Genomic DNA, 57,671 nt, shown 5'->3' with positions numbered 1-57,671 from the left:
TAAAGATGCTCAAAGTATAGTTAAAGACTTAAGTGAAATGGGAGAAAAGGCCTATGTTATTGGACATGTGAAAAGAAGGGAAAAAAGGGTATGTTTAAAATAGCAGTTTTAGCCTCCGGGGGGGGAACTGATTTTCAGTCCATAATAGATGCTGTCCACAGTGGATATTTAAAAGATTGTACTATAGAGGTTTTAATAAGTGATCGTCCCGGAGTATATGCTCTGGAAAGAGCTAAAAAAAATAATATTGAATGTCATGTATTGGACAGAAAAATTTATAAATCTAATATTTCTGATGAAATACTAAAACTTTTACATAATAGAGTTCAACTAGTAGTGTGTGCAGGCTGGCTTTCTATACTGCAGGGTGATTTAATTTCACACTTTGAAGATAAAATAATAAATATACATCCTTCACTTATACCTGCATTTTGTGGAGATGGTATGTATGGCATAAAAGTCCATGAAAGGGTACTGGAGCATGGAGTTAAAATATCAGGATGTACTGTACACTTTGTAGATAAAGGTACAGACAGCGGACCTATAATATTTCAAAAGGCAGTACCCGTTTATTTTGAAGATACTCCAGAGGAACTTCAAAAAAGAATATTAAAGGAGGAGCATGAAGCCCTTCCTGAAGTAATCAAACTAATTTCTGAAAATAAGGTAATAGTAGAAGGAAAAAAAGTAAAAATTTTATAAAAGATATTGGAGGCTGAAATATGATAAAACGTGCATTAATAAGTGTTTATAATAAAGAAGGCCTATTGGAATTGGCTGAATTTTTAAGAAATAAAGGGGTTGAGTTAATATCTACAGGAGGAACCTATAAGTATTTAGAGGAAAACAATGTACAGGTTACAGAAGTGTCAAAGATTACAGGTTTCGAGGAGATATTAGATGGCAGGGTAAAAACCCTTCATCCTGTTATACATTCAGGAATACTGGCTAAGAGAGACAATAAAGAACATATGGATACTATAGCCAAGAAAGATATTCTTCCTATAGATATGGTGGTAGTAAATTTGTATCCTTTTTTTGATAAAGTGTGTGATGATATTACTTTTGAAGAGAAGGTTGAATTTATAGATATAGGTGGGCCTACTATGATAAGGGCTGCAGCTAAAAATTTTAAAGATGTAATAGTAGTTACAGATGTAAATGATTATTCTAGATTAATTGAAGAAGTAGATTCTAAGGGAGATATATCATATAACTTTAGAAAAAAATTAGCCGGAAAGGTGTTTAATTTAATGTCTGCTTATGATGGGGCTATAAGTAATTTTCTTCTGGAAGAAGATTATCCTGAATATTTAAGCATCTCCTACAAAAAAAGAGATAATTTAAGGTATGGAGAAAACCCACATCAAAGTGCAGCTTATTATACCGATTCAGTAGGAACTTTTCCAATGAAAGATTTTACACAGCTTAATGGCAAGCAGCTCTCATATAACAACATAAAGGATATGGATATAGCGTGGAAAGTAGTAAATGAATTTGAAGAAGTATGTTGTGTGGCAGTTAAACACAATACTCCTTGTGGCGTAGCACTGGGAAAAGATTTATGTGAGGCTTATGTTAAGACATATGAATGTGATCCAACTTCAATTTTTGGAGGAATTATAGCTGTAAATAGAAAATTAGATGTAAAAACTGCAGAGGAAATATCTAAAATTTTTGTTGAAATAGTTATTGCACCAGATTTTGACGAAGAAGCTCTTAAAGTATTAATGGCAAAGAAAAATTTGAGAATAATTAAATGTGACGTAAAACCAACTAATAATTTTGAAATGACCAAGGTAGATGGAGGAATACTTGTACAGTCAGCCGATGATAAGCTAATAGAGGATATGAAAGTAGTTACTGAAAAGGAACCTTCAAAAGAAGAATTGGATAATTTGATATTTGGAATGAAAGTGTGTAAATATGTAAAATCAAATGCTATTGTAGTAGTTAAAGATCTTATGGCTAAAGGTATTGGAGGAGGCCAGGTGAATAGAATATGGCCTACTTGTCATGCGCTTGATAGGGCTGGAGATGGAGTAGTCCTTGCATCTGATGCATTTTTCCCATTTAATGATGTAGTTTGTGAAGCAGCAAAGTATGGAATAAAAGCAATAATCCAGCCAGGAGGTTCTGTAAGAGATAAAGACTCTATAGAAGAGTGTAATAAGAATGGCATTTCTATGGTGTTTACTGGAATAAGACATTTTAAACATTAAATTGAAGATTGTGAATTGTGCATTGGCAATTGAAAAAGGGGTGTATATTAGTGAAAGTACTTGTAATTGGTTCGGGAGGACGAGAACATGCTATCTGTTGGAAAATAGCACAGAACCCAAAAGTAGATAAAATATTCTGTGCTCCTGGAAATGGAGGAACCTATGCAGAAAATAAATGCACTAACATAGATATAACAGACATAGATGAACTGATGAATTTTGCATTAGAAGCAAAAATAGATTTAACTGTAGTAGGTCCTGAGAATCCACTTATAGAAGGTATAGTAGATAAATTTAGAAGTAAAGGATTGAATATATTTGGACCTACTTCAAAGGCTGCCCTGCTTGAGGGAAGTAAGATTTACTCCAAAGACTTCATGAAAAAATATGGAATTAAAACTGCAGAGTATGGCGTTTTTAACAATAAAGATGAGGCCTTAAAATATATTGAAAAATGTGAATATCCAGTAGTTATAAAGGCAGATGGATTGGCAGCCGGAAAAGGTGTTTCCATATGTAAAGATTATAATGAAGCTTGTTGTGTAATAAAGGATTTTATGGTAAAGGATATATTTAAAGGTGCAGGAAAAAATGTAGTTATTGAAGAATTTTTAGAAGGGGTAGAAGCTTCAATACTTTCAATAACAGATGGAAAATGTATTATTCCATTTATGTCTGCAAAGGATCATAAGCAAATTTATGATGGGGGCAAAGGTCCAAATACAGGAGGTATGGGGGCTATATCACCAAACCCTTACTGTAGTGAGGAAGTATTAAAAGACTTTGAACAAAATATAATGGCTGCTACATTAGACGGGATACAAAAGGAGAATTTAGATTATATAGGAATAATTTTTTTCGGTATTATGATAACTAAAAAGGGAATATACCTACTTGAATACAACGTAAGGATGGGAGATCCGGAAACTCAGGCTGTACTTCCTTTAATGAAAAGTGATCTGCTGGAACTTATACAGGCTTCTCTCAAAGGCGAGCTTGGTAAATTTGATTTGCAATGGGAAAATGGGGCCTGCTGTTGCGTGGTAGCGGCATCTAATGGTTATCCAGGAAAATATGATACTGGTCTTACCATAGAGGGTTTAAAAGAAGCAGGTAATGTTTTTGCGGCAGGAATTCAAATAAAGAATGGAGAATTTAATACATCTGGAGGAAGAGTTTTGGCTGCCTATGGACTGGGAAATGACTTAAATGAAGCAATTGAATTAGCTTACCATAACTTGAATAAAATAAGTTTCCAAGGAATGTATTTTAGAACTGATATAGGTCGGTAGGATGGTTTAAAAGCTAACTATTATGTTTGTAATAAAACATGGTGGTTAGCTTTATTTTATCCGGAGAACTGACTAATTTATATACAAAAGATTTCCATTTGTATTATGTATTTGTTAATTGTTAACCACCAGTTTATAAATATTATGTTACAAATCTGTTCATAATACTTTTTTTAGTGGAAATAATTTTAAAATAATAGTAAAATAGTACCTATATTATATGGAGGTATAGTTTGTTATGGGTAACTTAGAGAGTAAAGGTAGAAAAAAAAAGAAAAAGAAAAAAAGTTTTTTTAAATCACTTATTATATTTCTAGCATATGAACTAATAGTGGTTATTATTACTGCACCTGTACTGATATTTTATGGGCCCTTTAAGAATGTAAAGAGTCAGATAGTAGGTACGGCTATGGCAACTTTCAGCCATCAATATATAGCTACCATTTTTTTATCCCAAGATGAAATAACTAAAATACTTAATCAGGGGCAAAGTGGTGAAACTACCAGTGAGGAAAAGGAAAATCCAGGTAGTGTAAGTATAAGTCATGTAGGTGACAATAATATAAAGAGATACGATATAAATAACAGGAAATTTGATGGTTATATTCTTGAAATAAATGATCCAAAGAGGATAAAGGTTGGATATACTAGCAAATTGAAGGAGGTAGGAGAGAGAACCAGTGAAATAGCAGAGCGTAATGGGGCAGTGGCAGCTATAAATGGAGGTGGATTTACCGATAAAACCACCAGTGGTAAACTTTGGGTAGGAACAGGGGCATATCCAGAGGGAATTGTCATATCTGGGGGAAAACTCATATATAGTGATGTGTCTTCTAGGGAGAAAATAAATGTAACAGCGTTTACTTCAGATGGAAGGCTTATAGTAGGGGATCATACTCTGCAAGAACTACTGGATAAAAATGTAGTGGAGGCGATTTCATTTAGAAATTCTTTAATAATAAATGGAAAGACTGTATCAGTAGAAAATGAAGGGCTAAATCCTAGGACAGCTATAGGTCAGAAGGCAGACGGTACCATAGTAATGTTAGTTGTAGATGGAAGAAAGGGATTGAAGCCGGGGGCTTCTTTAAAAGAAATACAGAATATACTCCTTCAACAGGGTGTAGTTAATGCCAGCAATTTAGATGGAGGATCATCTACCACCATGTATTTAAATGGGGAAGTGATAAATGATCCCTGCGATTGGAATGGTGAGAGAACTGTAGCTACGGCATTGTATGTAAAACCATAGAGGAGAGTGTAATAAATGAAAAAGCTTAAGAGAATAATTATATGGACCTTGATTCCGGTGGTTATAGAATTAGCAGGTCTTCTATTTATGGATAAATTTTATTTTAATGATGAATTAAGTTTTAATATAAAAAAAGTAGATGTATCTTCAAAGCAGGAAGCAAATAAAATTAATGTGAAAGTTCCGGATGAGGCAAAGGATATAAAAATTTCTCACGATGGAAAGTATATATCCTACTATAATGGACAGTCTTTGATTGTAATTGATACATCAAATAATGATAAAAAAGAAGTAACTTTGGCTGACAGTAATGAATTATCATATTATACTTGGTTTTTGGATACTAATAATATACTTATAGCAGAAAAAGCTACTGAGGCAGGATCTAGTTATTTGAAATTTGAATCCTATGATCCCAAGAAAGATGTTAGTTATGCTGTAAAAAATGAAGAGAAAAATCAACAGTTATCTATATTACTTCCAGACAAGGAATATGAAGTTAAGTATATAGCCTTTTCCGGGGCAAGTAATGTGACCTACATAAGTTCAGGGAAAGAACAGGCAAGAAGTAGAATATACAGAGTAAATATTATGAATCAAATGAATCTGGTTAATTTTGTGAATTGTGAACTTGGAAATATAAAGGCTGTAAATACACAAAATGGTGATGAATTAGTTTATGAGGACAGAACTTATAATAGAATAAGAACAGGGAGAGGTGGGGTAATAGCTACAGGAGAGAATGCTAAGCATTACCTTCTAAACACAGATAAGGAAAATAATATTTATATAGGTAATGGCGACAATAATAAGGTAAATAAAATATTTGTAACAAACCTTAAATCCATTGGTACCAATTGGCAAACTCATACTTTGTCAGAGTATACTGATAAAAACAATGTATATATTACAAGAAATGGTAAAATATATATAAATGATCCTGACAATAGTCAAATTAAAGAGCTGTCCACATCTAAGGTTACAAAATATTCAGGAAAGTTAATATCAGTATACGATTATGGGGTAATCAGCCAAAATGGCAATAAAATAAAAAGCAGTTTATTTTAATTTAGATGTATTAAAATAATATAGTTTTCCATCTTCTATAGAATAGTCTATAAGTTTGTTATTATATAAAAAATTTATGAAGGCGCATATGCCGCTGAAATTTAAGTGATATTCATGAAAATCCAGGGATAACTCATTTAGTATGGTTATGTTTTCCATTATGTCCTCCCGGGTTAAAGGCTGCTCTAGAAGATCAAGAATTTCATCTTTGTATTTATATATGTTTTTTATATTAACATCTGCTAAATTATTTATTTCATCTTTAGTTAGTATTTTTTCAGAATGACTTATTACAAAATAGTCTGCATCAAGTTCTTTTATGATGTTTAAAGAAGCTAAGCTGTCTTCTATATTATATAAGTATGGAAAAGAATATTTATTTAATATTTCATTACTGAATATAGAATCACCAAGAAAGCAAACTTTTTCTTGAGTAATTATGCCTATATGATCTTTAGAATGTCCAGGTAGTGAAATTATATTGAACTTTTCATCATTTAACTTATTAATACCATAATCTAAAATGAAGTCTACATCCATAGGTTTATTGCCTTTGATAAATGCTTTTGAAGGATAACAAGATGAAAGTATAGAAGAAAAGAGGTCTGGATTCTGCATAAATAGAGTTTCACCTTTGGATGCATACACTAAACAGCCTGGATAAATTTTTTTAAAGTATAAATTACCACCACAGTGATCTGAGTGACTGTGGGTATTTATTATGTACTTGGGGTGGAGGTTATTTTCTAATAGTAAGTTTTCTATTTTTTTAGCTTCTCCATTATTTATACCAGTATCTATGATTAAACAGTTTCTGTTTTTAAAAGTAAATATTCCGCAGTTAGTTGGTCCATCTATATAATAAGTATTACCTTTAATTTTATTCAAAGTCACTTTATAACACTTCCTTGTATTGTTAATAAGATTAGTATATATTTAATCATAGCATATTTTATTATGTAATCAAGGCGATTATAATATAGATTTTGAAATTTTAATCTTGCCATGATATAATTTTTAATAGGTAATTTTACTGGCAGCAAAAATTTATACGGAGGTATTTTATATGGATTCAACCATGACAAATTTGTTGACCTTTCTAGGATTTATGGGTATTATTCAGGGACTGGGAATGAAATATAGTAAAACAGTGAGAGAGAAATTTAGACTGGATGCAGAAGGTGTAGATAAAAAATATATTAATTTTAAAGCGAATTTTCTTATTATACTAGGAGCTGTGATATTAATAACCCAATTTATTGCATATTATTATTCTCCAATGAGCGGTAACCTGGAGATAATGCTATCAAGTTTTTTACTCTTAGCTATTACCGTGGATTTTATGTATAAAAGATCCAGGAGGAAAAAGAATCAACAGAAAGCAAAAAAATAAATTTAAAATTATGATACATACTTTAAATGAGCAAAAGGGGTAATAAATTTGCTCATTTAAAGTTATACAAGAAATAAAGAATGTATCTATTATTTATCTAATAATTTGTTAAAGTTACTCCAAATTTGTGTTTTAACTTCTTCATAAGGAATATTTTTTATAAAGGCAATCCATTTTATTATATTCTTTACTTCATCAGGATATATGTATTTGTTATTTTCCTTTAAAGAAGTGGGGCCGTCTGTTTCAGTGAGAATTTTATCTAGAGGAAGTAATTTTACTATTTCATTAGTAAGGCTTGAATGCCCTATATCAATACTTATTGTAAAATAGCAGCCATAGTCTAAAAGTCTTCTTAGTATATCCAAATCTCCGCTGTACCAGTGAATAATTGGTGTTCTTAAATTGTATTTTTTTATGGTATGCAGTATTTCACTTTCAGCACCTTTTGTATGTATATTGGTAATCTTATTGTATTTTTTAGCTTTATCCGAGAAATATTCAAAAACTCTCTTCATATAAGGGTATTTTTCTTTTTCTAAAACCCAGTGATAATCAAGACCTATTTCTCCAATAATTGCGCATTCTTTTATATAATCGTCAAAGGTATCCAGATTTTCGTAGTTTTCATGAGCTTTCCAGGGATGAATGCCAAAGCAGGGTATTATATTTTTATTAGATATACTTAAATTTTTGGTAAAAATATAACTGTTTAAATCCATGGAACAACCTAATGTTTTAATATTGTTATTGTGTATTATGTTAAGCACCTCATTTAAGTTGGAACTATCTTTATAAAAGTCTAGATGGTTATGTGCATCAACAAACATTTTTTACCTCCGTATAAATTATTTATTTTCATAGGAATCTAATTTTTTAATTAAATTATGTCTTAATATATAATCTGAGTATTCTAATTGATTTAATACATTTTCTTTTTCTGTTTTAAGTATATCATTTTTTGTGATTTTGCTGTCTGTATTTATGTCATAATATGCATCATCTTGAGAGGAATAGTAATAATTCTTATCTACAAAAGATCCATTTCTAAATATAACACTTTGATTTTCAGCATTGAATAGATCTTTTCCCAGCATTTCTTTTTCAGGCAAGTCAAACAAATTGCATACAGTAGGATATATGTCCATTTGTCCAGCATAAACAGGATTTATACCTTTTACGGATTCATCAGGAAAATGGATAAACATAGGAACTTTTTGGAGTTTTTCCCATTCCACATCAGATTGAGAACTTTTATTTAAGTATTTAAAAAGTTGGGATTGTTTATCTTTTGGTATTGCATGGTGATCCCCATATAATATCACTACAGAATTTTTCAATATGCCTTCTTTATCTAATTCATCAAGAAACATTCCAAGTTGTTCATCTGTGTAATGTATAGCCTTTATGTAATTACCTATAAGAGTATCTTCAAAGTCACCTGTATCAAAATCCCCATACTTAGTCACATCGTCGAAGGGAAAATGACTTGTAAGTGTTATTAAAAAGGCATAGTATGGAGATTGCATTTTGCTTAGCTTATCTAAAGACTGGGTAAGAAAAGATTTATCACTTAATCCAAGTCCTATGGATTCATCCTGTTTATAGCTGCTTTCACCGTAAAAGGTGTCAAAACCAAATTTTTGATACATTATATTTCTATTCCAGAAATTCTCTCTAAATCCATGAAAGGCAGCAGTAGAATAGCCCCTGCTCTTAAAATCTTTAGGCATTGCATTATAATAGTTACTAGAATAAAGAAAATAAGCTGCCCCTGCTGAAGCAGGATATAGTGAGGTATTTGTCATAAACTCTGCATCAGAAGTTCCCCCAGCGGCTGTTTGATAGTAGAAGTTATTGAAGTATTCAGATCTTTTTATCCATCTATTCAAATTTGGAGTTATTTCCTGCCCATTAATAGAGCTATTTATAACAAAACTCTGCAGGGCCTCTACTTGAATCATTATTAGATTTTTGTTTTTAGCAATACCGTTTAAATTTTCATGGCTGGATTTATTTAATACCATAAAGCTGTGTATTTTATCTAATTTTTCTTTAGAAACAGGAACCAGCTTATTTATATTTGCAGAAATGGAGTTGTAAGCATCCAGACAGTTATAATTCAGTATACCTAATTTTCTTGCTATATAAACTTTATTATACATGGTACTTAAAAGTCTAGGTTGTTCTTTGGATAAGTTATAAAAACTTCTGTAATTTATTAAAAGCCCTAATAAAAGCAATATTGAAAACATTGACAGCCTAAAGCTTAAGGAAGGTTTTTGGCTGCATTTGGCTATATATCTATTGATAAAAGGAATTATAAATACAATATCAAAAAGATATAAAAAATCCTTAAAGCTAATCAAATTAGTTACGCTGGATTTTACTGCATTTAATTGAAATCCACTTATCAATACAGGTATAGATATAAGATCTTTGAAATATCTAAAATAAACAATATTACTAATTATAGTAATACTTATTATGATATTGCATAGGTATAAAAATCTGGCGCGGCCTTTATTTTTAAAAATAAAGGCTATGGAAGTAAAAATTAGCACGGAAGCAATAACTGGAATGAAGAGTTTGAAGGAAGATATGTAGCCGGTTTCTATATGCCTCCCGTATATTAAAATTTTAAGTGTTACAATAATTATAAAAAAAATTATGTCTATAAAGTCTAAAAGAGAAAATTTAAATTTATTCATGGCAATTACTCCTGTTTTATGTTTATATTCTATTATAATTATAATAAGATATCTAAAAATAAATGACAAGTTAAAGATAATAAGGATATTTTACATAATACTTACCATATGCTTTTCTAAAAATTTTTAAACACAATTATTAAAATAATATGTTAATAAAATGAAAGAATTTCTTATAGCTATTTACATAAATGCTATAGTGTAGCATAATATATTTGGTATAGGAAAGTTAAAAGTACAAGGAGGGGCATATTTGATGACGGAAAAAAATGATAATCAAGAACAACTCTCGGTAGATGAACAAGCTAAACAGCAGTTTCTAGAAGAACTTAAAAATAAAAATATGGAAGAAAAAAGAAAGTTAGAAGAATTTAAAAATCAACAAGAAAAAAATAAATCTGGAGATGAAGTAGAAAATATAGATGAAGACGAGATAGTTAATGCAGAAAAGGAAGAGAATGAATCTGGGAATGAGCTGGAAGATATAAATACAGATGATACTGCTGAGTTTGAGGAAGAAGAAAGTAACTTGGTAGATACTGTAGGGGATATAGATGAGAGTAAAGAAAATGAATTTAGAGATGAACTGGAAAATAATATAGAAGTTATGAATAAAAATGAGATAGTTAATGTTAATAAGGAGAAAAACTCCAAAGATAAAACTAATAAAATGAAAATTAGCTTTTTACCTAAAAAATTAAAAGCTTCTATTATAGACACAGTTATAACATCACTTGTTTCTTTAGGAATTCTATATTTATTTGATGCTATTTTAAGGGTCATTGGATACCAGGTGGTAGATATGAAAGGAATGTTTATAATAGTATTCATAATAATATTGATTTTATATCCTTTCATAATGAGTAAATGTAAATATAAGAAAACCATAGGTGAGAAATTTAGTGAAATACTAAAATAAGAAAGGGAAGATTAAGAATTGAGAAAGGGTAGTGAATATGAATTTTATATAGAAAAATTGCAATTTCCAGCTGTAGGAGTAGCTCAAAAAGATGGGATGACTGTATTTATAAAGAATACTCTTCCAGGCCAAAAAGTAAAAGCTAGAATTAATAAAAAGAAAAAAGACTACATAGAAGCCAAAGCAACAGAAATAATTGAAAATGTAGATTATGTAAGAGAAGTATTTTGCCCTCATTTCTACCTTTGTGGTGGATGTGTTTCTCAATTTATACCCTATAGTAAGCAAGTAGAGCTAAAAGAGCAGCAGGTTTTAGAACTCTTTCATTCTGCTGGTATTAAAGAATTTGAATTTTTAGGTATAGAAAGAAGTCCAGAAGAATTCGGATATAGAAATAAAATGGAATTTTCTTTTGGAGATGAGGAAAAAGATGGTGAACTGACCCTTGGCATGCATATGAAGGGAAAAGCATTCAGCATTATAAACGTAGATGAATGTAAAATAGTTGATGAAGATTTTACACTGGTATTAGATAAAGTTGTAAAATATTTTAGGACAAAAGCATTACCTTATTATAAGGTGAGAAGTCATAATGGCTATTTAAGAAACTTGGTACTGAGAAAAGGTAAAAATACAGCCGAACTGCTTATAAATATTGTAGCTACTTCTCAGATACAATTTGATTTTAGTGAAATTACTGAAATACTAAAAGATATGAAGTACAAGGGCAAATTATCAGGAATACTTCATACTATAAACGACAGTCTGTCAGATGTAGTCCAAATAGATAAACTAGAGATTTTATATGGTAATGATTATATTATGGAAGAAATCTTAGGACTAAAATTTAAAATATCTCCTAAAACCTTCTTTCAAACAAACTCTAAAGGAGCAGAAAAATTATACTGCATTGTTAAGGAATTTTTAGGTGATTGTTCTTCAAAGACAATATTTGATCTATACTGTGGTACGGGAACTATAGGGCAGATAGTGGCTTCTAACGCAAAAAAAGTAATAGGGGTAGAACTTGTAGAAGAAGCAGTGGAGTCAGCCAATGAAAATGCCCGTTTAAATAAAATAGAAAACTGTAAATTTATAGCTGGAGATGTGGCAAAAGTAATAGAAACTCTGGAGGATAAGCCTGATTTGATAATACTGGATCCTCCAAGACCTGGAATCCATCCTAAGGCATTAAAACAAATTATTGATTTTAATGTAAGTGAAATAATTTATGTATCCTGTAATCCCAAAACCTTAGTTCAGGATCTAAAGGTACTAATAGATGCTGGCTATGAAATAGACAAAGTAAAATTTATGGATATGTTTCCACATACACCCCACGTTGAGTGTGTGGTAAGGATATATAAAGCTTAGAACCGTTGGAAATACTCGGGTTTAGATGTGTTTAGATATGTTCCCCTACACAAGAAATATAATATGCCCTTGTGTAGGGGAACATTATGTTATTTCCCTACACAAGGCACGTTGGTGTAACTTCATTGTAGGATTTTATGTGGATGATGGGCAGTGGAGTGTGTACTACTGTATAATATAGAGTAGTACAATAAAGAAGCTAAGAGAAAGGCTAAGGTCGAAATGGTCACGGAAGTTTAGAAGATAGTTTCGGTATAAAAAAAAGCATTCAATTCTTATGTGAGTTGAGAGCTTTTTATTATGGGCAAATTTTCAAAAAGTATAGTATTTTAAAAATAAAAGTGCTATACTAAAACTGTAAAATTAAACACCAAAATATCAAGAGTTAGGGTAGAGATTTAGCTCAGTGATCCTATACCAACCTACATTAATGCAAGGTGGTTCAGCTAAAAGTTCGATAAGGAAGTGAAGAAATGGTGAATTGATATCTTCTTATCTTAGGGTAAGGAGATTTTTTGTTTTTGCAAAAATTTGAATCAAAATAAGGGAGTGGTTATATTGAATACATCAGGAGTTCAAAGAGGTTATATGGCAAAGAATATGAAGGCAGAAGAATTTATCAAAGTAGTAATAAATGCACTAAGTAGAGAATTTGAAAAGGAATTTAGATTGGAAATAATAAATGATAATGAATCCAGGATAATAGGATGATATTAGATAATTATAAAATTAAGATGAGTAAAGAATTTATAGAAAAGCATAAAACTCCTTATGGGGTGATAGGCTTTAGAGACATTTGAAAGACAAGGATTCAAGCTTGATAGAAATAGAAGCCAGTATATACAATATTGTTTCGGAATTTATGATGTAGTGAAATAAAGGATAGAAAAAGCATATTATCTGCTGGTGGATGCTTTTTTATTTCAAAGAACTTGAATTGATTTCCAATAAGCAATAAAATAATATTATGGAGAATAGTGTAGAATTTTATGGGGGAATGGATATGGGCAAGAAAGATCTATCTGAAAGAGATATTATTTCAAAATATATAACTCCTGCTATAGTAAATGCTGGTTGGGATTTAAAAAAGCAAATAAGAGAAGAAGTTACTTTTACTGATGGAAGAATTATTGTTAGGAAAAAGATTGTTACAAGAGGAGAAAGAAAAAGAGCAGATATTATTCTTTATTATAAGCCTAATATTCCTATTGCAATAATTGAAGCGAAGGATAATAAACATTCAATTGGAGCAGGTATTCAGCAGGCACTTGGTTATGCTAAGTCATTAGATGTACCTTTTGTTTATTCAAGTAATGGAGATGGTTTTTTAGAACATGACAGGACTGTTCAAAATGGAGTGTTGGAGAAAGAATTGACTTTAAACCAGTTTCCATCACCACAGAAGTTGTGGAATAGGTTCAAATCATGGAAAGACATAAATGATACTGAAGAACAGATTATAACTGAGGATTACTATTTTGATAAGGAGGGAAAAAGTCCAAGGTACTATCAGAGAGTTGCAATAAATAGAACTGTAGAAGCTATTGCAAAAGGGAAAGATAGAATACTTCTTGTTATGGCAACAGGGACAGGAAAGACATATACAGCCTTCCAAATAATATGGAGACTTTGGAAATCAAAAACTAAAAAGAGAATTTTATATTTAGCTGATAGAAATATATTAGTTGACCAAACAAGGCAAAATGATTTTAAACCTTTTGGTGAAGATATAATGACCAAGATAAATAGAAATAATGTAGATAAAGCACACCAAATTTATTTTGCATTATATCAAAGTCTTACAGGTGAGGATGAGAGAAAAAACATATACAAAGAATTTTCTAAAGGTTTCTTTGACCTTATTATTATAGATGAATGTCATAGAGGAAGTGCAAGAGAAGATTCAGCTTGGAGAGAAGTCCTTGATTATTTTGATTCAGCAACAAAAATTGGTCTTACAGCAACACCAAAGGAAACTAAGGATGTTTCAAATTTAGAATACTTTGGAGACCCAATTTATACTTATTCATTAAAACAAGGTATAGAAGATGGATTTCTAGCTCCATATAAGGTAATAAGAGTTCTTCTTGATAGAGATGTGGAAGGGTATAGACCTGAAAAAGGTAAGCGAGATAAAAATGGTTTTGAAATAGAAGATAGAGAATATAATATAAAGGATTTTGATAAAAATTTAGTTATAGAAAACAGAACACAGGTTATAGGGAAAAAAGTCTCAGATTATTTAAAAAAGAATAATTCAAGATTTGCTAAATCAATATTCTTCTGCGTGGATATTGAACATGCAGAAAGAATGAGACAGGTTCTTGTAAATGAAAATTCAGACCTTGTAGCACAAAATCCTAAATATGTTATGAGAATAACAGGAGATAATGATGAAGGCAAAGCAGAACTTGATAATTTTATTGACCCAGAATCAAAATATCCTGTTTTAGTGACGACAAGTAAACTTATGACTACAGGAGTAGATGCACAAACATGTCAGTTTATTGTATTGGATTCTAATATAAATAGTATGATTGAATTTAAACAAATAATAGGTCGTGGTACAAGAATTAAAGAAGCATATGGGAAACAGTATTTTACCATAATTGATTTTAGAGGAGTAACTAAACTTTTTGCAGACCCTTCTTTTGATGGTGAGCCAGTAGTTATAAAAACTACTTGTGATGATGACATACCAACAGAAGATGAAGAAACAGAAGGAGATGTTGGTGATAATAGTGAAGATGAAGGAAATTATACAACAGATACTTCATTTTCACCAGAAATAGTTGGTGGCGGAGATATTAATGAAAAACCCTCAAAATACTATGTTAATGATGTTTTAGTAAGAGTTCTTAATGAAAGGGTTTACTATTACGATAAAGATGGTAAACTTATTACTGAAACGTTAGTAGATTATACAAGGAAGAATGTAAAAAAAGAATTCAAGTCTCTGGGTGATTTTTTAAACAGGTGGAAAGAAGCTGACCGAAAGGAAGTTATAGTGGCAGAGCTTGAAAAAAACGGTGTTTTATTTGATGAACTTAAAGATGAAGTTGGAAAAGATTTAGATCCATTTGATTTGATATGTCATGTGGCTTTTGATACACCACCACTAACAAGAAAAGAGAGAGCTAATAATGTCAAGAAGAGAAATTATTTTACAAAGTATGGAGAAAGTGCAAGAGAAGTTTTAGAAGCACTTCTTAATAAATATGCAGATGAAGGTTTAGAAAATCTTGAAAGCATGGAAATATTAAAGATTCCAGACTTTAAAAAGTATGGTTCTCCACTAGAGATAGTAAAGAAATTCGGTGGTAAAGATAATTACTTAAATGCCATTAAGGAACTTGAAAAAGAAATATATACAGCATAATGAAAAGGAGATACTAAAGATGTCAGTTACAGCAATAGTTAAATCAGTACAAGATATAATGCGTCAAGATGCGGGGGTAGATGGAGATGCTCAAAGAATATCTCAGCTTGTTTGGATGTTATTTCTAAAAGTATTTGATGCAAAAGAGCAAGATTGGGAAGTTATGAGTAATGATTATGTTCCAATTATTCCAAAAGGTTTAAGATGGAGAGATTGGGCAGAAAATGATGAGGGAATCACAGGAGATGAACTTTTAGAATTTGTAAACAATAAGTTATTTAAAGAATTAAAAGAAATAACTGTAGATGAAAATAGTAACACAAAAACAATGATTGTAAAAGCACTATTTGAAGATTCCTATAACTATATGAAATCTGGAACTTTAATGAGACAAGTTATAAATAAGCTTAATGAAATAGATTTTACAACAGGAGAAGACAGACATTTATTCAATGATATATATGAAAGCATTCTAAAGGATTTGCAAAGTGCAGGAAACTCAGGAGAGTACTATACTCCAAGAGTAGTAACACAGTTTATGGTGGACATGGTTAATCCTATCTTAGGTGAAAAAGTCCTTGATTTTGCCTGTGGAACAGGAGGATTTCTTGTCTGTGCCTTAGAGCATTTAAGAAAACAAATAAAAAATGTTGAAGATGAAAGAATTCTTCAAGAATCCATAATTGGCATAGAGAAAAAACCACTCCCACATATGTTAGCAGTGACAAATTTAATACTACATGATATAGATGAACCAAAAATAAGACATGACAATTCCTTAACTAAAAATGTAAGAGATTATAAACCAAAGGACAAGGTTGACATAATCCTCACCAATCCTCCTTTTGGCGGCATAGAGGAAGATGGAGTTCAAGTAAACTTTCCTCAGCAATTTCAAACTAAAGAAACCGCAGACCTATTCATGGTACTACTTATGTATATGTTAAAAGATGAAGGTAGAGCAGCTATTGTGCTTCCAGATGGATTTTTATTTGGTGAAGGAGTTAAAACTACAATAAAAGCAAAGTTACTTGAGGAATTTAATTTACATACTATTGTAAGACTTCCTAATGGAGTGTTTGCACCATATACAGGAATAAATACAAATCTTCTATTTTTTGAAAAAGGTAAGCCAACAAAAGAAATCTGGTATTATAAACATCCACTACCTGAGAAATATAAAAATTATACAAAAACTAAACCAGTAAGAATTGAAGAATTTGATTTAGAAAAAAAGTGGTGGAATAACAGGGTAGAAAATGATTATGCTTGGAAAGTTAGTGTAGAAGATATTAAGAATAGAAATTATAATTTGGATATTAAAAACCCTAATATTTTAATCGAAGAAGAGTTTAAATCTTCATTACAGATTATAGATGTGTTAGAAAATAGTATGCAAAAATCTATAACAATATTAGAAAAATTGAAGGAGATGATAAATCAATGATACAGTTATCGTTTCCTACCCAAAAATTAAAAAAATATATAACAAGAATAAATATAAAACTGAAAGACACTGATTATAAGCAAGATGATTTAACGGTTTATGGAGTAACTAATAAGGAAGGTATAACGATAACAGGTAATCAAGCAAGTGATGATTTAAGTAATTATTTAATATTAAAAGAAAATGAATTTGCGTATAATCCTTATAGAGTGAATGTGGGTTCTTTGGGATTAGCACCAAAAAAATTTATTGGATTAGTTAGTCCAGCATACATTGTTTTTAAAACAACTGAAAAGTTAAATGCAGAATTTCTTTATTATTATTTAAAAAGTTCTTTAGGACTTAATCTGATTAAATGGTATGGGGATAGAGGTGGAGTTAGGTCTGCATTAAGATATAATGATTTATGTGAAATAGATATTCCAGGTTTATCTTTAGAACAACAAATTATACTCTTAAATAAAATGAAATTGATAAACGTAGAGTTAGGTGAATTTAATAATGAAATAATTTATCAAGAAGAGAAAATTTTTAAACTTCGTCAATCCATCCTTCAAGAAGCAGTTCAAGGTAAACTTGTACCACAAGACCCAAATGATGAATCAGCGAGTGTGCTTTTGCAGAAAATAAAAGAGGAAAAGAAAAAACTTATAAAAGAGAGGAAACTGAAAAAAGAAGAGCCACTGCCACCTATTACGGAAGATGGAATTCCTTTTGAGTTGCCTAAGGGATGGGGATGGGTAAGATTAGGGGAAGTGACATCAATCTTGAGGGGTTCTTCTCCAAGACCTAAAGGAGATAGACGATACTTTTCAGAAGCTGAAACAAGCTATCATTGGATAACAATAAGTGATATAACAAATTTTTCGAAAGGTAATATTTTATACAAAACACGAGAATATTTAACATTAGAAGGTTCTTTAAAAAGCACTTATGTAAGGAATAATGAGATAATTATCGCTGTAAGTGGTTCAACAGCAGGGAAAAGTTGCATAACAGGTATAGACGGATATATTTACGATGGATTAGGAGTAATTAGATTGTTTTCTAAGGGAATCCATGAAAAATATTTAGAGTTATTTATCAAACAGCTCTATATTTTTATTAATAATTCTAAAGTGGGTAGTGCTTTTCCAAATATAAATACCGATAAATTAAAAAAGATTATGTTTCCATTACCTCCATTAAATGAGCAAAAACTTATAATACAAAAAGTGAATCAGCTTATGTCATTATGTAATGAACTTGAAAAAAATATGGAACAATCTAGAAGAGATAGCGAACTTCTAATGCAGGCACTTTTACAGCAAGCATTTAAAGATACTGGTGAAGCAGATGTTGAAATATCACTTGGAGAATTTATAAAGCAGAAAAGAAAAGATAAAGGTATAACAGTAACAGATATGTTAAAATTACTTGAAGGTGTAAAATCATCTGAATATACAAAGATTGAAGAGGGGCTTGTGAAGCCAGAAAAAGTAATTGTCGAAAAAATAGCTGAAGTGCTAAAACTTTCAGAGATAGAAATGAAATCATTTAAAAAATTAAAAATTAAAGCTAACATGGATGAGTATTCGGGTTTAGACCATGAGTTTCAAATAGCCGCGAGAAGGGTAAAGAAGAATTAAATAGTATGTAGAGGTATCAAAGATGACTTATAAAGATAGTATTTTTCCATATCGTAGTAAGGATAAGCTTGAAGAAATAGCAGAAAACCATTTGGAGGCATATAATTCGAGTTTAATTAGAATACCAAGCCAAACAATGATTAATGATTTTATAGAAAGACATCTGAAACTTGAGTTGAAGTTTTTACCTATTTCTCAGGATGGAGAAACATTAGGATATATGGTTTTTAAGCCAGCCAAAATCATAATCTACAATGCTTCTAAAAGTACCAAAAAGTACTTAAATATTTCTGAACCATCTGTTGTAGTTGACAGTGAATTAAGTGATAATAATAAAGAAATAGGTAGGTTTCGATTTACTTGTGCTCATGAGGCTTCACATTGGATTTTACATAGAGATGTTTTTTTACAAGATTTATATAAACCAGTAATATCAGATTCAGAAGACATATTTAATGAAAAGTCCAATGGAGATTGTCAAGATAATATTGCAAATGATAAAAGAATGGAGTGGCAGGCAAATTATTTAGGTGGTGCATTATTAATGCCTAAAAAAACTTTTACAAAAGAATTTTTAAATACATTAGTTCTAATTGGAATTAATAATAAAACATATTTATATAGGGATTCTCAGTTGTGGAATATTAGCAATTATAGATGTGTGATTAGTAAACTTACAAGTGTTTTTAATGTATCTAAAGAGGCCACTCGAATAAGATTACTCCAATTAAATTTACTGAGGGAAGAGGAGCCCTAAATAAATGGCAGACATTAAATTTGGAATCAGAGAAACAACTTGAGTTCTTCTAGAATCAAGAAAAGGCTAGAAGAAAGAATTAAATCTAATTTCTTGGAATGGAAGAGAACCAAAATATGATTTAAGAGATTGAGATTTGGAACATAAGAAGATGGGTAGAGCAGTAACACCTACTGTAGAAGAATTGAAGAAGCTTAGAGATTTATTAAATGGTATGAATTTATAGGTGAAAAAACATCAGGAGCGTTATTACTAAATTCATGGAGGCTGGAGCAATATGAAGTTTAATGAAATTTTGAATAGAATTACAGGATTAAGCTGTCCCATATTTGGAATCTCATGGAATCCACAGGAAACTGAACGAAGTGTTGCTAAAAAAATAATTATTTATCTGGAAGTAAAAAGAGTGTTATATGTGCCAAGTGAAATGGAAGTGCCATCACATTGCGTTGATTCAGTAATCGAAATCAGAAATTTTCTTACTAGTGAAATGCCTAATATTAATAAAAAATCACACTTGTATGCTTATGTATCTGCAATGCGTAAATCTTGCAATAAATTTCTTTCTAAATGCGATGAAAGAAATGAAGATATAATCGTACATGGTGGAGAGTGGGGACATTGGGCAAGTTGGACGTTTGCATCTGCTTTAGGAGAAATGAGGGGTACATTTGGCTCGATGATTACTCAAATAGCATCAGCATATGGACTTGACGTTGAAGAGGAACTTGCAACAATCATTCCAGAATAGTGGGTACTATATATGATAAAATAGCGAAAAGACTTACTTTATATGTAGAAAAACCGGAGAAACTTAAAGGTATGATTAATAGGACGGAGTTGTAAATAAGAGGTGTTAGATAAAGAATTATTGATGAATTTAATTCAAAGTGGATATGAATCTGATTTTTTAGATTTTAAAGCTAAACAATATAATAAAGATAAATACTCTGATTTAATAAAGGATATAATGTCAATGGCAAATGCTCATTATGAAGGGGATAAATACATAGTTATTGGAATAAAATATAATCCCAGTGGGGATAAGGATGTAATAGGAATATCTGATGAACAATTTGTGGATGTATCTGTATATCAGCAAATAATTATGGATAATATTGAGCCTGAAATAAAATTTGATTATATTCCTTTTGGGTATGAAAGCAAACTTATTGGAATTTTTAAAATATATGGACAAAATAATGAAAGGCCTTATATGGTAAAAAAGCAAAAACAGGGTTTGCATATTGGACAATGTTATATAAGAAAAGGTGCTAATAATGTTAATGCGGTTAGAAATGATTTTGATATTTTTTATTCGTTAAAAGAGAGATTCGAATTGAGATTTATGCAAGAAGTCTTATCGGCAGAGTATCCTAATGAAGGATGTGCAAGAATAAGCATTACTATGAGAAATTATACAAAATTACCAATTGTAATTATATCTGGAGAATTAATAGTGTTCAACTGTAATGGACAACAGCTAACTAGACATCTTGTTTATGGATTTGATGATAAAATTATTGGAGCTGATTTTAAATTAAATTTTACTCCGATGGAAGAAAAATTTGGTGAATTATTTGTAGGATTTTCATCAACAGATTGTTCAAAACTTGGCTTGAGTGAATATGGGATAACTGATGAAAGATTTATATTTCAGTTAAAATTATATGATACAAATGAAAATGAGTATAGAACTATAATCGAGGATGGGTTTGTTTTTGCAAAAGGAGATTTTTTATGGAAGGTACAATTAAAAGCAAAAAAAGAGAATGATAATAACAGAAAATTTTCCTTAAAAAAAATGTTTAGTAAATAGAGTTCAGCACCAGTTACATTAGTATCTGGTGTTTTTTTAAAAATTCTTCAGGAATATTTGACAAAATATATTACATATGATACTATAATTTCATGTTATGCCTATTTAAAACAATTTTTATTGTAGTTAATTGCAATATAAAGATTAATGTTGTAGTAAATCCTACAATCTACATAGAAAATAGGCTGGAAATTTATATTATATATAACAACTAAATAATGATAATTATGGCTCTTACTTTCAGTCTGTTTTCTATGTTAAAAGATTGAAAGGAGAACTACTTATGGGAATATATTTTAATTCCGTTAATTTGATACAAAGCCATAAGCCCCGCATAAAGTGAAGGGTTTATTGTGGTTTCACAAATTTTGTATTGAGTTAGCGGAATTTTTTGTTTTGTATGAAAATCCAGATAATTAGAAATTGATTAAACGTAATAAAGATAAAATTAAATGGGGGATTTACAATTATGAAAAAATTTAGTGTGTCCAGGACTGTTAAAAAACTAATGAAAGATATACAAGGAAATAGAATTCTTTTTAATCATCCAATGCAAAGAAAAGAAGAGCAGTGGACAGATGAACAAAAAGATTTACTAATACACAGCTTATTGAGTGATTATCCTATACCACCTATATATGCAATTGATGCAATTGAAGAAGGCAGTGATTATTCAATATTAGACGGTAAACAGAGACTCACAGTCCTGGCAAGCTATGTAAAAGATGAATGGAGTTTGGGTGATAATGTTCCAGAGGTAAATATTAATGGGGTTGAATACAACATTGGTGGTTTAAGGTTTTCTGAATTACCTGAAGATGTAAAACAAGAATTAGAAGATGTAAATTTATTAATGTATATATTTAAAGATTGTACGGATGACGAAATAGAGGAAATATTTTATAGGCTAAACAATGGAACAGCGTTAACTAAAGATCAAAAAACGAGAGTAAGACTGGGAAAGGACTTAATAGATTTTGTTGACGAAGTTCTTAAATTAGAGTTTTTTAAGGAAAAGGCATCTTTCTCAAAAGCCCAACTTAGAAAGTCCGAGGATCAAAGCTGTGTATTGCAAACCTTGATGCTTACAACGGGTTATAAGTTTGTTAAGTTTGGAAATGAGGATGTTTTAAAATTTGTGCAATCATATAGAAAAACTTATAAAGAAGAGGAATTAGAATTATGTAAAAATTTATTTGTTAAATTGAATAATGCATTTAAGGAAAAAAACAAATTGATTAAAAAGATAAACATACCAATGTTTGCTATGGCCTTAAAGACATCAGAAGATTCACAAATTCCATTTGACAAATTTACAGAATGGGCTAACTACATTATAAAAAATTATAATACCAAATGGAAATATGCTTCCTATTGTAACCGTAATACAACCAATAAAGAAAAGGTAAATAAAAGATTGGAGCTAATGTGTGAAAGCTTAATTAAGTATGAAACAAAGGGGGAACTAAATTGAGTAACATGATAGATATAAATTTATTAAAACCACACCCTCGTAACAGGGAAATTTATGGAGAAGAGGACATAAAGGAATTAGCAAATAAGATAAATGAAAGTAAGTTTATTAAGTCCTTAGTTATTTCTCAAGATAATGTAATAGTAAGCGGCCACAGAAGATATGCTGCATGTCTATTATTAAATATTAAAGAAATACCTTATGAAAGAGTAAATTTTCAAAATCCTGATGAAGAACTTGAGAGGTTACTCCTTGAAAATGAAGCAAGGGAAAAAACTACTTACCAGAAAGGTCAGGAAGCTATACTGTGGGAAGAACTTGAAAAGAAAAAGGCAGACCAAAGAAGAATTTCAACTCAAAACAATGATAAAGCTCAAGCAGTTAGGGAAAAGGTTCCCACTCAGGAAGAAGGAAGAGTTAGAGATATTGTAGCCCACAAAGTAGGAATTGGTTCAGGAAAAACCTATGAAAAAGCTAAATCTGTAATAAAGGAAATTGACAAATTAAAAAGGGAAGGAGAAAAAAATAATGCTGAATTTTTAACTGAGGTATTAAATACATCTGTTACAGGTGCTAAAAATATAATGAAATCCGACTCTCTAAATAAAATTTCAGATGATTTAAAAAATAAAGTAGTCAAGAAGGAAATAACTGCAAAGGAAGCTATTAAATTAGCAAAAAAAGAATTAAAGGCTGTAGAGAATGGAGTTAGTGATGCATCAAAGGTAAATAAGGACTCAATTATTGAAGAGTTTCAACTTAGTATTAAACAATTTATACAGGGTATCAATAAATATATTGAATTGGAGGATACTTTTGAATTGATGGATGAGGATGATGAAGATAAAGTCCTTGATTCTATAGATGAACTGGAAACCACAATAAATAAAATCAAGGATATTATATTGTAACATATGCAAAAAAATAGGAGCTGGTCTAGACTTAATTCAGTTATTCATCAGAGCTCTTACAATTTATGGGGGGTAACATAGATGAAGCAAAGGCAAATTAAGATTTATAGTTTTGGAAGAAAAAATGTAAAAGATAGTATAATCACATCTACGAATCTGGAAGAAAATATAATAACTTTAACGGAAAGCTTCCTTATCTTTGCATATGAATGCTATAAAAATGAAAAATTAGAAGATGGACAATTAATAGAGGAAATAATAAAAGTGATGCTTCCAGCTTCAGAAGGCAAAGCAAAAGAAGAATGGAATGATGGATTGACATTTGATGATAAAAAGTATTATGCATGGTTTGCAACTACCGGGGGAATGAAAAAAGAGGAACAGGGTAAATGTGAAACTATATTTGTAAGGGAAGATTTCTGTGATTTTGCTAAGGAATTTGAAGATTTAATATCTCTAGGTAAATTTAAGGATATTGAAGAGAGTAAGGCAGAAATTTGTATTAATAAGGATATTTTAAGCAGACTTTCTCTAGGGGTCAGCAGCTGTTATATGGCAGGAGATATGCCGAATATTATTGTATTACCCCAGCCTAAATTTCATTTAATAAAGGACTATAAAACTGTAGAGAAGTTTACTGAAAAGGTTAAAGATAAAAATGGTGAAGACAAAGAGAGGACAAATTATAATTTAATAGATTACCATTTTGATGATAATATTGATGTTTTTGATGGAGGAGCTATTGCAACACCTGAAGTTTTTAGACAGATAAAAAAAGAATTAGATATTAATTATGATGTAGAGTTTGCCGTCATCAGGGGATATGGTATTGGAATAAAAGGTATGATTAGCAAGTTTGATATTTTAAAATATTTGGATATTTTCTATAAAAAAGATACAGAGTTTTGTAAGAAGGAAAATGATAAATTTTATTTAAAAGATATGTGGAATGAATGGCAGGAAGTTACCGATAATACAATGCTTTTAAATGAATCAATGGTTAAGCTGGCAAAGTATTATAAAATTGAAAGTGATGAAAATATGGAAACATATAAGATGAGACTTTCTAAGGTAGATAAAAAATATAAGAATATTATCGTGAAATTATATGTTACAAAGATAAATAAAAGAGATGCGGATATTGAGGAATACAGGAAATTAAATTATCAATTGCTTACTGCACTGGCTCTAAGTAAAAAGGATTATATAGATTTAATAAAAGAGGATGTTAGAACTTATAGAAAAATATTAAAACCTTTTGATAAGGCCAGTGATAAAGAAGAATGGATAATTAATATAGATGCTATAAGGCTATTCTTCAAAAATATTATTAAAAACGATGATGGAGAAAGTGAAGAGTTTCAGGAAGGAATTAAAGCTGTTAGTAATAATGTGGTTACTAAATGTGAAGAGCTTCTTAATATATCAGAGGAATTTATACATCTAAAGTTTGTTAAAAATAATTTAGCCAGACTTATTGAGAAGAAGTGCAGAGAACTTGCCTGTGGAAAGGTTACGGCTAAAGCTAAATATAAGTATATAGCGGTAGATCCTATTTCCTATATGAATTATGCAATGTATAGAAAGCAGAAGGATAATGGTCTTAAAGAGGGAGAGTTCTTCAGTTGTGACTGTAATGATGGTGATGTAAGAACTATTGCTAGAAATCCCTTGTGCGCCTATAGTGAGATCCATAATGTTAAATTTGTTAGGAATGCTTTTCTGGACAACTATTTAAGCCATTGCAGGGAACTGATTTATTTTAACCAGAAAAGCGACATTCTGGCTTTAATGAGTTCAGCTGACACAGATGGAGATGCCTGCACTGTTATAGATTCAGATATTATAAGAAATGCTGTATTAATTCCACAGGATGGTAAGTATTTCATAAATACTGATGATGGACATAAGGAGCTTATGGAATATAATTTTGAAAATAAATTTTTAGCAACCTATAGGGCTTCGGGAAACTTAATCGGCAGTATTGCTTTAAAGAGTGCCAGTATTAATTCTGATAGTCAGCGGACCTATGACTATTATGATACCGTTAATGAAAAATTTGTGCTGTATTCGGGGATCGATGAAGCTGAAGATAAAAAAACTTATGTAAATGAAAAATTGGAAAGCGGAGAATGGCTTACAACTTATAAAGCAAGTGAACAGCACAGGGAACTCGTTAAGCAGAGATTTTATGAAAATGAGAAGGACATATATATAGTTTTATACAATGCCATGGTAAGTATAGATGCCCCTAAAACTCTGTATTTTCCTAGTAAAGCTGATATGAAAATAATAAATGATAGATACAGCAGGAAGGCCTGGTTCTTACAGTATAAAGAAAATAAAGAAAATGTAGATATAAATCATTATCAGTATACCTTTGGGCTTTTAGATAAAATTACAAATATTATAGAAAATAAATTATTAAATGAGATAAATAATATCACACATAGATTTGATAATAAAGCTGATTTAATACAGAAAAAATTAATAAATGGAGATTATATCCAGTCAGAATACAATTTATGTGTAGAAGAAATAGAAAAAATGTATAAAGATTATACGGAAGAAAGAAAAAACATTAATAGTGAATGTTACAAAAAGGAAATAAAAGAAACTAAGCATAGAGACGAAATGATAGAAAATGCTTCCTGGAGCCAATGGGAAGAGGATGAATATAAAGTAACCAAAGCATATTTTAAATCTGAAAAGTACAAGAAGTATAAGGAAGTGGATGCCAAATATATTGTTAAGGTTGATGAAATACTAGGTAAGTATAATCTTGCCACTATAGCCAATGCCATTGGAAACATGAAAAACTGCACTGAGGATTTTATTATTAATTTATTTTATCCGGTGTTTTATTACCTAAATAATAAGATAGAAGCCGACAGGTATCTTTATAAGAAAGCAGAAGATGGAGAAATATCTTACCTTTATGAAAAATATAAGAAAATAAAAGTGGAGGCTATAAACAATAGTAATATAGTCAAAGCTCTGCATTTGGAGGGGAAGAAGAGGTTAAAGGTAATAGATGTAAAAAGTGATATAAGAGCAAGGGTATTAGATAGTGGGGTTATAGAATTAATTCAATCGGAGCTTAAGAATAATGGGCATATTTATTTTGATGCTAAGGTAATTGATAATAAGGTCATTTTATTAAAGGAAGAAAAATATATGCTAGAAGTTTTTGAGGATTGGGTACAAATTAATCAGTATAGTTTATTGAAATGTAAAAATATTAAATTTGAAATATTAGTTGATATAGCAAAGAGTAAGAAGAGTTTAAAGTTAACAACAACGGAAATAGCAATATAGTGGGCAAGCTTACACTAGGTTCACTTCGCACTATCGTGCTTGTTCACCAAGTGTAAGTCTTCCAGACCCACTTTTGTGGAGTAAGCGATAATGGAAAAAATAAAAAATATACTTGCTTAACAAAAGTGTGAAAATGGAGGCAAATGTCATGGGGAATGAAACAATTGTAATATTGCAGGAAAGAATGGCTGGATGGCTTATGTTTAATGGATCTGGAAAAGTAACTGAAAAGGCGGATTTAAAGGATTCAAATAGACAAATTTACATTTTTAATGATTCACCCAAGTTAAGAGAAACTATGGGTAAATATCCTATTTATAAAAAACTTTTAAGTAAATAGAAAAAAGTAGGTGAGCATACGTAAGATGATCAAGGTAGACAATGATTTAGAAAAATTAAAATGGGAAGTAATAAATGGTAAAAGTAAAAACTTCCTAGTGAATTCTCTTGAAACAAGCAGAGGGAAAACAACAGGAGCTGCTTCAGCAATTGCTGACTATTTTGAAGAGGATAAAGATAAATTATTTAGTGGTGATACGAGATTTGTTTTTGTTAGTAAATTTGCTGAAGAATGTGCAAAAATAGCAAAATCTATAAACGAAAAGGTTAATGCAAATGTAGCATTAGCTTATACAACAAAAGAAACTGTACTTAAAGATGAAAAATATAAGGAACATTGCACTAACAATTATAAAAAATGTATAGAAAAAGTAGTAGTTGTCATTACTCATGCTATGTATATAAATTTATGTAGCCCCAAAAATATAATTCATGAAAAATTTAGAGAAGCGATTGAATTAAATTTTAATACACTTATTATTGATGAGCAAATTGACAATGTTGACAACTCATTTTGTGAATTTAATGAATATAAATTCGAGTTAATTAAGACACTTTTTATTGAAACTCAAAATAAAGAATTGAACATACAATGGACTGATATATCAAAACCTTTATTAGATTTGATTGCTAACAGAATAAATTGGATTAATCAATCAAAAGAAAATGCTAAGTATAAAAATCAGATGCATAAAATAAATGTTATTCAGGATAATTTTAAAAATCCACCAGAAAAGGTATTGAATGAATCTATTAATTATTTAAGAAAACAAATAGATTCGTTTGATAATCAATTATTAAAAGATTTAAATCGTGATAAAATAATAAAAATAGACAAGGGTGCTGCAATAGAAATTATAGATACAGTTGAGCTAATGAATAAAGAAATATATAATGGAAATGTAATTTTATCACTTTCGAATAATGGTAATAGAAATTTATATACTTATGATAGCAGCTTTCAATTTTTAAAATTAAAGAATAATATATGGTTAGATGCTTCAGCAAAGTTTCATTCCTTATATGTATTAAATAAAGAATTTTTTAATGTAGTTGATACAGAGAGGGTAATTGATCATTCACAATGTAATTTAAATATCCAATATACCAATACATCAACAAGCAATAAGAAAAAAGAGTTAACAAAATTTAGAGAAAATATAGCTGAATTTATAAAAACTAATGTTTCTGAGAATAATAAAGTTCTTGTAATTACAAATGATAAAGAATGTAAAGCACTGAAGGAAGAGTTTTTTACTGATAAAGAAATAGAAGGATATAATATAAAATTCACTAACTTTAAAGATATGAAGGGCAGAAATGATTGGAAAGATTTTGATCACTGTTTTATAATTCAAACACCACGAATGAACTTTGCCTATTATGTGTTTTTATACGAATATTGGACAAAAGTACAATTAACTGATGATGAGATTTTTATCTCAAATGGCAAAAAATATCAATGCGAGTTCAAAGTTAAAGAACTTACCAAATTAATGGAAGATGAAATGACATCTTATTTTTATCAAGCTATGAAACGTGTAGCAAGAAATAAGGAACCTAAAGGTAATTTTTATATTGTAAGTAATGTATGTAATTCTATTGATACTGTTAAATTGCAGCTACATAATATTAATATTATAGAATCAGGAAAGAAGAAATTTAAGAGAGACCATGTAGTTGATTTGATAAAGGACATAAGATCAGGGATTTATGATAATGAAAAATGGGAATATAAAAAAGATAAAAAAGAAAAGATTGTTAAAAAGTACAAATCAGATTTAAAAATAAAACTTAGATGGATGGCTAATATGCTATCTATTAGAGATGTAAGTGAATTAAAGAAAAGGATACTAGAAAAGACAGATTTAAAACAACTAAATTGTTATACAAAAGATAATGAATTAATTATTAAGATTATTCAAGAATAGGAAGGTAAGAAATTATAGAGGACTATAACTATTGATATATAAGGATTTTCAGCTCTTTCATATAAAAAAAATTACAAATTCCCTATATATATTATAACATAGGAAGCTTGGATAAAAAAACATAAAAAACAACTGCAAACATAGCAAACAAGCCACCTGACAGTGTTTTTAAAAAGCTACCTATTAACCTAATTACAATATAACATATGTTTAGTACTAATGTCAATGAAAATAATAAAATATAATATAAACCGCTTTCTTTTGCTTCTTTTCTTTGGCGGTAGCGTTGTAATTAGTGGCTCTTACGGAAAGCAGGATTATGGGAGTGACGTAAGGAACGACCAATAATCCTTGCTTGAGGTTAGAACAATAATTGCAATGTTGGATCAAAGAAAAGAAGAGTATTTAGTTGAAGATTAAGAGATTATACGGAAGATAATCAAATAAAAAATCAATAAAAGAGTAAAGAATATAAAACACAGTATAGTTACTATACCTGTCTATTCAATAAGAGTAGGCAGCTTTTATTTAGGATTAAGGAGGATTCATATTATGTATAATAATTTAAAATCAAATATTACAGAAGAAATTAAAAGCAATATAGGAAATAAACTATTATCTAAAATTATTTTCACCTATAAGAATCTGGATAAACATGAAAGAGAGGTTTTACAACAATTAAGCCCGGAATATATGACAGCTTATTATGCTATATACAATAAGATAAATACTGAAGCAGAAGCTAAGAATAATATAGCGTGGATTAAAAGAACTTATTATTTCCTTAATGATGAACTTAAAGGTTGGAAGGAGCTAAAGCATGAATGGTCAGAAATATATAATAAAAATCTTATTGATATAAGAAAGAAACTAGGATTATCTGGAAATGAAATATTAAATGCAGAACAAATAACAAATAAGGAATATGATGATTTAATGTATCTTAAGGAAAAGACTGATATGTGTGGTAAAAATGTGGAATATATAGAAGAATTATTTATTTCATTAGATGATAGGCTCAAGGAGTGCTGTAAACTTATAGAGAATATATCCTTCAATGATTTTTGTTCACTGATTGGAATTAATAAAGTTACAGCTTCAAAGAATGTTAAGGAGGATTTTGATTACTGCGAAGATGATTATTATCCATATTATTATAGTTTACTTTGGTGGGGAATAGAAGATGCCAGAGAAGAGGACGAGTGGAAAAGCAACAGAAATGGTATGCCTTATTTTGAAATTTGTACCGAATCAACTATGCTTCAAATTACAAAAAATAAGGAGGCCAAGAAAAAAGTTGATGATTATATGATTTATGAAATGGGCTTAGGTAATTGTATGTATACATTAAAAACAAATGAAAACGGTGAGAAGAGTATGGAAAAATATTATCCACCATTAAAAGCTATTAGATAGGAGTATCTTATTAGATGCTCTTATTTTTATTGGAGGTTATTAAAATAGTACAATTTAGCGTTTTATTTCAGGACGAAAATTATGTCTATGTAGAAATATATGAAGATTTTCAAGTAATAGGTGTGAAGATTCCTATAACAAAATTTGGTGACTGGAGGAAATATAAAATTGAAATATAGTAAAGGAGAATTACATTGGAATTTAAAAGGATAAAAATAGATGATCTTATTCATGCAGAATACAATCCACGTAAAGACCTAAAAACTGGTGATGCTGAGTATCAGAAAATAAAAAATAGCATTATTGAATTTGGATATTGTGAGCCTATAATTGTAAATAATGATATGACAATTGTTGGGGGACATCAAAGGGCAAAGGTATTGGAACAACTTGGCTATGATGAAGTGGACTGTGTTGTTATTGATATTGATAAAACTAAGGAAAAAGCTTTAAATGTTGCATTAAATAAAATCACAGGTGAATGGGATATGTCAGCATTGGCTCATTTGTTAGATGAACTCAAAGAAGAAAATTATGATATTGAGCTTACAGGTTTTGATATGAGTGAAGCTGAAAAATTATGGGATGAATATATAAAGGAAGAAACTGGACAGGAGGAAGAACAAATTCCCGAAGTACCAGAGGAAACTGTAATTAATACAGGAGACATTATTCTTCTTGGAAAACATAGATTGATTTGTGGAGATGCGGCAAAAGCTGAAGATATGAATAAATTAATGGGTGGCAAGAAGGCAAAACTTACTGTAACAGATCCTCCTTATGGAATAGGTTATGTGGGAAAAACAGAAGATGCCCTAACTATTCAAAATGATAATCTTGATGATGAAGAATTTTATAAATTTCTGCTTGGGGCATTTAAGAGGATTTATGAAATATCAGATGACGGGGCAAGTTTTTATGTGTTCCATGCAGATGCCAAGGGATTAATATTCAGGAAAGCATTTGTTGATTCAGGATTTAAACTTTCCCAATGCTGTATATGGGTAAAGAATACATTCGTAATGGGAAGACAGTCCTATCAATGGCAGCATGAACCAGCACTTTTTGGATGGAAGCCTACAGGTAGTCATTACTGGAATGGTGATAGAAAGCAGAGTACCATATGGAATTTTGATAGACCAAGGGCTAATGATGTTCATCCAACTATGAAGCCAGTTGCCCTTATTGAGTATATTATTAAGAATTCAAGTATGTATGGGGATATTGTTTTGGATACTTTTCTTGGTAGTGGTACTACATTAATTGCAGCAGATAATGCAGGTAGAATTTGCTATGGTTCAGAACTTGATCCTAAGTATTGTCAGGTAATAATCGAGAGATGGATTAATTATAAAGATGGAATAAATGGAGATGATGTAATTATAGAAAGAGATGGAAATAAGTATACATATAATGAATTATCATAAATGTCCTTAATTGAGTTGACTTAACTGTTTTTTAGAGTGATTAATGTACACAACAAAATACAGGAGGTCATTGAATATGGATAGAAAAGAGATTGTTAGATTATTAGGAGAGAACTTCAAGGTAAAACCACAGTATATGGGAGTTCCAAGCTTTGCATATGAAATAGAAACATCAGCAGGACTTATAATTGTTGATAGAGAAGGAAAAATTACAAATGCAGAAGGTAAGGAAGTTGAGCTTGAAGAATTGCTGAATGACACTAAGGAAGCAGAACGGCAAACCAGAGCTTTTGATATAGAAGTTCCTATGGAAGGTCATACAGGAATTACACTGAAGAATCTAGTAAATATGATTTATAGTAAACAGGAACTTATACAGAAAGCTTTAGGGCTTACAGAAAATATTATAGATGATGATTTTTCAATAGGAATTAATAAAGGTGAAATTGAAACTTTAGGGGATTTTAAAACAGCTTTACATGATATAGGAGAAAAAAGCTGCCCGGGGATTACATTTGATTTTTATAGCAGTGTTATTAGATTTAAATTCTTAGAAGGTGAGGTAGAACCTGAAAGGTTCAAAGCATATAGTAAATTCATAGAGTTGATAAATGAAAATTCTAAAACCTTGAAATATGCTTCAGCCAGGGTAAAAGGTACTGACAATGAAAAATATACTTTTAGAACTTGGCTATTGAGATTAGGTATGATTGGGACTGAATATAAAGCTACAAGGAAAATATTACTTGAAAAGCTATCGGGGAATGGAGCTTTTAGATATGGCAAACCTGAAAAGAAAAATAAAGAGGTATATGGGGAACAGTAAGCTTCCCTTTTTATATTGGCTTTGTGAGGGTTTTTGTTGCGATATTATTATTGAGGTAGGGTAATTGAACCACTATTATTTTTAGCTTCAATATGGGCAAAGGTGTAAATGGGTAAAATGGATATATATTTCAACTTTACTTTTATATCAGTGTAGAGGTAATGTACTACCTAAGCAATAAGGAAAGGTGGAATTATTAATGAAAACTGAATATTTGATTAAGATAACATTGAAGGGATTACTGACCACAGCTAAGGAAAAGATATGTGTGTTGGGAGAAGAAGGTGCCAAGGAAGATTTGAAGTCAATTAGGAATTTATATGAGGAATTAATTATATTTTGGGGATTAGATGAGAAGTTTATTGATGAATTCGATGAGAAAATTGGAATATTGAAGTAAAGAAAAAGGGGCTGGGAGATGCCCTTTTTAGATCGAGAAATATAACTTGAAACCTTATCCATTAAGAGTTAACATAGCACAAACATAAGATTTGGAGGTATGGATATGTTGGAAGAATTTGGAGAGTTCGTTGATTTTTTTATTGATAAAAGGCTTAATGATATTTCACTTGCTTTAGGTAAAAATGATGAAAGGTATAAGCAATTACAAACTGAATTAAGGAAAGTACAAGATAAAGTAATGGATGAAGCTGATAAAAAATTACAGGAACTATTTATAGAATATGGAGATGTTACAAATGAACAAATAGCAATTATCTACAGGGAAATATATATGTGTGCTTTTAGAGATGCTCTGAAAGCTGTTGGAGTGATTGAGACGATGAAGATGAAATAAATACTATGGACTGGAGAAGCACTTTTTACTTTTTTGTTGTACATACTCTTTTGTTAATATAAAATTATTAATAAAAGGAGATGAAAATTATGGAATTCCAAGGTGTTTGGAGTGTTTATGAAATGGAAATGTGGAATGAAGAATACTTTAATATGGAAGTGCAGGCATTTATTAAGATCAATCATGATGGAAGCGGAGAATTTCAATTTGGTTTAGTTACTGGTGATTTTATAGGGAAAGTTATAGATCAAAATGATAATGAAAAGTTTACATTTAAATGGGTAGGCACAGATGAACTTGAACCAGTAAATGGAATTGGATGGATTGAAATTATTAATGAGGATTTAATAGAAGGAGAATTTATATTTTACGATGGTGAAGAGTCAAAATTTAAAGCTAGAAAAGTAAATTGTTGAGGGGATGGGTTGAAAATTGGTTTCAATATTACAAGAACCTAGAGGTGAAACATATAGAATATTAATTGAATATGCAGCAAATAGATGCTCTCAGTTTGTTTTTGTTGTTAATTCGAGTTGTGGTAATATTCAAGAGAGCGGTTTAGAAGTTTTGAAGCAACTCAAACCTTATTTAATTAAAAAAATCAAGCATAACAAATGGCCTGGAACTATAAGTTATGGAGAATGTTCTTTAATATATCATTTTCAATGCAATAAAAACACAGTTTCTATATTACAAAATTCAGTTAATGCTCTTTATGATTGGTATCTTCCGAAGTTACCAATGGATTTAAGTTTTCTGGATAAAAATAACAATGGATGGCTTGTTAGTGTTGCTCATGAAAAAATGTCATGGCTTAATATATCTCATGAGGAAAAACAGGATATTTTAGATAAATTTCCCAACTTACAATTAGGCGAGGATAAAAAGAAAACTATAGAACAGCTTCTTCAAAATAAAGAAGAAAAATACTTAAGTCTATCACATATGAATTTACATCAAATACCAGAAGTTATTGCTGATTTTAAAGAACTACAAGGACTTTCAATATTAGATGACAATATAAACGAAATTCCAGAATTCATAGGCAATTTAACTAATTTAAATCGTCTAATAATATCAGGAAAACAAATTCGCAGTATTCCTTCTAGTATATTTTATTTATCCAAGCTAGAAGAGCTAAGGATAGAGAATACATCTATATCAGGTATACCTAAAGAAATAGAAAATCTTAAAAATCTATCAGTACTGGATCTAAGTAACAATAGAATACTAGATTTACCTGAAGAGGTTTGTAATTTAGGCGATTTATGGGTGTTATTTGCACCATTTAATCAGATAAAAAAGATTCCTGATAATATTGGCAAGCTAACTAATTTATGGTACTTTGGGATTCATAACAATAAAATTAATAAGTTACCTGAAAGTATTATAAATCTAGTAGATCTGAAATACATTTCATTATTCAATAATGATTTTAAGGATATAGAATATGAAATTACTAAATTTAAGGATATCAAACCCATAAGAGTCGATACAACTTTCTAGGAATTTTATAGGTTAAGAAAGTATAAATCAAGTTCCGACGGTAATGTTATTGGCATATACGTGATAAATTCACTGAGTATTAGCTTTCAGTACGATTTATGGGAATAAATAACTTTACAATATGAATTATTATTACATAAGAAGGAGGAGAGATTGGATGGGCAATGAAAAAAAGCACTTTTGGAAGGATTGGACTTTCTTTGTAGCGTTCTTCGCAGGATGTATTATAACAGATATTGTGAATGGGATTATAGGGTTTAGATACAATATATTTGAGGACGGGTTTAATATTTTATATTTTCTAGAGGGTATGTTGATATATATGATTTGTTTTAGTATCATATATTTCTGCATTAAATCGATTAAGAATAAGTGTGTAACGCAAAAATAATTAGTTTGTAAGAGCCAATGGCAAGGCTCTTTTTTAGTTTGGGGGTGAGGTGATGAGTAAAAAAGTAAATACCAAGGAATTAACTAAGTATGATACTGTAGTAATTCCACGATTGTCCGAGATCAAACAATGGATTCTTGAAGGAAGCACTGACAAACAGATATGTGAAAGATTAAATATAAACCCTGATACATGGTACAGATATATGCGTGAGCATGAGGTTTTATCAGATATTGTTAAAAGTTACAAACAAGCAATAGATAGTGAAGTTGAGAAAGCATTAATTAAATCTGCAATGGGATATGAATATGAAGAAGTGAAAACAATTATTGAAGAAGATAACAATGGTAAAAAGAGAACTAGAATTGAAAAGGTTAAGAAACATCAACCACCTAACCCAACAGCAATGATATTTTGGCTAAAGAATAGAGCACCTGAGAAATGGAGTGATAGGAAGGAAATAATTCTTGATACCAAAGCTCAAGAAGAGGAAAGGAAGAAGTTATTCCTTGAGATGATTAATAATGAAACAGTAGATGCAGATTATTCTATTGCAGATGAACCTGTTCCTAAAAGTGAAAAAGGTTCTATTGATGATTCTGATAATAATGATTATAATGAAACTGAACCAAAGGAAGATTAAATTTAAAAGCTGAAGCATAATGCTTAATACTTATGTCGTGAGTAATTCAAGAGATAAATGGCTTTTCACTTTCCAACAATGGCTTAAAACCGTTGAAAATTATTAAAAACTGATTGCATAATTGCTCTTATGTATTGAGATTAATTCTTTTCAGAGGTATCATGTGACCAATGGAAGGAAGGTGTTTTATATGGTTTATATCAAGGGTTTTGAAGAATATTTACAAGCAAAGGATAAGAGTGGAAATACAGTTTCTTGTTATGTAAGAGATACCAGGGCTTTTATATCTTGGTATGATAGTAGAACAAAGGCAGGTATTGGGAAGGTGATTGAACTGGACTTGGTGGAATATAAAAAATATTTACAGAGTTCAGGTGAAGCTGTTATAACAATCAACCGTAAACTTGCCGGTATAAATTCATTTTTAAAGTATTTGAAACAAGAAGACATTATAAATAAAGTTATTTCAATAGGTATTATAAAGGATAAAGATAAAAAGCAGTTTAAAGGACTTGAGGATAGGCAATTATGGAAATTTAGAAATGAAATCCATCGGGAAGGAAACCTGATGCATATATGTATTATAGAGATGTTGCTTCAAACAGGCATTAGGGTAAGTGAATTAGTAAATATTAAGCTGATTGATATAAAAATATCTGAAAGAAAAGGCAGTTTACAGGTCATTGGCAAAGGAAATGCTAAAAGGACTGTTCCGTTGAATAAGGATGTAAGGAAAGCTGTTGATAAATACCTTAAAGTAAGACAAGATGATAGCTCTGAATACTTATTTATTGGTCAAAGAGGAGCAATAAAGCGGAATGCAGTGAACCTTATACTAGAAAAATATGCTGAAAGGCTCCACATCAAGGTAACACCGCATATGATCCGCCATACACTTGGATATAATTTGGTAAGGAAACAGGTGCCAATAACAACTATTCAGCAAATATTGGGACATGAAAGTATAATTACAACAAATAGATATACCCAAACACCAGAAGATGATATGGTCAGGGCATTAGAAGGCTTGGAGTGGTAGAAACCATTCCTTTTTTATTGCCTTGAATGGAGGGGGGCTTCTGTGTGGGAAAAATTGCCCTTTCAGTAAATAGTGCAGAAATTTTTGACAAATTTTCTCTTCAAAAATATAATAAAGGAAAGAATTATATTCTATTGGGGGGAAATAACATGCTAAAGAAAGAAAAAAATACTGTAAAAACTGTTAATAAAAATATAAGATTTAATTATTTTGAATCTATGCTTGTTGTCGATGAGGAAATATTATCTAAGGTAATAAAAACAAAAGTTATAATTCAAAAAATTAAGGATAGAGGGGGAAAAAAATTAACTAAAAAACAGAAGGAAATATTAAAACAAGAAGAAGAAATATTAGAACAAGAAAAAACATATAATAAATACAAGGCAACCCCATGGGATATGAAGTCTATGCTAGAATATTTCTCTTATAGTGGAATTTATACTTCAATAGATATTGGTGGAATTGTTGTTGAAATTGAGCCAGGAACTTTTACCCCATTAAAGGATGATATTATTAGTTTTCAATTGACGAAAATGAGGGATAATATGATACCTGCTAAAAAACAAATTGGAAAAGTAAAGCAGGATATAATACTTACTGATGATGAATACATTGGAGATTTTATAAGCATACTGTATGACTGTAAATATAGTGTGCTTATGATACAGTCAAATAATTATGGATTATCGGTTAATCAGATACAAGCATATTTCACCTTATTAAGAAGAAGGTATATTAGAGAAGCCAAAATTAAAGGATTAATAGACGAATTAGCATGTGAACTTAGTATATTAGTTGATCCAAGTAAGGCAGAAAAGGTATTAGATGCAGAATATTTTAAAAAAATAAGAATTAAGGGATCTGATTTTATGCTTGATGCGTTACTTGACCCTGAAAGCGAAGGCCTTATGGGAAAAACTAGAAGGCTAATTGGAGAACGTACAGGTATAAACTTTGAGGTTGTTTTGTCCGTGAACACGTCTAAAAAAACACAATCATTAGATATAAATGAGGTGGAAAAGTTAGTTAATGATTTTAATAATATTAGTGATAAAGAAAAAAGACCAATTGTTGAAATTACTAAAAAAGATAATGATGATTCAAATGTTGAACTTGTAAATTTGTTGCATCCAAGACTTACGGATGTTATAAGTTTTAAGATTCGTGCTAGAACATCAGTTGGTCATGAATTTTTATATCAAAAAATGAAAGAAAACTATATAAACACTAGGAAGGTGGTTGCTCGAATTATAAGTCAATTGTAAAGTGAGGAATTTATATGAAAAAAATAAATAAAATATTTGAGAAATTTGAGGACATCTTTTTAAGATACTTATTAATTATATGTATAGTAATATCTATTTTCTCTACTTTTGCATATTACTTTGGCTTTATTAAAAATGTTAGAGGTACAATGCCAAATGTTATAATGTTTGCATCAATTATATTTGTAGTTATCAGTTTAATTTTAACTTTATTGATATCGCTAAAAGGAAGTTTACTTTTTGATAGAATAAGAAACAAGTTTCCACTTGTAACCAAAAGTGTATATAAATTTTTAAATAAAATTATTTTATCTTCAATGGTTGTTGTAGTATTGGCACTGTTTATTACAGTGTTACCATTAAATTTAAATAAATATTTTAAAGTATTTATTTCATTAATTGGGTTTATAATGTTTTGGTATATGATTTTAGGCGCAGTATATATGCTGAAATTTACCACGGATATGGTTGTGAAAAATGATAATCTTCAGAAAACAAATAAAATGCAGTAAGAAGAGGTGATTAAATGACCATCTATATGAATGAACAATATGTGCAAAACCAATTACTACACCAATACATGAAAAAATACTTCTCACCACAGAAAATAAAGCAGCTTGTAGAAGAGTTTTCTTTTTCAGAACTTCGTAAGCTATTAGGTGAGATGGATATAGAATTCTTTGCTCTCTGTTATTTTCCCAAATACTTTGACCGTAAGTTTGGAAAATTTCACAGAGAGCTTTTTGCTGAGTTGAAATATATGCTTAATAATAAAGGGTTGATTGAAGCTTTTGGACTGCCAAGGGAACATGGTAAAAGCACAATCAATTCTTTTTTATTTCTACTGTATTCTACACTTTATAATAAATCACAATTTACATTAATAATATCAGCAACGGAGCAGATTGCTGTTCCTTTTCTTGATATGATTAAGAGTGAACTTGAGGAAAATCAAATGCTCATTGAGGATTTTGCTATTCAGAAGGGAAACAGATGGAATAATAATGAGATATGGATTAGAACTAAAGGTGGCATTGATTCCTGTATTATGATAAGGGGAATTGATGGCTCACTTAGAGGAATTCATTATAAACAGCATAGACCTACACTGGTACTGCTGGATGATTTACTTAAAGATGATACGGCAAAATCTGAAACCAAAAGGGAACAGGTCAAAAGCACATTTACAGATGTAGTTATTCCAATAGGTACAAGAGATACAAATATATTAGTTATGGGCACTATTTTAAATGAGGAAGACCTGATGGCAGAATTGTTAAAAGGTAAAATTCCAGGGGTTCGAAGCATTAAAAAATCAGCAGTGATTAGTTGGTCTGTAAGGGATGACCTCTGGGCAGAGTGGCAAATAAAGTATAATAATTTACAGGATGAAGATAGAATTCAAACAGCTCTATCTTTTTTTAATGCAAATAAAGAGAAAATGCTAAAGGGCACAGAGATTCTATGGGATGAATATTTGGACTATTATTATCTTATGTGCAAGAAACAATCTATGGGGGAAAAGAGTTTCTATAAGGAGATGCAAAATGATCCAAGAAGTACAGATGATTATATATTCCAGGATGTTAAGTATTGGAATAAACTTCCCGACTTTGAAGATATGGAAATTGTGATGTATATTGATCCAGCAATTAAAGCGGGAAAAAGAAATGACTATTCAGCAATCACTGTACTAGGAAGGCATAGGAAAACTAAGCAGATGTATGTGGTTGATGGTACTATCTATAAGCTTCTTCCTGATGATTTATTTCAGGTTGCAGTAGAAAAATTAAAGGATTACCCAGTTGAGAAAATAGGATTTGAGGCTACACAAGCACAGAGCTATATGAAACAGAAATTTGAGGAAGAGTTATGGAAATCTAAATTTTATGTTCCTGTAGAAGCTATAAATTCTAAAGGACAGAAGCATGAGAGAATTATAACTCTTGAACCAGATGTTAAAAATGGGTATATTTTATTTAATTCAGATAATATACAGTACAATAATCAAATAAAGGATTATAACAAAAACTGTAAACACGATGATGCACCTGATTCTTTATATGGAGCTGTTCAATTAGTACAGGGGGTGCAGAGTTTGAAGTTTTATGATAGAAGTTTGTTGTTTTAAGATTAGTTTTGTATGTAATAATTGTTGTTATTAGGGGCAATAAGTAATTAATTTCAGAATAAAAATTATCTAAGCATTGACATAGCTAGCAGGGTATGATAAACTTTATTTAATAATTATCGGATAATTATTAAATAAAGGAGGCACTAATATGAAAAGAAAAATGACAGATAAACATAAGTTTATGTCGTATGTTTTAAACAATGATGAGGATTTAAATGTTAGTACAACAAAAATTGCAGAAATGTTTGAAGTAAGCCAATCAACAGTCAGCAATGCTATAAAAGATGTAAGATACGAACTAAAAATAAAAAATTTAGAAAAAGAACTCTCGATTGCTAAAAAAGAAATTTATAATAGTAAAATAATTGAACTTCCAGAAAATACTGAAAATATTACAGTCTTTAAAAGGAAACCATAATTTTTTAAGAATTGGCTACGAGGAGGAATCAAAATGCCTAAGAATCAGGAGTTTTTAAAAAATTTAGTTAATAACTTTAATGAATATGAATGGAATTATGATAATGCAAATAAAATAGGTACTTATAAGAATGACTTTAATCTACAAGTGAAATTACAGAATAAAAGAAGGAGAGAAGAAGATGAATCACTCAAAGGAAACCAATGGGATGACTTATTCAGAAAATATCCCAATTCTCAATCGGTAGAGGTTACATTTTTGTACAGAGGTGCAGAAGTTGATGGATATCCAGCCTTAATATTTAAAAATGTAATAATTCCATTGCCTATTGCTGCAAACATGATTAATGAATTTTATGAAAATGAGTTAAGAATTGCAAGAGTGTTTAGTGATGATAAAAATAGTTTTGATAAAATTTTATCTGGAATTGAACAGCGAAAAAAAAATTATTAAAGGAACTCAAGAAGCTATCATCAAAAACGATGGCGGCTTTTTTATGCCCATTTTTTGAAAGGAGCTGATAATTTGCAAATAACGGAAAATCTAATATTACAATGCTTAAATGAGCTAAATAGTAATGCACTAAAAAAGAAGATATACAAGGACTACTATAAAGGCAGGCATAGCATTTTAAATAATTATACTATGCAGGACAGCAGGAGCAATATGAAGTTGGTTTTTAATTTTCCACGTAAATTTGTAGACAATGAAGTAGGATATTTACTGGGTAAGCCTGTAAACTATGTTTCTAAATCAGATGATGAAGATATTATAAATGCAATTGATTTAAATACAAGCCACTGGGACAAAGAACATAATATTAATTTGAGGAAGCAGTCAGAAATATTTGGTGAGAGTTATGAACTAAATTATGTTAATGAGGAGGGAGAATTTTCAGCTGCAATATTTAATCCACTTAGCTGTTATGTTTTAGAAGATGAAACTGACGAAAGAAATGTTCTTCTGGCAGTACATAAATATACAAAGCAGTTTGATACCAATGAATATCTTGATGTTTATACTGATAATCAAATTCTTCACTATAAGATTGGAGAAGCAAGTACATACGGATTTGTTTATTCAGAAGGGGGACTTCAGCTTTTGGGAAACCATAATCATATATTTGGAAAAGTTCCAGTAACAGTATGCCCAGCAAATTCAGAGAGAAAAAGTGGTTTTCAGGATGTTATTTCATTATTTGATGCCTATAATGCAATAAACTCTGACCTCTGTAATGAAATTGCAGACCATAGAAATGCCTACCTTGTTATAGAAAATGCAAAACTTGAGGAAGAGGATTTAGGTAAAATGAAGCAGATGGGCATTATTCAAGTACCATCAGGAGGAAAAGTAAGCTGGCTTACTAAAGATATAAATGATTCCTTTGTTAAAAATGAACTGGATAATATTGAAAGAAAAATATATGATCTTATGGATGAGGTAAACTTCAGTGAAAACTGGGCAGCCAATACATCATCCCTGGCACTCAGGAATAAACTCTTAAATCTTGAAAACAGGGTATCTATGAGAGAAGCTATTATGGAAAAGGTGATTAAGCAGAGGCTTAAAAATCTTTTTATTTTTTTGTCCAAGAAAGAGGGAAAACAGTATGACTATAGGGATGTAGCTGTTAAATTTACAAGAAACTTACCAACAGATTTAACAGGACTTGCCGATGTTATTACAAAACTTGAAAATGTATGTTCACAGGAAACACTGCTTACACTTCTTCCGTTTGTTGAGAATCCAAGGCTTGAGGTTACAAAATATAGAACTGAACAAAAAACGCTGGACTTATGGAATACTGATGTTAATCACAAAGATATTATTCAAAATCAAAATTAGAAAAGGGGACAATTGTTATGAATAAATTAGTTAAAAATGAAATAGTAAAAATCAAAAAAGAAATGATGGACAAGGCAAATGGTGATGTGGAGGAAATTAAGAAAGAATACAAGAAGTATCTTCTTATATTAATAGCACTTATCAGTGATTATTATAACAGGCATATTTCTGGTGGTAAGATAAGCAATTTTAGAAAGAATATCATAATGAACGATTTGGAGAAGGAGATAAAAGAATATGCCAATGAACTTTATGATTTTCAATATGAGTTCTTCATTAACGAGCTAAAGGATATTTATGAAGAAACCTATTTTAAGAATCTTGAAGTATTAAATGATGTAAAACAAATGGATGTTAAAGGAGAACTTATTCCAGAAGAAATAGGAAAAATAATTAATGCTAATTATCAAGGAAGTACCATTACAAATAGGCTTCAAAACAATATAACTGAATTTGCAGAAAGTATTTACAATAAAATTAACAGGAACATATTAAATAGAAAAACTCTGGATGAAATGATTACAGATATATCAAATGTCTTTGAAATAAGTACATATAGCAGTAAAGTACTTTTAAATACAGAGCAGACCAGAGTTTTTACAGCTGCACAGGAAAAATTATTTGCCGATTATAAAATAGAAAAAGGTATGTGGTGTGCAGATGTATGCCAAAATACCTGTATGTACTGTGAAGCCATGGACGGAAAGGTATTTAGACTTGATGATAAAAACAGACCAGGCATTCCTGCACATCCAAACTGTAACTGCTGTTGGATACCAGTATAAGGGTGAAGTAGATGAAAAATTCAAACAAAATCAAGAAACTTATTAAAGATAAGTGTGCCTGTTATTTTACACAGCAAGGCTCTATCAATAACTATTGTTGCAATATTGATGGGTCTTGTTTATTTTTTTGCGATAATGAGGAGTCCACAGGCTGTAGATATTTTGAAGAAGGAGTTCTACCCATTGAGGCTGAACTGGAATTTGAATATAGAAATGAACGCCATATGGATGGGGTAGACAAGATAAAAGCAAAGCCAAGAGTTAGGTGTGAAAGATGTGGTGATTCCTTTAGTGCTAACTCTAACAGGCAGCACTTTTGTGCGAAATGTAAAAAGATAAATGACAGGGAAAAAGCAAAATTGAGAATGAAAAAGTTAAGAGAAAAGAGACATAATGTTACGATTTAGGGGTATCTTGAAGCCAGTAATATCAATGGGTGTAAAACTTAAAAGTGGGGTTAAAGTATATTTGTATTATAACTCCATTTTTAGGGATTCTAAATAGTAACATCGAAATAAACTGTCCCGAATATGACATTAAACTGTTCTTTTTTATGTAAAAAATTATGAATGCATCTTTGGTTCTATGAAGTCAAAGGGGCAAGAAGGAGGAAAACATGGATTTAAATGAAGTAAAACAGTTTATTGAGACCAATAAGGAGCAGGCAGAAGTTAAGGAATATCTTCAGGGCTTAAACAAAATAAGTGTTGAAGGTATTGAAAAATTTGTAGCTGAAGATGAAAGTGCTAAAAAGTGGCTGGATTCAACTAAAGACAAACATTTTAATAAGGCACTTGAGACCTGGAAATCCAATAACCTTGAAAATTTAATTGATGATGAGGTTAAAAAGAGATTTCCAGCTAAAGATGAGAAAGAAATACAGGTTGAAAAATTAAGGAATGAAATTGAAAAGATGAAGCAGGAAAAATTACATGAAACATTAATAAGCAAAGCTGTAAAGTTAGCCAGTGAAAAGAATTTGCCAGTTGATTTGGTGGATTTTTTTATTGCAGATAATGAGGAAAACACAGCTAAAAATATTAGTGTTTTTGAGGAAAATTTTAATTCATCTGTTCAAAAGGCAGTGGAGACAAGACTTAAAGGAGAAGGATACACTCATCCAAACAGCACTATGGAGAATATGAAGCCTAAAAACTTAAATGAAGCACTTAAAAATTATTATTCAAATAAAAATTAAATTGAAAGGGGAAATGATTTATTATGGCAGTAACATTAGAACAGGCAAAATTAAATACACAGGATGATATCCAAAAGGGGGTAATTGATGAATTCAGAAAGAGTTCTTTTATACTTGACAATATTTCATTTGATAATGCAGTAACACCCGGAACTAACGGTGCAACACTTACTTATGGTTATACAAGACTTATAACTCAGCCTACAGCTTCGTTCAGGGCAATCAACAGTGAATATACTACACAGGAGGTAACTAAGGACAGATATACGGTGGAACTTAAACCTTTTGGTGGTTCATTCGGTATAGATAGGATTATAGCAAATACAGGTGGACTTGTAGATGAAGTGAATTTACAGGTACAGCAGAAGGTTAAAGCTGCAAAGGCATTATTTCACGATACTATTATTAATGGAGATTCAGCAGTTGACACTAATTCTTTTGATGGACTCAATAAGGCAATTACAGGTTCAAGTACGGAATTTAATTCAGGAGCATTTATTGATTTATCTACATCAGCATCACTTGATACAAACTATAAGGAGTTTCTCGATTTACTGGATGAATTCCTATCAAACCTTGATGGAAAACCTACATTTCTTGGAGGTAATTCAAAACTTATAACTAAAATTAAATCTGTAGCAAGGAGGTCAGGGTACTTAACTCGAAGTGAAGATGCTTTTGGCAGAAAGGTAGATGCCTATGATGGCATTGTCCTTGTGGATCTTGGAGCAAAAGTTGGAAGCAATGATCCTGTAATTTCCATTGTAGATACTAGAAAACCCGATGGCACTGATGTGATAATTGGACTTACAGATCTTTATGCTGTAACACTTGCCCTTGATGGATTCCATGCGGTATCCCTTGCCAATCAGGATTTGGTTAAAATATGGCTTCCAGACTTCTCAACTTCTGGAGCTGTAAAAAATGGTGAAGTTGAAATGGTAGCAGCAGTTGCCCTTAAAACAACTAAAAGTGCAGGGGTATTTAGAAATATCAAGGTAGCATAAACTGGAGGTAATACATATGGCAAGGATATATTCAAAAAATGAAAAATATAATGGTATATCCGCAGGAGTAAACTTTGTAAATGGTGTGGGGGAGACACATATCCCCCATCTCATTTCCTGGTTCTATGAAAATGGATATGCAGTAATTGAAAAAATGAACTATAAAGAATTAATAGAATATGCAAAGAGAAAAGGCTTTAATGCCATTGGCATAAAAAAAGATGAACTTGTTAAAATGTTAAAAGAAATGGAGGAATAGCTTATGCTGGAACTTATGAAATTACTGCTGGGCATTGATAGTACAGATACTTCAAAGGATAATATTTTGAATCATTATTTAAATGTGGCGTTAAAGAGTATACTTGGATATTGCAATGTTACTGAATTATCATCAGATTACAATGATACAATTGTAGATTATTCAATTTATCTCTATAAAAATAGAGACAGCCTGGGTTATAAGCAGAAAACCGAAGGTGAAAGAAGTATAACCTTTGAGAGTGGCATTCCTGAAAATATTAGAAAAGCCCTTCCACTTCCTAAAGTTAAAGTAGGTGGATATGATGTTTAATGACACAAAAGTAGATATATTAAGTGGCGGTTTTGATAAGATTACTGAAGCTTATATTGATATACAGCCCTATGATAAATCTATAATGTTTGAAGATGGAATTGAAATTAATGTTACCAAACGGGGTTTTTGCGATATTATACCTTTAGTAAATATGGAATCTTATATTAAATTTCAAGATAAGCTCTACAAGGTAATGAAAATTAAAACATGGAGTGACTATATGGAACTGTGGCTTTACGAATGTGAGCGTGATAATACTTGAATAAAATAGATAAATTCTGGAACTTTTTTAAATTTGAAAAAGGGGAGCCTGTAAAAATCAATAATATGGACAATACAGCAGTAATAAGCAGTGCCAGTGAAAATCAGGATTATTATGATGATTTGTACATAAGAACAGATGCAAATATACAGACAGGAGATATTGTTGAATATGAAAATAAAAAATGGTTTGTAATAAGCCAGGAAAATAAAGAGAGTATATCTTATAAGGCAAAAATAAGAAGGAGCAACTATAGAATTAAAGTTGTAATTGATGGAGTATTAAATGAATTTGATTCTATCATTGAAATTGTAAGTGTATCTATTGGTGGAAATGGAGTTATAAATATAGCAGCAGGTGAAGTTACTGTTACTATACCTATGGATACCATTTCTAATAAAATAGATGTTAACAGCAGGTTTGTAAAGCTGGGGTATGTGTGGAAGGTATCAGGTGTTGACCGCAGTAGAAATGGACTCAACATAATTCACGCTGAAAAAGATTCTATAGGTGCCAATGATGATATGGAAAATGAAATTGCCAATAAAAACTTAATTGATGTATGGAGAATAACTGTAAATGATGAGAATCGAACAGTTAATATTGACTCAGATTATACATATACTGCTGTAGTGCTGAAAAATGGTTCTGAATATACAGGGGCTTCACTTATATGGCGGAGTTCAGATGAAAATATTGCTGTTGTTTCAAATGGAGTTGTGCACCCTGTGGCTTTGGGAAAGGTGACTATATCAGTATATATGGAAAGCAATCCGAATGTTAAGCTGGATTTAGATATTGAAGTTGATGAGGAACCCGATACAGTTACATATAAAATGTATGAAGCAGAAACTGATGGAACGGATAAGAACTATAATAGCTTTTCCATTATAGAAGATTATGCCATGATGTTTGGTATGGAAAAATACATAAATGGAGTACTGGCTCCAAATGATACCTATACTTTTACACTTGATTCAAATGGTGTGCCATCAGCAAATTATGCTTATACAGTATTAAATAACTATTCTGTAAAGATTGAAAATAAAAGCATGAGTACGCCAAAACTTGTATTGACAGCTGTAAGTAATGAAAGTGGTGGAACTATAACACAGGATATTCAATTAAAAGGGGAATGGTAAAATTTCAACATTAAGGGCAGGTAAAGTAACCTGCTTATTTTTTATGGGGAAAGGGGAAATGTTTATTAATGAATGAAAACTACATAAATTATTTATTAAGTGTACATATATTAAAGGATTTAAAAGATAAAAACATAATTACAGAGGAAGAATTTGCAGCCATAGACGATGAGAATAAAAAGTGCTTTAAACCTAAGGAAAATCAATGGTTTAACTTGATTAGTGTCCAGAACAATTATAACATGAACGTGCAATAAGAATATAAATTTTGAGAATATAAAGGAGGATGTCTATGGCACTAAGTGCAAAGAAAAAAGTTGTTGAGATTATTCCAACAAGAGTATACGAAAAGGTTGATGGAGAGGTAGTCATTAAAAAGAAAAGAGTCTGTGCTTATTGCAGGGTAAGCACAAATAATGAAGAACAGCTTGAAAGTTATGAAAATCAGGTGAGTTACTATACAAATTATATACAAAGCAACCCGGAGTGGCAATATGTTGATATTTATGCGGATGAGGGGATTTCGGGAACAGGAACTAAAAATAGAACTGAATTCTTAAGAATGATAAAGGATGCCAGGGAAGGGAAGATTGATTTAGTACTTACAAAGTCAATCTCAAGGTTTGCACGCAATACAATGGACTTACTTAAATATGTGAGGGAACTTAAAGAAAGAGGGATTTCAGTATTATTTCAGAAAGAAAATATAGATACTCTGGATTCAAAAGGTGAAGTATTCTTAACTATATTTTCTTCCATAGCCCAGGATGAAAGCAGGAATATTTCTGAAAACTCAAGGTGGGGTATAGTGAAAGGATTTAATGATGGCAAGGTATTTTGCAATACCACAAGATTTCTAGGCTATGATAAGGATGAAAATGGTGAGCTTGTTATAAACCAGAAGGAAGCTGAAGTTGTAAAGAGGATTTACAGGGAATATTTAGAAGGTAAAAGTTATAAGGGAATAGCAAAGGAACTTGAAAAGGATGGAATACCTACAGGTACAGGCAATAAAAGGTGGTGGGACTCTACAATTATAGGAATACTTACAAATGAAAAGTACTGTGGAATACTTCTTCAGCAAAAAACCATAACAGTAGATTACCTTTCACATAAAAGGGTAAAAAATAGGGGAATAGATAAACAGTATAAAATAGAGGATAACCATGAAGCTATTATTCCAAAGGAAGTATTTCAAAAAGTTCAGGAAGAAAAGGAAGGGAGGGCAGAGCTTAAAGGGAATATAAAAGGTGATAGGAGTAAATACTCCAGTAAATATCCTTTTAGTGGGAAAGTAATCTGTGGAGATTGTGGAAATACCTTTAGAAGAAGAACTTGGAATAGTACAAACTCCTCAAAGAAAATAGTGTGGCAATGTAAAACATATATTGAAAAGGGAAAAGATGCCTGTACTGCAAAATCAGTAGATGAAAGGATACTAGAAAAAGCTTTTGTAGATGTATTCAATAGATTAAAGAATTATAGCGAGGACTTTATTGAAACTATAAGCAAAAATATAGAAAAGGTACTATCTAAGAGAGCTGAAAATATTGATTTAATAGAAATTGAAACTAGGATTGAATCTGCAAAGGAAGAATTAAAAGAACTAATAAAGCTGCAAACTAAAGGGAAGATGGATGAAGAAGTTTATAGTGAAGAGTATGCAAGACTTTCTGGGGAACTTGAGAAACTGAGACAGGAGAAAGCTAAGATTGAAAAAGGAAAATTGGATGTAAAGCAATATAAACAAAGGGTAGCTGAAATTATAAAAGTTATAAAAGAGCAGGAAAGCTTACTTACAAAATTTGATGATAAAATATTTAATGCGTTGGTAGATAAGATAGAAATTATCTCACCAACGCATTTTGTTTTTGTATTGAGGAATGGGATGAGAGTGGAAGAAAGAATTTGAATTGAAAATAGAATAGATTGGTAGTAAAATAATACCACGTAGTAAATGAGGATATTTTATATGTATAGAAAGTCTAATATTCTTGTTTACTAGACCTAATGATGACTTTTGAAGGTAGGGATTGGTATTGAATAATAAGTATACTGTAGGAGACTTATTTGCTGGTGCTGGAGGTTTATCAAAGGCATTTGAACAAGCAGGAGCGGAGATTGTTTGGGCAAATGAAATAGATAAGAATGCTTGTAAATTATATAGAGAAAATTTTAGTGATGTATGTCTAGTTGAAGGGGATATAAGAGAAATTGAAGCTGAAAGTATTCCTGATATTGATATATTAGTTGGTGGGTTTCCTTGTCAAGGACTTTCAGGTGCAGGAAGAAGATTTGATAATAGAAGAGAAATCTTGTTTTTTGAGATTTTGAGGATATTAAATAAAAAGAAACCAAAAGCGTTTCTGCTGGAGAATGTTAAAGACTTGGTGTCGCATACGAATGATAGAATATTTAAGATAATTACTGAAGAACTTAAGAACATAGGATACTATATAAAATATGAAATTCTTAGCACTAAGGAGCATGGAAATATACCTCATAATAAAGAGCGAGTATATATTGTGGGTTTCAGGGATATAAAAGAATTTGAGATATTTAAATTCCCCAAAAAGATTCAATTAGATTTGAAAATAAATGATATTATAGATACAGTAGATAAAAAAGAAGAAGACTATTATTATAATGAAAATTCTAGTTACTACAAAATATTTAATAAGGAAGTAAAAGTAAAAGGCAGGATTTATCAACTTAAATTAATATCTAGAAAACAGCCAAATTATGATAATAAAATAGTAAGAAATTATGATATTTGTCCAGCGCTAACATCATATATAAGTAAACCGCAATATGTTCCTGTAATAAAGGATAATTATGGTATTAGGATGCTAACTCCGAGTGAATGCTTTATGATGCAAGGTTTTTGTGATTTTAAATTTTCAAAAGGCTTTAATGAAAATAGATTATATAAATATGCTGCTGGATGTTCTTCAGTTAAAGTAGTAAAGAGAATAGCAGAGAACATTATAAAAGTTTTAGATAATAAAGAATATTTATGTGATGATAATGAAGTGCATTCAGATAATACTGGTGTATTTCATTATCATAAAAATAAATTGTATGAATTTGAGGAAAATAGTGATTTACCAATAATAGAAGCTTCCTCGAATTTTAGTGTAAATAAAAAAAATGAGCTAAAGAGTATCCAACAGCAAGTGATAATTGAAAAACATATAAATAGAGAAGAAGAAAACTCGAGTAAAATAGAAGATGAAGAGCTAAATGCTATTAAATTAATTAAAGAGTTAGATGAAATAAAACCAGGAAAAGAAGATGCTATAGTATTTCATAAGTATATTACCAAAGCCTTAAATTTTATTTTTGAAGGCTATGTATTACGACAGAGAATTGAAGCTGAAATAAACGAAGGTAGAAAAAGAATAGATATAATGTTCGATAATTTAGCAGAAAAAGGGTTTTTCTGTGAATTAGGAAGTTTGCATAAAGTATTTTGTCCTAAAATTATAATTGAATGTAAGAATTATTCGTCAACTCCATTAAATCCAGAAATAGATCAACTTATTGGAAGATTTAATAATTATATTGGAAAGTTTGGAATTCTTGTTTGCAGAAATATAGAAGATAAAAAAAGTTTAAACAATAGATGCAAAGATGCTTTAAAAGGCGGACAAGGGTATATTATTGTGCTTAGTGATGATGATATTAAAGAGTTGATAATTTTTCGCCAAAGATGCGATGTTGAAGAAATCAACAATTATCTTAGAGATAAATTTGATGAACTTATATTATAAAAAGATTTACTTATTTATAAAAGCCTAATTTGTTGAAAATATAAATACGTTAGTGGAGTATTAAAAATATTAAGAGGAGTATAATTATGTGGAAGAAAATTTTTAGGAATAGTCAAAGCTTAAATTATAGAAAAAAGTATAAATGTCCTGTTTGCAAAGAGTATTCTTTATATATAATACATGACAAAGCCTGTGAATGTAGAAATGGTTGTGATATCGATAATTTAAATATTGCTAATATCATGATAGAAAATGATTTTTGTGGGTATTATACATCACAGGAAATTAAAGAAAATTTTTGGATTGACGATGAAGAGTGCAATAAAATATTAAAAAAGATAACAGTAAATAATACACTTAGTTTGCTTACATATGATGAAAAACAAACAATAGAGACATTTTTTCAAAGAACGAGTCAGTTAGACGAGAGATTAGATGATATAATGGCTAATTATCTTAATAATAATACTTTGAAAGAAGTAACAAACATTACGCCATTTGGATATTTAATTAACTTAATAGAAGATACACATTTTTTTGTAAATATGTGTTGTAAGGATACTATTTTACTGAATTATGGAATAGAACTTGCTACAAAACATTTTTATTCAGGAAGATTTTTTTACAATAATTCTGTAGAGCATTTATTTGAAGTAAATGAAAGAATATTTGTAATTCTAGGTATTCTTTATAGATACAGTTTTGAGTCTAATTTATCATTGAACAAGACATTTAAAATTGAAAAGTTTCTTAAAAAGAACTCTGATTATAAAAATTCTCAGTATAAAATAATTTTTGAAAGGCTTAAAAGCAACAACTTATATAATGAATTGAAAAGTATTAGGCAATCTAACGATCATGATTTGTCTTATTATTCAAAAGTAATTAATGAAGATATACAAGCACATGGTAATGAAAGTTTTGAATACTGGAATCGAGATGGCAATAAAGTAGATAAAGATATATATTTACCCCAAATTAAGAACATAATTTTTTGCTTAAATGAATTTTATAACTTATTGGATCAAATTATTATACAAGTAAGCAATGGCAAAGAAATTAATCAGATATTAACTTTTCCAATGATTGAAAAGTTCTTGAAGTTTGATGACAAAATTACTTTTAGAAAATACGACTCAGAAGATTTACAAAAATTGCAGATGTATAAAAATGATCTATTCTTGAAATTATCTGATTACAAAAGTAACTTAATTATTGATATATTTTTTAGGATGGATGAAGCAGTGCATTGTATTGTAGATGTTTATAATATAGCAGGTAATAGCTTTTATAAATATTGGAGTAATATAGGAATTATGCAATTAGATAGTTTAATAGATGAGCAATATTTGCTTTATAGTGCTCTTTTTAGGCTTTATTCATGTTATGATAAGTTATCACGATACATTGCTAAGAATAATGTGAAGTATACAGATATTAAATATTTTGAAGAATTTCAAACTAAATTAGATAATGGTATAATTATTAACAAAATAAAAAGCATCTTAAATGATGAAAATTATAAATTATTATTTCAATTGAGGAATGACATTTATCATAATTTACGTGCTGGTTGTTTGTACGGAGATAATGGAATAAATTATTATAATATGGTCTTATTGAAGACTGTTTTCGAAAATACAACAATTATATATGAATTTATTAACTTTTTAAATCCAAATAAAAAAGTTAAAATTGGAAGAAATGATCTGTGCCCTTGTGGTAGTGGGAAAAAGTACAAAAAGTGCTGTGGCAATAATTTGTAGTATTAGTGTGATTTCTACAAAATTTAAAAGTTGAAGTGAAAATTAATGATGCACTTTACTTAAAACAAAAGATATACATGTTTTAGATTGAATTAGTAAATTTTCAGTATTAGAAAATATTAAAAAAGTAAAGATATCTATTATTAAAGGAGAAAATTAAAGATTATAGAGGGAGCGTCCAATACAATAAAAAACTAGGGGTAGAAAATAAGGCTACTATATTCTTTTCAAGCGTTCCAGGCATGTAGAATGTGTGGTTAAAGTAACTAAGTAAAATCAGGGTTTAAAGGAAATTTGAATAATAAAAAACAAGCAATTACTACGAATTTACTACCAATGAAAATGGATTCGTAGTAATTATTTTTTTGCTACCAAAGTTTCGAATATATCCACACACAGTATCTTGTTTCATTTTATCTGTAACATGAGAGTATGTGTCCATGGTAGTAGCAAGTTTACTATGACCTAATCTTTCCTGAATATCTTTAGGTTTAGCTCCATTTTCTAGTAGCATAGTAGCATGGGTATGCCTAAGTATATGAAAGTGAAAATTAATACCTAGATCATAATTAATAACTTTGCTTAGGTATTTTAACGATTCAGTTGAAATCAATTGGCCATTTTCTTTAGTAGATATTAGGTCAGTAGTTTTATAAATTTTTCCATGAAAACTATATTCAGTTTTGGTATAGTATTTGCCATATCTTAATTGATTTTCTTTCTGCCATTTCTGGTGACGCTTTAAAATACTAATTAAACTATCACCTATCTTTATAGTTCTGTTAGAGCTGTCTGTTTTAGGTGTGTCAAATTCCCATATGGGACCTCTTTTTAATAAACTCTTTTCTACAGTCAGGGTTTTACTCTGAAAGTTAATATTATCCCAAGTAAGCCCACCCACTTCTCCAGCTCTTAATCCGGTATAAAAGGCTATTTGCACCACTATATAAAAAGAGCTGCCCATAGGAAACCTATCAAGTATTTTATTTACTTCATCCATAGTTAATGTTGCCATTTCTTCATCAGATTTTTTAGTATTAAATTTAGGCATAGAAACATATGTCATGGGATTTTCCTTGATTAATTCATATGGGTGTACAGCCATCTTTAAAGCTCCAGAAAGAACTCCATAAAAATTAGAGATGCCATTTTTAGTGTATCCATTTAATTTTTTGTTGTTTAGAAACTCTTGCAGTATATTTGGGGTTAAAGATTTAAGCTTATAATTTCCTAAATCCTTGTTTATATGCCTTTTTACAACTCCCTCATATGCATTGTAGGTATGTAGCTTTAAATTAATCTTAACGTGATTCTCAAGCCAATATTTAAAGTAATCAATAACACTTATATTACTATTCATTTTAGTGTTCCCAGTGTTTTCATATTCATTTAAAGCCATTCTAAGAGCCTTTTCAGCATCAACTTTAGTTCTCCTCCCTTTCCTACAAATTTTCTTATAGGTGTTGCCTACTTTGGCAGTGTTAAAATAATAATACCATGCGTTACCGCGCTTATAAACTCCAGGCATAAATTATCACTTCTCCTTTTTATTTTTATATAGAGTTGTTACAGAAAATAATAGTAGCAGCTCTATATTAATTACTTTCCGATTTTTCTGGATTTTTTAATTATTTGAGACATTTTAAATTCTATAAAAGATTTACTACTGCTTTTCAAGTCTTCTATATCTAACAAATTTATTTCAAACTCTCCATCTTTTGATTTAAGAATTAAATAGCCATTTTTCATTTCACGAATAATTTCGTAACCCAAGATATATAGATAGTGCTCTAAAAAATAAGATGTTGCTTCCTCACTAGTAATATCTTTAGTATTGTAGTCTTCAATTAAATCACTAATTTTTATACTAAGAGCTGCTGAAATAGCTTTAATAACTTCCATACTAGGAGTAACTTCACTGCTTTCGTATTTTTGTATCATACGTTCAGATTTATCTAGAATTAATGCTAAAGTTTTTTGTGTAAAACCTCTAGTTTTACGATATTTTTTGATGTTTTCAGAAATACTCAAAATATCACCTCTGATTATGATAATAACACAATACGAAATAAAAGTACGTATTTAAGGAGGAGAAAAAATGAATTTGGATTTAAAGAAATTTAAGGTAGCGCAAGCTAAATCCTGCTTATCAGTTAATGAATTAGCGGAAAAATCCGGACTTGGAAGAGCTACAGTTTCAAAAATAATTAATGGTGCTAGTACCCCGTCAATAAAATCTGTAGGTCTACTTGCTAAAGCTTTAAATGTTGATGTAACTGAGATTATTGCTGATTAAGCTATTGCATGGTAATTAAAATGTAAAGCATATATATTGGATTTTTCACATGCAATATAAGTAGTTATAAGGGGGATTTAATATGAATAAGGCATCAATAGAAAAGAGAGAACTTCCAAATATGATATTTACGGTAGAAGAAACTTCAAAAATATTAAAGAGTAGTACAAATACTATCTATAATTTAATAAGGCAAGGAAAGATAAAAGCTTTAAAACTTGGAAGGTTGAAAGTACCAATGTTTGAATTAGAAAGATTTTTAAGGGATAACTTAGGAGAAGATTTGTCAGAATATGTATGTTAGATATTACATGACACAAAAGAAAAAGTGGATTAGAGATGATACTATTCTAAAAGCAAAAAAAGTATGGTGGTAACATATGCAATATATAAATAATAACTTTGATAAAATTCCACAAGAATTAAAAAATTATAATAACTGGGTATTATGGAGGCTGGAAAGCCGAAAAGGTAAAAAGACAAAAATACCTTACCAAACAAATGATAAGGTTGAGAGTAGCACTAATCCAAATACCTGGATAACCTTTAGTACTGTTGTGAAAATATACATTAATAAAAGTAACAAGTATTCAGGTATAGGCTTTATGTTTTCAAATACTGATATTACGGGTGTTGATATAGATAATTGTACCATAAATGGTGAAATAAATGAACATGCTCAACGGATAATCAAGCAGTTTAATAGTTATACGGAAAGAAATCAAAGTGGAACAGGTATTCATATTCTAGTTAAAGGCAAAATTTCAAAAGTTATTAAAAAGGATATAGAAATTTATGGCGAAGGAAGGTATTTTGCCCTCACCGGAGATAAGATTTGTGGTGATAGCATTGAAGACAGGCAGAATATTTTTAATAGTCAGAGTGAAGCAGACCAGGCATTATGCAATCATTTAGCATTCTGGCTTGATAAAGATTATAACAATATAGATATCACATAATTATTTGGTGTTACATAACTAATCATACATTCTACTTCTCCTTTATAAATATTTTTTAATACGATATCTTTTAAAATTTCATTTTTTGTATCATGCTATTATTTATATATGGTCATACCATTCATACTCTAACAAAATAATTTTTCTGTCTGAATAAAATAAGATATCTAACATAAATTACTAAATTATAGAATGTGCTTTGCCACTAGTGACAGCTTTGTTTATACTATTCTATTTAAATAAATAAGTTTAAGTTTAATGTAATTGTGGTATAATATATTTAAAAGAAGCCGTTTCGGTTTATATTTTACAAAGCTTTTAGTTAACTAAAATGCACTTAGTGGAATGGGTGCATTTTTAGTTTTTTGAGTTTTTATCTTCTTCACTATCAACAGTAATAGATATTTCATTATTACTGTCTTTAGAGCTGTTCTTATATTTAAGAATAGCTTTTTCTTTTAAGTATGCAAGAATAGCAAAAATACCTACTATACCTATGATAGTAACACATACTATAGATGTAATAGTAACAGAATCACTCATATTGCCCCCCCCTTGCTGTCAGATTAACCGAAACGACCTCTTTGAAAGAGATAGAATACCGGAGGGTGACTAACTAAAAACATTTTTATTCTCTTGATAACATTATACCATATTTTAGTCGATTTTCTATTTTAGATTAAAACCTGATATATCAAGTTTTTTATAAATGCCCGGCTGCAGAGCTAATAATTAATTCAATTTACGAATTATATGGAATAGAAGGAATAACCTTAAAAAAACTATTGTATTAAAAAACTATAGTTGAATAATACATATAAAAAAGAAAGAGAAAAATAAGGATAAACCCGCATAAATAGGTTGAAAAAGTGTCTTATGGTGTTTGAATAGCTTGTTAATACACTTTTGGTTAAGACATAGTAAAACATATAAGAGTGGTTGAGATGGTAGTTACTTTGACAACAAATG

General features: G+C 30.1%; 59 protein-coding genes and 1 pseudogene (1 of these 60 running past the window's edge). 54 read left to right on the top strand and 6 right to left on the bottom strand.

What is annotated here, in order from left to right; genetic code table 11:
• The 6 genes from purM to ACJDU8_RS04640 form a co-directional block, all read left to right on the top strand.
• Nucleotides 1-103 carry the 3' end of a phosphoribosylformylglycinamidine cyclo-ligase gene (gene purM / locus ACJDU8_RS04665; protein WP_406790991.1) on the top strand. 893 nt of this gene lie to the left of the window's left edge, so only the last 103 of its 996 coding nucleotides appear in the window; its start codon lies off the left edge, out of view; it ends in the stop codon at nt 101-103.
• Nucleotides 91-702, top strand: a complete 612-nt coding sequence (purN, locus tag ACJDU8_RS04660) for a phosphoribosylglycinamide formyltransferase (RefSeq protein WP_406790990.1) — start codon at nt 91-93, stop codon at nt 700-702. The genes purM and purN overlap by 13 nt, the downstream gene beginning before the upstream one ends.
• Nucleotides 703-722: 20 nt before the next feature.
• Nucleotides 723-2,222: a bifunctional phosphoribosylaminoimidazolecarboxamide formyltransferase/IMP cyclohydrolase gene (purH, locus tag ACJDU8_RS04655; RefSeq protein ID WP_406790989.1), complete on the top strand. Its 1,500-nt coding sequence runs from the start codon at nt 723-725 to the stop codon at nt 2,220-2,222.
• Between the two features lie 50 nt (nt 2,223-2,272).
• On the top strand, nt 2,273-3,514 hold the full coding sequence (gene purD, locus ACJDU8_RS04650) for a phosphoribosylamine--glycine ligase (protein ID WP_406790988.1): 1,242 nt from the start codon (nt 2,273-2,275) through the stop codon (nt 3,512-3,514).
• Between the two features lie 238 nt (nt 3,515-3,752).
• Complete coding sequence (locus ACJDU8_RS04645; protein ID WP_406790987.1) at nt 3,753-4,766, top strand: phosphodiester glycosidase family protein; 1,014 nt, start codon at nt 3,753-3,755, stop codon at nt 4,764-4,766.
• 15 nt (nt 4,767-4,781) lie between these two features.
• Nucleotides 4,782-5,834, top strand: coding sequence for an NHL repeat-containing protein (locus ACJDU8_RS04640; RefSeq protein ID WP_406790986.1), 1,053 nt, complete (start codon nt 4,782-4,784; stop codon nt 5,832-5,834).
• Here ACJDU8_RS04640 and ACJDU8_RS04635 read toward each other — a convergent pair.
• Nucleotides 5,826-6,728 (bottom strand): MBL fold metallo-hydrolase, encoded by a 903-nt coding sequence (locus tag ACJDU8_RS04635; RefSeq protein WP_406790985.1) that lies wholly within the window; start codon nt 6,726-6,728, stop codon nt 5,826-5,828. The genes ACJDU8_RS04640 and ACJDU8_RS04635 overlap by 9 nt on opposite strands.
• 172 nt (nt 6,729-6,900) lie before the next feature.
• On the opposite strand from ACJDU8_RS04635, the gene ACJDU8_RS04630 reads away from it, so the two are divergent.
• Nucleotides 6,901-7,227 carry a hypothetical protein gene (locus tag ACJDU8_RS04630; RefSeq protein ID WP_406790984.1) on the top strand — a complete coding sequence of 109 codons (327 nt, stop codon included), beginning with the start codon at nt 6,901-6,903 and terminating at the stop codon, nt 7,225-7,227.
• 89 nt (nt 7,228-7,316) lie between these two features.
• Here the strand turns inward: ACJDU8_RS04630 and ACJDU8_RS04625 are convergent, their stop codons facing one another.
• On the bottom strand, nt 7,317-8,057 hold the full coding sequence (locus tag ACJDU8_RS04625; RefSeq protein ID WP_406790983.1) for a TatD family hydrolase: 741 nt from the start codon (nt 8,055-8,057) through the stop codon (nt 7,317-7,319).
• A gap of 18 nt (nt 8,058-8,075) precedes the next feature.
• A complete protein-coding gene (locus ACJDU8_RS04620; protein WP_406790982.1) occupies nt 8,076-9,938 on the bottom strand; it encodes an LTA synthase family protein in 1,863 nt (620 codons plus the stop codon).
• 256 nt (nt 9,939-10,194) lie between these two features.
• Between ACJDU8_RS04620 and ACJDU8_RS04615 the strand changes: the two genes are divergently transcribed.
• The 44 genes and pseudogenes from ACJDU8_RS04615 (at nt 10,195) to ACJDU8_RS04400 (ending at nt 53,447) form a co-directional block, all read left to right on the top strand.
• Nucleotides 10,195-10,857: a hypothetical protein gene (locus ACJDU8_RS04615; RefSeq protein ID WP_406791106.1), complete on the top strand. Its 663-nt coding sequence runs from the start codon at nt 10,195-10,197 to the stop codon at nt 10,855-10,857.
• An 18-nt stretch (nt 10,858-10,875) separates the two neighbouring features.
• On the top strand, nt 10,876-12,231 hold the full coding sequence (rlmD, locus tag ACJDU8_RS04610) for a 23S rRNA (uracil(1939)-C(5))-methyltransferase RlmD (RefSeq protein ID WP_406790981.1): 1,356 nt from the start codon (nt 10,876-10,878) through the stop codon (nt 12,229-12,231).
• Between the two features lie 558 nt (nt 12,232-12,789).
• Nucleotides 12,790-12,942: a hypothetical protein gene (locus ACJDU8_RS04605; protein ID WP_406790980.1), complete on the top strand. Its 153-nt coding sequence runs from the start codon at nt 12,790-12,792 to the stop codon at nt 12,940-12,942.
• A gap of 292 nt (nt 12,943-13,234) precedes the next feature.
• Complete coding sequence (gene hsdR / locus ACJDU8_RS04600; RefSeq protein ID WP_406790979.1) at nt 13,235-15,610, top strand: EcoAI/FtnUII family type I restriction enzme subunit R; 2,376 nt, start codon at nt 13,235-13,237, stop codon at nt 15,608-15,610.
• 19 nt (nt 15,611-15,629) lie between these two features.
• Nucleotides 15,630-17,057 carry a class I SAM-dependent DNA methyltransferase gene (locus tag ACJDU8_RS04595; protein ID WP_406790978.1) on the top strand — a complete coding sequence of 476 codons (1,428 nt, stop codon included), beginning with the start codon at nt 15,630-15,632 and terminating at the stop codon, nt 17,055-17,057.
• Nucleotides 17,054-18,685, top strand: a complete 1,632-nt coding sequence (locus ACJDU8_RS04590) for a restriction endonuclease subunit S (protein WP_406790977.1) — start codon at nt 17,054-17,056, stop codon at nt 18,683-18,685. Before ACJDU8_RS04595 ends, ACJDU8_RS04590 begins: the two co-directional genes overlap by 4 nt.
• A 22-nt stretch (nt 18,686-18,707) precedes the next feature.
• Entirely contained in the window at nt 18,708-19,442 is a 735-nt protein-coding gene (locus ACJDU8_RS04585; RefSeq protein WP_406790976.1) for an ImmA/IrrE family metallo-endopeptidase, read from the top strand.
• A 4-nt stretch (nt 19,443-19,446) separates the two neighbouring features.
• A pseudogene (locus ACJDU8_RS04580) lies at nt 19,447-19,668 on the top strand (YdbC family protein).
• 51 nt (nt 19,669-19,719) lie between these two features.
• A complete protein-coding gene (locus ACJDU8_RS04575; RefSeq protein WP_406790975.1) occupies nt 19,720-20,193 on the top strand; it encodes a DUF6650 family protein in 474 nt (157 codons plus the stop codon).
• 102 nt (nt 20,194-20,295) lie between these two features.
• The gene (locus ACJDU8_RS04570; protein ID WP_406790974.1) at nt 20,296-21,261 is read left to right on the top strand and encodes an AlbA family DNA-binding domain-containing protein; all 966 of its coding nucleotides are present in this window, start codon (nt 20,296-20,298) and stop codon (nt 21,259-21,261) included.
• A gap of 469 nt (nt 21,262-21,730) precedes the next feature.
• A complete protein-coding gene (locus ACJDU8_RS04565) occupies nt 21,731-22,735 on the top strand; it encodes a DUF262 domain-containing protein (protein WP_406790973.1) in 1,005 nt (334 codons plus the stop codon).
• A 5-nt stretch (nt 22,736-22,740) separates the two neighbouring features.
• Complete coding sequence (locus tag ACJDU8_RS04560) at nt 22,741-23,646, top strand: ParB N-terminal domain-containing protein (RefSeq protein WP_406791105.1); 906 nt, start codon at nt 22,741-22,743, stop codon at nt 23,644-23,646.
• An 81-nt stretch (nt 23,647-23,727) separates the two neighbouring features.
• Nucleotides 23,728-26,964 carry a hypothetical protein gene (locus ACJDU8_RS04555; RefSeq protein WP_406790972.1) on the top strand — a complete coding sequence of 1,079 codons (3,237 nt, stop codon included), beginning with the start codon at nt 23,728-23,730 and terminating at the stop codon, nt 26,962-26,964.
• Nucleotides 26,965-27,112: 148 nt separating this feature from the next.
• Nucleotides 27,113-27,304 (top strand): hypothetical protein, encoded by a 192-nt coding sequence (locus ACJDU8_RS04550; RefSeq protein ID WP_406790971.1) that lies wholly within the window; start codon nt 27,113-27,115, stop codon nt 27,302-27,304.
• A gap of 25 nt (nt 27,305-27,329) precedes the next feature.
• The gene (locus ACJDU8_RS04545; protein ID WP_406790970.1) at nt 27,330-29,234 is read left to right on the top strand and encodes a hypothetical protein; all 1,905 of its coding nucleotides are present in this window, start codon (nt 27,330-27,332) and stop codon (nt 29,232-29,234) included.
• 552 nt (nt 29,235-29,786) lie between these two features.
• Nucleotides 29,787-30,650 (top strand): hypothetical protein, encoded by an 864-nt coding sequence (locus ACJDU8_RS04540; RefSeq protein ID WP_406790969.1) that lies wholly within the window; start codon nt 29,787-29,789, stop codon nt 30,648-30,650.
• Nucleotides 30,651-30,664: 14 nt separating this feature from the next.
• The gene (locus tag ACJDU8_RS04535; RefSeq protein WP_406790968.1) at nt 30,665-30,829 is read left to right on the top strand and encodes a hypothetical protein; all 165 of its coding nucleotides are present in this window, start codon (nt 30,665-30,667) and stop codon (nt 30,827-30,829) included.
• Nucleotides 30,830-30,844: 15 nt separating this feature from the next.
• Nucleotides 30,845-32,077, top strand: coding sequence for a site-specific DNA-methyltransferase (locus ACJDU8_RS04530; RefSeq protein ID WP_406790967.1), 1,233 nt, complete (start codon nt 30,845-30,847; stop codon nt 32,075-32,077).
• Between the two features lie 76 nt (nt 32,078-32,153).
• Complete coding sequence (locus ACJDU8_RS04525) at nt 32,154-32,903, top strand: virulence-related protein (RefSeq protein WP_406790966.1); 750 nt, start codon at nt 32,154-32,156, stop codon at nt 32,901-32,903.
• Between the two features lie 199 nt (nt 32,904-33,102).
• Nucleotides 33,103-33,303, top strand: coding sequence for a hypothetical protein (locus tag ACJDU8_RS04520; RefSeq protein ID WP_406790965.1), 201 nt, complete (start codon nt 33,103-33,105; stop codon nt 33,301-33,303).
• Between the two features lie 105 nt (nt 33,304-33,408).
• On the top strand, nt 33,409-33,699 hold the full coding sequence (locus ACJDU8_RS04515) for a hypothetical protein (protein WP_406790964.1): 291 nt from the start codon (nt 33,409-33,411) through the stop codon (nt 33,697-33,699).
• An 89-nt stretch (nt 33,700-33,788) separates the two neighbouring features.
• Nucleotides 33,789-34,115 carry a hypothetical protein gene (locus ACJDU8_RS04510; RefSeq protein WP_406790963.1) on the top strand — a complete coding sequence of 109 codons (327 nt, stop codon included), beginning with the start codon at nt 33,789-33,791 and terminating at the stop codon, nt 34,113-34,115.
• Between the two features lie 16 nt (nt 34,116-34,131).
• Nucleotides 34,132-35,205, top strand: coding sequence for a leucine-rich repeat domain-containing protein (locus tag ACJDU8_RS04505; RefSeq protein ID WP_406790962.1), 1,074 nt, complete (start codon nt 34,132-34,134; stop codon nt 35,203-35,205).
• A gap of 157 nt (nt 35,206-35,362) precedes the next feature.
• Nucleotides 35,363-35,596 carry a hypothetical protein gene (locus ACJDU8_RS04500; RefSeq protein WP_406790961.1) on the top strand — a complete coding sequence of 78 codons (234 nt, stop codon included), beginning with the start codon at nt 35,363-35,365 and terminating at the stop codon, nt 35,594-35,596.
• A 52-nt stretch (nt 35,597-35,648) separates the two neighbouring features.
• The gene (locus ACJDU8_RS04495; protein WP_406790960.1) at nt 35,649-36,239 is read left to right on the top strand and encodes a hypothetical protein; all 591 of its coding nucleotides are present in this window, start codon (nt 35,649-35,651) and stop codon (nt 36,237-36,239) included.
• 190 nt (nt 36,240-36,429) lie between these two features.
• Complete coding sequence (locus tag ACJDU8_RS04490; RefSeq protein WP_406790959.1) at nt 36,430-37,278, top strand: tyrosine-type recombinase/integrase; 849 nt, start codon at nt 36,430-36,432, stop codon at nt 37,276-37,278.
• 149 nt (nt 37,279-37,427) lie between these two features.
• The gene (locus tag ACJDU8_RS04485; protein ID WP_406790958.1) at nt 37,428-38,543 is read left to right on the top strand and encodes a DUF6731 family protein; all 1,116 of its coding nucleotides are present in this window, start codon (nt 37,428-37,430) and stop codon (nt 38,541-38,543) included.
• 14 nt (nt 38,544-38,557) lie between these two features.
• Nucleotides 38,558-39,055 carry a hypothetical protein gene (locus ACJDU8_RS04480; protein ID WP_406790957.1) on the top strand — a complete coding sequence of 166 codons (498 nt, stop codon included), beginning with the start codon at nt 38,558-38,560 and terminating at the stop codon, nt 39,053-39,055.
• Nucleotides 39,056-39,069: 14 nt separating this feature from the next.
• The gene (terL, locus tag ACJDU8_RS04475) at nt 39,070-40,674 is read left to right on the top strand and encodes a phage terminase large subunit (protein ID WP_406790956.1); all 1,605 of its coding nucleotides are present in this window, start codon (nt 39,070-39,072) and stop codon (nt 40,672-40,674) included.
• 151 nt (nt 40,675-40,825) lie between these two features.
• The gene (locus ACJDU8_RS04470; RefSeq protein ID WP_406790955.1) at nt 40,826-41,095 is read left to right on the top strand and encodes a hypothetical protein; all 270 of its coding nucleotides are present in this window, start codon (nt 40,826-40,828) and stop codon (nt 41,093-41,095) included.
• Nucleotides 41,096-41,128: 33 nt separating this feature from the next.
• The gene (locus ACJDU8_RS04465; RefSeq protein WP_406790954.1) at nt 41,129-41,548 is read left to right on the top strand and encodes a hypothetical protein; all 420 of its coding nucleotides are present in this window, start codon (nt 41,129-41,131) and stop codon (nt 41,546-41,548) included.
• Nucleotides 41,549-41,620: 72 nt separating this feature from the next.
• Complete coding sequence (locus tag ACJDU8_RS04460; RefSeq protein WP_406790953.1) at nt 41,621-42,940, top strand: phage portal protein; 1,320 nt, start codon at nt 41,621-41,623, stop codon at nt 42,938-42,940.
• 17 nt (nt 42,941-42,957) lie between these two features.
• Nucleotides 42,958-43,725, top strand: a complete 768-nt coding sequence (locus tag ACJDU8_RS04455; protein WP_406790952.1) for a minor capsid protein — start codon at nt 42,958-42,960, stop codon at nt 43,723-43,725.
• Between the two features lie 11 nt (nt 43,726-43,736).
• Nucleotides 43,737-44,132 carry a hypothetical protein gene (locus tag ACJDU8_RS04450; protein ID WP_406790951.1) on the top strand — a complete coding sequence of 132 codons (396 nt, stop codon included), beginning with the start codon at nt 43,737-43,739 and terminating at the stop codon, nt 44,130-44,132.
• A gap of 209 nt (nt 44,133-44,341) precedes the next feature.
• Entirely contained in the window at nt 44,342-44,923 is a 582-nt protein-coding gene (locus tag ACJDU8_RS04445; RefSeq protein WP_406790950.1) for a DUF4355 domain-containing protein, read from the top strand.
• Nucleotides 44,924-44,946: 23 nt separating this feature from the next.
• Nucleotides 44,947-45,930, top strand: coding sequence for a major capsid protein (locus ACJDU8_RS04440; RefSeq protein WP_406790949.1), 984 nt, complete (start codon nt 44,947-44,949; stop codon nt 45,928-45,930).
• A gap of 16 nt (nt 45,931-45,946) precedes the next feature.
• Nucleotides 45,947-46,189 (top strand): hypothetical protein, encoded by a 243-nt coding sequence (locus ACJDU8_RS04435; protein ID WP_406790948.1) that lies wholly within the window; start codon nt 45,947-45,949, stop codon nt 46,187-46,189.
• A gap of 3 nt (nt 46,190-46,192) precedes the next feature.
• Nucleotides 46,193-46,501 carry a phage head-tail connector protein gene (locus tag ACJDU8_RS04430; RefSeq protein WP_406790947.1) on the top strand — a complete coding sequence of 103 codons (309 nt, stop codon included), beginning with the start codon at nt 46,193-46,195 and terminating at the stop codon, nt 46,499-46,501.
• Entirely contained in the window at nt 46,494-46,766 is a 273-nt protein-coding gene (locus ACJDU8_RS04425) for a hypothetical protein (RefSeq protein ID WP_406790946.1), read from the top strand. Before ACJDU8_RS04430 ends, ACJDU8_RS04425 begins: the two co-directional genes overlap by 8 nt.
• Entirely contained in the window at nt 46,763-47,908 is a 1,146-nt protein-coding gene (locus tag ACJDU8_RS04420) for a hypothetical protein (RefSeq protein ID WP_406790945.1), read from the top strand. Before ACJDU8_RS04425 ends, ACJDU8_RS04420 begins: the two co-directional genes overlap by 4 nt.
• Nucleotides 47,909-47,976: 68 nt before the next feature.
• Nucleotides 47,977-48,165, top strand: a complete 189-nt coding sequence (locus tag ACJDU8_RS04415; protein WP_406790944.1) for an SHOCT domain-containing protein — start codon at nt 47,977-47,979, stop codon at nt 48,163-48,165.
• A gap of 35 nt (nt 48,166-48,200) precedes the next feature.
• Entirely contained in the window at nt 48,201-49,820 is a 1,620-nt protein-coding gene (locus tag ACJDU8_RS04410; RefSeq protein ID WP_406790943.1) for a recombinase family protein, read from the top strand.
• A gap of 127 nt (nt 49,821-49,947) precedes the next feature.
• Nucleotides 49,948-51,681: a DNA (cytosine-5-)-methyltransferase gene (gene dcm, locus ACJDU8_RS04405; protein WP_406790942.1), complete on the top strand. Its 1,734-nt coding sequence runs from the start codon at nt 49,948-49,950 to the stop codon at nt 51,679-51,681.
• An 86-nt stretch (nt 51,682-51,767) separates the two neighbouring features.
• The gene (locus ACJDU8_RS04400; RefSeq protein ID WP_406790941.1) at nt 51,768-53,447 is read left to right on the top strand and encodes a YecA family protein; all 1,680 of its coding nucleotides are present in this window, start codon (nt 51,768-51,770) and stop codon (nt 53,445-53,447) included.
• Nucleotides 53,448-53,766: 319 nt separating this feature from the next.
• Here the strand turns inward: ACJDU8_RS04400 and ACJDU8_RS04395 are convergent, their stop codons facing one another.
• Nucleotides 53,767-54,975, bottom strand: coding sequence for a tyrosine-type recombinase/integrase (locus ACJDU8_RS04395; RefSeq protein WP_406790940.1), 1,209 nt, complete (start codon nt 54,973-54,975; stop codon nt 53,767-53,769).
• A gap of 71 nt (nt 54,976-55,046) precedes the next feature.
• Complete coding sequence (locus ACJDU8_RS04390; protein ID WP_406790939.1) at nt 55,047-55,478, bottom strand: helix-turn-helix domain-containing protein; 432 nt, start codon at nt 55,476-55,478, stop codon at nt 55,047-55,049.
• A 67-nt stretch (nt 55,479-55,545) separates the two neighbouring features.
• Here ACJDU8_RS04390 and ACJDU8_RS04385 point away from each other — a divergent pair, with 67 nt between their 5' ends.
• The 3 genes from ACJDU8_RS04385 to ACJDU8_RS04375 all read left to right on the top strand — a co-directional run bounded on the left by ACJDU8_RS04385 (nt 55,546) and on the right by ACJDU8_RS04375 (nt 56,702).
• Nucleotides 55,546-55,743: a helix-turn-helix domain-containing protein gene (locus ACJDU8_RS04385; protein ID WP_406790938.1), complete on the top strand. Its 198-nt coding sequence runs from the start codon at nt 55,546-55,548 to the stop codon at nt 55,741-55,743.
• An 82-nt stretch (nt 55,744-55,825) separates the two neighbouring features.
• Nucleotides 55,826-56,047, top strand: coding sequence for a helix-turn-helix domain-containing protein (locus ACJDU8_RS04380; protein WP_406790937.1), 222 nt, complete (start codon nt 55,826-55,828; stop codon nt 56,045-56,047).
• Between the two features lie 76 nt (nt 56,048-56,123).
• Nucleotides 56,124-56,702, top strand: a complete 579-nt coding sequence (locus ACJDU8_RS04375) for a phage NrS-1 polymerase family protein (RefSeq protein WP_406790936.1) — start codon at nt 56,124-56,126, stop codon at nt 56,700-56,702.
• Nucleotides 56,703-57,059: 357 nt separating this feature from the next.
• On the opposite strand, the gene ACJDU8_RS04370 is transcribed toward ACJDU8_RS04375, so the two are convergent.
• Nucleotides 57,060-57,245: a hypothetical protein gene (locus ACJDU8_RS04370; RefSeq protein WP_406790935.1), complete on the bottom strand. Its 186-nt coding sequence runs from the start codon at nt 57,243-57,245 to the stop codon at nt 57,060-57,062.
• Nucleotides 57,246-57,671: the final 426 nt, after the last annotated feature.

This window comes from Candidatus Clostridium eludens, from assembly GCF_045310515.1.
Taxonomy (GTDB): Bacteria; Bacillota; Clostridia; order Clostridiales; family Clostridiaceae; genus Clostridium_B; species Clostridium_B eludens.
Note: the sequence above shows the minus strand (reverse complement) of the source record. Positions and strands in the feature narration are given on the sequence as shown.

What these genes read in the sequence shown, in the direction of transcription:
- purN (WP_406790990.1), top strand. Translation starts at nt 91, where the DNA reads ATGTTTAAAATAGCAGTTTTAGCCTCCGGGGGGGGAACTGATTTTCAG.
- purH (WP_406790989.1), top strand. Translation starts at nt 723, where the DNA reads ATGATAAAACGTGCATTAATAAGTGTTTATAATAAAGAAGGCCTATTG.
- ACJDU8_RS04645 (WP_406790987.1), top strand. Translation starts at nt 3,753, where the DNA reads ATGGGTAACTTAGAGAGTAAAGGTAGAAAAAAAAAGAAAAAGAAAAAA.
- ACJDU8_RS04640 (WP_406790986.1), top strand. Translation starts at nt 4,782, where the DNA reads ATGAAAAAGCTTAAGAGAATAATTATATGGACCTTGATTCCGGTGGTT.
- ACJDU8_RS04630 (WP_406790984.1), top strand. Translation starts at nt 6,901, where the DNA reads ATGGATTCAACCATGACAAATTTGTTGACCTTTCTAGGATTTATGGGT.
- ACJDU8_RS04625 (WP_406790983.1), bottom strand. Translation starts at nt 8,057, where the DNA reads ATGTTTGTTGATGCACATAACCATCTAGACTTTTATAAAGATAGTTCC.
- ACJDU8_RS04620 (WP_406790982.1), bottom strand. Translation starts at nt 9,938, where the DNA reads ATGAATAAATTTAAATTTTCTCTTTTAGACTTTATAGACATAATTTTT.
- ACJDU8_RS04615 (WP_406791106.1), top strand. Translation starts at nt 10,195, where the DNA reads ATGACGGAAAAAAATGATAATCAAGAACAACTCTCGGTAGATGAACAA.
- hsdR (WP_406790979.1), top strand. Translation starts at nt 13,235, where the DNA reads ATGGGCAAGAAAGATCTATCTGAAAGAGATATTATTTCAAAATATATA.
- ACJDU8_RS04595 (WP_406790978.1), top strand. Translation starts at nt 15,630, where the DNA reads ATGTCAGTTACAGCAATAGTTAAATCAGTACAAGATATAATGCGTCAA.
- ACJDU8_RS04590 (WP_406790977.1), top strand. Translation starts at nt 17,054, where the DNA reads ATGATACAGTTATCGTTTCCTACCCAAAAATTAAAAAAATATATAACA.
- ACJDU8_RS04585 (WP_406790976.1), top strand. Translation starts at nt 18,708, where the DNA reads ATGACTTATAAAGATAGTATTTTTCCATATCGTAGTAAGGATAAGCTT.
- ACJDU8_RS04575 (WP_406790975.1), top strand. Translation starts at nt 19,720, where the DNA reads ATGAAGTTTAATGAAATTTTGAATAGAATTACAGGATTAAGCTGTCCC.
- ACJDU8_RS04565 (WP_406790973.1), top strand. Translation starts at nt 21,731, where the DNA reads ATGAAAAAATTTAGTGTGTCCAGGACTGTTAAAAAACTAATGAAAGAT.
- ACJDU8_RS04560 (WP_406791105.1), top strand. Translation starts at nt 22,741, where the DNA reads ATGATAGATATAAATTTATTAAAACCACACCCTCGTAACAGGGAAATT.
- ACJDU8_RS04555 (WP_406790972.1), top strand. Translation starts at nt 23,728, where the DNA reads ATGAAGCAAAGGCAAATTAAGATTTATAGTTTTGGAAGAAAAAATGTA.
- ACJDU8_RS04550 (WP_406790971.1), top strand. Translation starts at nt 27,113, where the DNA reads ATGGGGAATGAAACAATTGTAATATTGCAGGAAAGAATGGCTGGATGG.
- ACJDU8_RS04545 (WP_406790970.1), top strand. Translation starts at nt 27,330, where the DNA reads ATGATCAAGGTAGACAATGATTTAGAAAAATTAAAATGGGAAGTAATA.
- ACJDU8_RS04540 (WP_406790969.1), top strand. Translation starts at nt 29,787, where the DNA reads ATGTATAATAATTTAAAATCAAATATTACAGAAGAAATTAAAAGCAAT.
- ACJDU8_RS04535 (WP_406790968.1), top strand. Translation starts at nt 30,665, where the DNA reads ATGCTCTTATTTTTATTGGAGGTTATTAAAATAGTACAATTTAGCGTT.
- ACJDU8_RS04525 (WP_406790966.1), top strand. Translation starts at nt 32,154, where the DNA reads ATGGATAGAAAAGAGATTGTTAGATTATTAGGAGAGAACTTCAAGGTA.
- ACJDU8_RS04520 (WP_406790965.1), top strand. Translation starts at nt 33,103, where the DNA reads ATGAAAACTGAATATTTGATTAAGATAACATTGAAGGGATTACTGACC.
- ACJDU8_RS04515 (WP_406790964.1), top strand. Translation starts at nt 33,409, where the DNA reads ATGTTGGAAGAATTTGGAGAGTTCGTTGATTTTTTTATTGATAAAAGG.
- ACJDU8_RS04510 (WP_406790963.1), top strand. Translation starts at nt 33,789, where the DNA reads ATGGAATTCCAAGGTGTTTGGAGTGTTTATGAAATGGAAATGTGGAAT.
- ACJDU8_RS04500 (WP_406790961.1), top strand. Translation starts at nt 35,363, where the DNA reads ATGGGCAATGAAAAAAAGCACTTTTGGAAGGATTGGACTTTCTTTGTA.
- ACJDU8_RS04495 (WP_406790960.1), top strand. Translation starts at nt 35,649, where the DNA reads ATGAGTAAAAAAGTAAATACCAAGGAATTAACTAAGTATGATACTGTA.
- ACJDU8_RS04490 (WP_406790959.1), top strand. Translation starts at nt 36,430, where the DNA reads ATGGTTTATATCAAGGGTTTTGAAGAATATTTACAAGCAAAGGATAAG.
- ACJDU8_RS04485 (WP_406790958.1), top strand. Translation starts at nt 37,428, where the DNA reads ATGCTAAAGAAAGAAAAAAATACTGTAAAAACTGTTAATAAAAATATA.
- ACJDU8_RS04480 (WP_406790957.1), top strand. Translation starts at nt 38,558, where the DNA reads ATGAAAAAAATAAATAAAATATTTGAGAAATTTGAGGACATCTTTTTA.
- terL (WP_406790956.1), top strand. Translation starts at nt 39,070, where the DNA reads ATGACCATCTATATGAATGAACAATATGTGCAAAACCAATTACTACAC.
- ACJDU8_RS04470 (WP_406790955.1), top strand. Translation starts at nt 40,826, where the DNA reads ATGAAAAGAAAAATGACAGATAAACATAAGTTTATGTCGTATGTTTTA.
- ACJDU8_RS04465 (WP_406790954.1), top strand. Translation starts at nt 41,129, where the DNA reads ATGCCTAAGAATCAGGAGTTTTTAAAAAATTTAGTTAATAACTTTAAT.
- ACJDU8_RS04455 (WP_406790952.1), top strand. Translation starts at nt 42,958, where the DNA reads ATGAATAAATTAGTTAAAAATGAAATAGTAAAAATCAAAAAAGAAATG.
- ACJDU8_RS04450 (WP_406790951.1), top strand. Translation starts at nt 43,737, where the DNA reads ATGAAAAATTCAAACAAAATCAAGAAACTTATTAAAGATAAGTGTGCC.
- ACJDU8_RS04445 (WP_406790950.1), top strand. Translation starts at nt 44,342, where the DNA reads ATGGATTTAAATGAAGTAAAACAGTTTATTGAGACCAATAAGGAGCAG.
- ACJDU8_RS04440 (WP_406790949.1), top strand. Translation starts at nt 44,947, where the DNA reads ATGGCAGTAACATTAGAACAGGCAAAATTAAATACACAGGATGATATC.
- ACJDU8_RS04435 (WP_406790948.1), top strand. Translation starts at nt 45,947, where the DNA reads ATGGCAAGGATATATTCAAAAAATGAAAAATATAATGGTATATCCGCA.
- ACJDU8_RS04430 (WP_406790947.1), top strand. Translation starts at nt 46,193, where the DNA reads ATGCTGGAACTTATGAAATTACTGCTGGGCATTGATAGTACAGATACT.
- ACJDU8_RS04425 (WP_406790946.1), top strand. Translation starts at nt 46,494, where the DNA reads ATGTTTAATGACACAAAAGTAGATATATTAAGTGGCGGTTTTGATAAG.
- ACJDU8_RS04415 (WP_406790944.1), top strand. Translation starts at nt 47,977, where the DNA reads ATGAATGAAAACTACATAAATTATTTATTAAGTGTACATATATTAAAG.
- ACJDU8_RS04410 (WP_406790943.1), top strand. Translation starts at nt 48,201, where the DNA reads ATGGCACTAAGTGCAAAGAAAAAAGTTGTTGAGATTATTCCAACAAGA.
- ACJDU8_RS04400 (WP_406790941.1), top strand. Translation starts at nt 51,768, where the DNA reads ATGTGGAAGAAAATTTTTAGGAATAGTCAAAGCTTAAATTATAGAAAA.
- ACJDU8_RS04395 (WP_406790940.1), bottom strand. Translation starts at nt 54,975, where the DNA reads ATGCCTGGAGTTTATAAGCGCGGTAACGCATGGTATTATTATTTTAAC.
- ACJDU8_RS04385 (WP_406790938.1), top strand. Translation starts at nt 55,546, where the DNA reads ATGAATTTGGATTTAAAGAAATTTAAGGTAGCGCAAGCTAAATCCTGC.
- ACJDU8_RS04380 (WP_406790937.1), top strand. Translation starts at nt 55,826, where the DNA reads ATGAATAAGGCATCAATAGAAAAGAGAGAACTTCCAAATATGATATTT.
- ACJDU8_RS04375 (WP_406790936.1), top strand. Translation starts at nt 56,124, where the DNA reads ATGCAATATATAAATAATAACTTTGATAAAATTCCACAAGAATTAAAA.
- ACJDU8_RS04370 (WP_406790935.1), bottom strand. Translation starts at nt 57,245, where the DNA reads ATGAGTGATTCTGTTACTATTACATCTATAGTATGTGTTACTATCATA.